General features: G+C 65.8%; 45 protein-coding genes and 2 pseudogenes (1 of these 47 running past the window's edge). 21 read left to right on the forward strand and 26 right to left on the reverse strand.

Annotated features, from left to right (window positions below):
• From prmC to MBR110_RS00020, 4 genes are all read left to right on the forward strand, one after another.
• A complete protein-coding gene (gene prmC, locus MBR110_RS00005; protein WP_011883133.1) occupies positions 1-843 on the forward strand; it encodes a peptide chain release factor N(5)-glutamine methyltransferase in 843 nt (280 codons plus the stop codon).
• A gap of 67 nt (positions 844-910) precedes the next feature.
• Complete coding sequence (grxD, locus tag MBR110_RS00010; RefSeq protein WP_011883132.1) at positions 911-1,222, forward strand: Grx4 family monothiol glutaredoxin; 312 nt, start codon at positions 911-913, stop codon at positions 1,220-1,222.
• A gap of 12 nt (positions 1,223-1,234) precedes the next feature.
• On the forward strand, positions 1,235-1,831 hold the full coding sequence (locus MBR110_RS00015; RefSeq protein WP_059475561.1) for a UbiX family flavin prenyltransferase: 597 nt from the start codon (positions 1,235-1,237) through the stop codon (positions 1,829-1,831).
• Positions 1,832-2,055: 224 nt separating this feature from the next.
• On the forward strand, positions 2,056-2,847 hold the full coding sequence (locus tag MBR110_RS00020; RefSeq protein WP_059457097.1) for a DODA-type extradiol aromatic ring-opening family dioxygenase: 792 nt from the start codon (positions 2,056-2,058) through the stop codon (positions 2,845-2,847).
• Positions 2,848-2,953: 106 nt separating this feature from the next.
• Here MBR110_RS00020 and MBR110_RS00025 read toward each other — a convergent pair whose 3' ends face one another.
• Positions 2,954-4,552: an APC family permease gene (locus tag MBR110_RS00025; protein ID WP_060122169.1), complete on the reverse strand. Its 1,599-nt coding sequence runs from the start codon at positions 4,550-4,552 to the stop codon at positions 2,954-2,956.
• Between the two features lie 419 nt (positions 4,553-4,971).
• On the opposite strand from MBR110_RS00025, the gene MBR110_RS00030 reads away from it, so the two are divergent.
• Positions 4,972-5,175 carry a cold-shock protein gene (locus MBR110_RS00030; protein ID WP_006477070.1) on the forward strand — a complete coding sequence of 68 codons (204 nt, stop codon included), beginning with the start codon at positions 4,972-4,974 and terminating at the stop codon, positions 5,173-5,175.
• Between the two features lie 122 nt (positions 5,176-5,297).
• Here the strand turns inward: MBR110_RS00030 and MBR110_RS00035 are convergent, their stop codons facing one another.
• From MBR110_RS00035 to MBR110_RS00045, 3 genes are all read right to left on the reverse strand, one after another.
• Positions 5,298-6,548, reverse strand: a complete 1,251-nt coding sequence (locus MBR110_RS00035) for an Hsp70 family protein (RefSeq protein WP_059735583.1) — start codon at positions 6,546-6,548, stop codon at positions 5,298-5,300.
• A gap of 289 nt (positions 6,549-6,837) precedes the next feature.
• Complete coding sequence (locus MBR110_RS00040; protein ID WP_046423561.1) at positions 6,838-7,443, reverse strand: nitroreductase family protein; 606 nt, start codon at positions 7,441-7,443, stop codon at positions 6,838-6,840.
• Between the two features lie 404 nt (positions 7,444-7,847).
• On the reverse strand, positions 7,848-9,134 hold the full coding sequence (locus MBR110_RS00045; RefSeq protein ID WP_011883126.1) for an MFS transporter: 1,287 nt from the start codon (positions 9,132-9,134) through the stop codon (positions 7,848-7,850).
• Positions 9,135-9,351: 217 nt separating this feature from the next.
• Between MBR110_RS00045 and MBR110_RS00050 the strand changes: the two genes are divergently transcribed.
• Both MBR110_RS00050 and MBR110_RS00055 read left to right on the forward strand, forming a co-directional pair.
• Positions 9,352-9,975: a TetR/AcrR family transcriptional regulator gene (locus MBR110_RS00050; protein WP_011883125.1), complete on the forward strand. Its 624-nt coding sequence runs from the start codon at positions 9,352-9,354 to the stop codon at positions 9,973-9,975.
• A gap of 82 nt (positions 9,976-10,057) precedes the next feature.
• The gene (locus MBR110_RS00055) at positions 10,058-10,648 is read left to right on the forward strand and encodes a DUF1415 domain-containing protein (protein ID WP_045579409.1); all 591 of its coding nucleotides are present in this window, start codon (positions 10,058-10,060) and stop codon (positions 10,646-10,648) included.
• Between the two features lie 81 nt (positions 10,649-10,729).
• On the opposite strand, the gene MBR110_RS00060 is transcribed toward MBR110_RS00055, so the two are convergent.
• From MBR110_RS00060 to MBR110_RS00070, 3 genes are all read right to left on the reverse strand, one after another.
• Positions 10,730-11,620 (reverse strand): class I SAM-dependent methyltransferase, encoded by an 891-nt coding sequence (locus MBR110_RS00060; protein WP_011883123.1) that lies wholly within the window; start codon positions 11,618-11,620, stop codon positions 10,730-10,732.
• An 89-nt stretch (positions 11,621-11,709) separates the two neighbouring features.
• The gene (locus MBR110_RS00065) at positions 11,710-12,843 is read right to left on the reverse strand and encodes a methyltransferase (RefSeq protein ID WP_014722352.1); all 1,134 of its coding nucleotides are present in this window, start codon (positions 12,841-12,843) and stop codon (positions 11,710-11,712) included.
• A gap of 98 nt (positions 12,844-12,941) precedes the next feature.
• Positions 12,942-13,436 carry an LEA type 2 family protein gene (locus MBR110_RS00070; RefSeq protein ID WP_011883121.1) on the reverse strand — a complete coding sequence of 165 codons (495 nt, stop codon included), beginning with the start codon at positions 13,434-13,436 and terminating at the stop codon, positions 12,942-12,944.
• A gap of 645 nt (positions 13,437-14,081) precedes the next feature.
• Between MBR110_RS00070 and MBR110_RS00075 the strand changes: the two genes are divergently transcribed.
• Positions 14,082-16,250, forward strand: a complete 2,169-nt coding sequence (locus MBR110_RS00075; protein ID WP_181709113.1) for a M1 family metallopeptidase — start codon at positions 14,082-14,084, stop codon at positions 16,248-16,250.
• A gap of 115 nt (positions 16,251-16,365) precedes the next feature.
• Here MBR110_RS00075 and MBR110_RS00080 read toward each other — a convergent pair whose 3' ends face one another.
• Positions 16,366-17,394, reverse strand: a complete 1,029-nt coding sequence (locus MBR110_RS00080) for a transporter (protein ID WP_034193982.1) — start codon at positions 17,392-17,394, stop codon at positions 16,366-16,368.
• 179 nt (positions 17,395-17,573) lie between these two features.
• Complete coding sequence (locus MBR110_RS00085) at positions 17,574-18,560, reverse strand: phage tail protein (protein WP_181709114.1); 987 nt, start codon at positions 18,558-18,560, stop codon at positions 17,574-17,576.
• A 121-nt stretch (positions 18,561-18,681) separates the two neighbouring features.
• On the opposite strand from MBR110_RS00085, the gene MBR110_RS00090 reads away from it, so the two are divergent.
• The 5 genes from MBR110_RS00090 to MBR110_RS00110 all read left to right on the forward strand — a co-directional run bounded on the left by MBR110_RS00090 (position 18,682) and on the right by MBR110_RS00110 (position 26,437).
• Complete coding sequence (locus MBR110_RS00090; RefSeq protein WP_014722348.1) at positions 18,682-19,527, forward strand: M15 family metallopeptidase; 846 nt, start codon at positions 18,682-18,684, stop codon at positions 19,525-19,527.
• Positions 19,528-19,828: 301 nt separating this feature from the next.
• Positions 19,829-23,770, forward strand: coding sequence for a type VI secretion system membrane subunit TssM (tssM, locus tag MBR110_RS00095; protein ID WP_011883115.1), 3,942 nt, complete (start codon positions 19,829-19,831; stop codon positions 23,768-23,770).
• Positions 23,767-24,756, forward strand: coding sequence for a type VI secretion system-associated protein TagF (gene tagF, locus MBR110_RS00100; RefSeq protein ID WP_011883114.1), 990 nt, complete (start codon positions 23,767-23,769; stop codon positions 24,754-24,756). Before tssM ends, tagF begins: the two co-directional genes overlap by 4 nt.
• A gap of 4 nt (positions 24,757-24,760) precedes the next feature.
• A complete protein-coding gene (locus tag MBR110_RS00105) occupies positions 24,761-25,720 on the forward strand; it encodes an OmpA family protein (RefSeq protein ID WP_046423571.1) in 960 nt (319 codons plus the stop codon).
• Positions 25,721-25,861: 141 nt separating this feature from the next.
• A complete protein-coding gene (locus tag MBR110_RS00110; RefSeq protein ID WP_059475556.1) occupies positions 25,862-26,437 on the forward strand; it encodes a hypothetical protein in 576 nt (191 codons plus the stop codon).
• A gap of 199 nt (positions 26,438-26,636) precedes the next feature.
• Here MBR110_RS00110 and tssA read toward each other — a convergent pair whose 3' ends face one another.
• From tssA to MBR110_RS00155, 9 genes are all read right to left on the reverse strand, one after another.
• Complete coding sequence (gene tssA, locus MBR110_RS00115) at positions 26,637-27,758, reverse strand: type VI secretion system protein TssA (protein ID WP_011883111.1); 1,122 nt, start codon at positions 27,756-27,758, stop codon at positions 26,637-26,639.
• A gap of 39 nt (positions 27,759-27,797) precedes the next feature.
• Complete coding sequence (gene tssH / locus MBR110_RS00120; RefSeq protein WP_046423575.1) at positions 27,798-30,470, reverse strand: type VI secretion system ATPase TssH; 2,673 nt, start codon at positions 30,468-30,470, stop codon at positions 27,798-27,800.
• 38 nt (positions 30,471-30,508) lie between these two features.
• Entirely contained in the window at positions 30,509-31,609 is a 1,101-nt protein-coding gene (tssG, locus tag MBR110_RS00125; RefSeq protein WP_059560417.1) for a type VI secretion system baseplate subunit TssG, read from the reverse strand.
• Positions 31,573-33,408: a type VI secretion system baseplate subunit TssF gene (gene tssF, locus MBR110_RS00130; protein ID WP_014722341.1), complete on the reverse strand. Its 1,836-nt coding sequence runs from the start codon at positions 33,406-33,408 to the stop codon at positions 31,573-31,575. Before tssF ends, tssG begins: the two co-directional genes overlap by 37 nt.
• A 77-nt stretch (positions 33,409-33,485) precedes the next feature.
• Positions 33,486-33,971 (reverse strand): type VI secretion system baseplate subunit TssE, encoded by a 486-nt coding sequence (gene tssE, locus MBR110_RS00135; RefSeq protein ID WP_011883107.1) that lies wholly within the window; start codon positions 33,969-33,971, stop codon positions 33,486-33,488.
• A 62-nt stretch (positions 33,972-34,033) separates the two neighbouring features.
• Entirely contained in the window at positions 34,034-34,537 is a 504-nt protein-coding gene (locus MBR110_RS00140) for an Hcp family type VI secretion system effector (RefSeq protein ID WP_011883106.1), read from the reverse strand.
• Positions 34,538-34,607: 70 nt separating this feature from the next.
• Positions 34,608-36,098 (reverse strand): type VI secretion system contractile sheath large subunit, encoded by a 1,491-nt coding sequence (tssC, locus tag MBR110_RS00145; protein WP_011883105.1) that lies wholly within the window; start codon positions 36,096-36,098, stop codon positions 34,608-34,610.
• A gap of 15 nt (positions 36,099-36,113) precedes the next feature.
• Positions 36,114-36,629: a type VI secretion system contractile sheath small subunit gene (gene tssB, locus MBR110_RS00150; protein ID WP_011883104.1), complete on the reverse strand. Its 516-nt coding sequence runs from the start codon at positions 36,627-36,629 to the stop codon at positions 36,114-36,116.
• 54 nt (positions 36,630-36,683) lie between these two features.
• Entirely contained in the window at positions 36,684-37,319 is a 636-nt protein-coding gene (locus MBR110_RS00155) for a tetratricopeptide repeat protein (RefSeq protein ID WP_011883103.1), read from the reverse strand.
• A gap of 381 nt (positions 37,320-37,700) precedes the next feature.
• Between MBR110_RS00155 and tssJ the strand changes: the two genes are divergently transcribed.
• The 3 genes from tssJ (at position 37,701) to icmH (ending at position 40,528) form a co-directional block, all read left to right on the forward strand.
• Positions 37,701-38,300 carry a type VI secretion system lipoprotein TssJ gene (gene tssJ / locus MBR110_RS00160; RefSeq protein WP_172820452.1) on the forward strand — a complete coding sequence of 200 codons (600 nt, stop codon included), beginning with the start codon at positions 37,701-37,703 and terminating at the stop codon, positions 38,298-38,300.
• A 102-nt stretch (positions 38,301-38,402) separates the two neighbouring features.
• The gene (tssK, locus tag MBR110_RS00165; RefSeq protein WP_011883101.1) at positions 38,403-39,749 is read left to right on the forward strand and encodes a type VI secretion system baseplate subunit TssK; all 1,347 of its coding nucleotides are present in this window, start codon (positions 38,403-38,405) and stop codon (positions 39,747-39,749) included.
• Entirely contained in the window at positions 39,746-40,528 is a 783-nt protein-coding gene (gene icmH / locus MBR110_RS00170; RefSeq protein WP_059735591.1) for a type IVB secretion system protein IcmH/DotU, read from the forward strand. The genes tssK and icmH overlap by 4 nt, the downstream gene beginning before the upstream one ends.
• A 92-nt stretch (positions 40,529-40,620) precedes the next feature.
• Here icmH and MBR110_RS00175 read toward each other — a convergent pair whose 3' ends face one another.
• The 6 genes and pseudogenes from MBR110_RS00175 to MBR110_RS00200 all read right to left on the reverse strand — a co-directional run bounded on the left by MBR110_RS00175 (position 40,621) and on the right by MBR110_RS00200 (position 50,958).
• Complete coding sequence (locus tag MBR110_RS00175) at positions 40,621-40,938, reverse strand: DUF7716 domain-containing protein (RefSeq protein WP_059735593.1); 318 nt, start codon at positions 40,936-40,938, stop codon at positions 40,621-40,623.
• A 286-nt stretch (positions 40,939-41,224) separates the two neighbouring features.
• Positions 41,225-42,499 carry an IS256 family transposase gene (locus tag MBR110_RS00180; protein WP_011883098.1) on the reverse strand — a complete coding sequence of 425 codons (1,275 nt, stop codon included), beginning with the start codon at positions 42,497-42,499 and terminating at the stop codon, positions 41,225-41,227.
• Between the two features lie 142 nt (positions 42,500-42,641).
• Positions 42,642-42,707: pseudogene (locus MBR110_RS32560) on the reverse strand (RHS repeat-associated core domain-containing protein); the annotation flags it as partial.
• Positions 42,708-42,746: 39 nt separating this feature from the next.
• Entirely contained in the window at positions 42,747-43,076 is a 330-nt protein-coding gene (locus MBR110_RS00190; protein WP_011883097.1) for a DUF7716 domain-containing protein, read from the reverse strand.
• Positions 43,076-47,728 (reverse strand): RHS repeat-associated core domain-containing protein, encoded by a 4,653-nt coding sequence (locus MBR110_RS00195; protein WP_059735595.1) that lies wholly within the window; start codon positions 47,726-47,728, stop codon positions 43,076-43,078. The genes MBR110_RS00190 and MBR110_RS00195 overlap by 1 nt, the downstream gene beginning before the upstream one ends.
• Before the next feature lie 50 nt (positions 47,729-47,778).
• Positions 47,779-50,958, reverse strand: a complete 3,180-nt coding sequence (locus MBR110_RS00200) for a type VI secretion system Vgr family protein (RefSeq protein WP_181709115.1) — start codon at positions 50,956-50,958, stop codon at positions 47,779-47,781.
• A 314-nt stretch (positions 50,959-51,272) separates the two neighbouring features.
• Between MBR110_RS00200 and MBR110_RS00205 the strand changes: the two genes are divergently transcribed.
• From MBR110_RS00205 to MBR110_RS00225, 5 genes and pseudogenes are all read left to right on the forward strand, one after another.
• A complete protein-coding gene (locus MBR110_RS00205; protein WP_059735598.1) occupies positions 51,273-52,073 on the forward strand; it encodes a transporter substrate-binding domain-containing protein in 801 nt (266 codons plus the stop codon).
• 370 nt (positions 52,074-52,443) lie between these two features.
• Positions 52,444-52,737, forward strand: coding sequence for a hypothetical protein (locus tag MBR110_RS00210; RefSeq protein ID WP_181709116.1), 294 nt, complete (start codon positions 52,444-52,446; stop codon positions 52,735-52,737).
• A 75-nt stretch (positions 52,738-52,812) separates the two neighbouring features.
• Positions 52,813-53,842: pseudogene (gene istA, locus MBR110_RS00215) on the forward strand (IS21 family transposase).
• On the forward strand, positions 53,839-54,612 hold the full coding sequence (istB, locus tag MBR110_RS00220; RefSeq protein WP_011881749.1) for an IS21-like element ISBcen13 family helper ATPase IstB: 774 nt from the start codon (positions 53,839-53,841) through the stop codon (positions 54,610-54,612). Before istA ends, istB begins: the two are co-directional and overlap by 4 nt.
• Before the next feature lie 79 nt (positions 54,613-54,691).
• Entirely contained in the window at positions 54,692-55,060 is a 369-nt protein-coding gene (locus MBR110_RS00225) for a hypothetical protein (protein WP_181709117.1), read from the forward strand.
• Positions 55,061-55,745: 685 nt separating this feature from the next.
• On the opposite strand, the gene mcrC is transcribed toward MBR110_RS00225, so the two are convergent.
• The gene (gene mcrC, locus MBR110_RS00230) at positions 55,746-56,879 is read right to left on the reverse strand and encodes a 5-methylcytosine-specific restriction endonuclease system specificity protein McrC (RefSeq protein ID WP_059460813.1); all 1,134 of its coding nucleotides are present in this window, start codon (positions 56,877-56,879) and stop codon (positions 55,746-55,748) included.
• Positions 56,876-57,671: the 3' portion of an AAA family ATPase gene (locus MBR110_RS00235; protein ID WP_081055528.1), read on the reverse strand. It continues 1,040 nt past the right edge of the window; the window shows 796 of its 1,836 coding nt (coding positions 1,041-1,836); the start codon falls outside the window, past its right edge; it ends in the stop codon at positions 56,876-56,878. Before MBR110_RS00235 ends, mcrC begins: the two co-directional genes overlap by 4 nt.

Raw genomic sequence — 57,671 nt, forward strand, 5'->3', positions numbered from 1 at the left:
ATGCCCGAGCTCACCGCCGACGATCTGTTGCGCGCGTCGCCGCTCGACGCGGTCGATGCACGCGTGCTGCTGTCGCACGCGCTCGGCTGGACCCGCACGCAGCTGATCACGCGCGGCGATGCGCCGCTCGAGCCGGCGGCGATCGCACGCTACCGCGCGCTCGAGGCACGCCGCGTGGCCGGTGAGCCGGTCGCGCAGCTCGTCGGGATGCGCGAGTTCTTCGGCCGGCCGTTCGACGTGACGCCCGACGTGCTGATCCCGCGCCCCGAAACCGAGCTGCTGGTCGAAGCCGCGCTCGACGCGATCGACGGCCGGCCGCATCCGGCCGTGCTCGATCTCGGCACCGGCAGCGGCGCGATCGCCGTGTCGATCGCGGCCGAGCGGCCCGACGCCCGCGTATGGGCGCTCGATCGCTCGCCGGCCGCGCTCGAAGTCGCGCAGCGCAACGCCGCCAAGCTGCTCGACGCGCGGCGCCCCGGCGGCCCGCTGCACTGGCTGCAGAGCGACTGGTACGCCGCGCTCGACCCGGCGCTCGCGTTCGATGCGATCGTCAGCAACCCGCCGTACATCGCGCAGCACGATCCGCACCTCGAGCAGGGCGATCTGCGCTTCGAGCCGCGCGGCGCGCTCACCGACGATGCCGACGGCCTGAGCGCGATCCGCACGATCGTCGCGGGCGCCGGCGCGCATCTGAAACCGGGCGGCACGCTGTGGATCGAGCACGGCTACGACCAGGCCGAAGCCGTGCGCGCGCTGCTCGCGTCGCACGGCTTCGTCGCGGTCGAATCGCTCGCCGATCTGGCCGCGATCGAGCGTACGACCGGCGGCCGCCTGCCCGGCTGACGCCCGGCCCGCGCGGATGAAATCCGCTATCATTTCGATCTAACGCCCCGCAAACGCAAGGTCAGTCATGGACACCCAACAACGTATCAAGCAAATCGTCGACGAAAACCAGGTCGTGCTCTTCATGAAGGGCAACGCGCAATTCCCGATGTGCGGCTTCTCGGGCCGCGCAGTGCAGGTGCTGAAAGCCTGCGGCGTCGATCAGTTCAAGACGGTCAACGTCCTCGAGGACGACGAAATCCGCCAGGGCATCAAGGAGTTCTCGAACTGGCCCACCATCCCGCAACTGTACGTGAAGGGCGAATTCATCGGCGGCTCGGACATCATGATGGAGATGTACCAGTCGGGCGAACTGCAGCAACTGTTCGCCGCCGCGTAAAGCCCGTCCCGCATGGCATCTCCCAGCGCGCCGCCACGCCGGCTGATCGTCGCGATCACCGGCGCCACCGGCGCGGTCTACGGCCTGCGGCTGCTCGACATGCTGCGCGCAGCCGGCGGCGTCGAGACCCACCTGCTGGTGTCGAACGCCGGCTGGCTCAACGTTCAGCATGAACTGAAGCTGTCGAAGGCCGACGTCGAAAGCCGCGCGGACGTCGTGCATTCGGTGCGCGACGTCGGCGCGACGATCGCGTCCGGCTCGTTCGCCACCGACGGCATGGTGATCGCACCGTGCTCGATGAAGACGCTCGCAAGCGTCGCACATGGTCTGTCGGACAACCTGATCACGCGCGCGGCCGACGTCACGCTGAAGGAACGTCGCCGTCTCGTGCTGATGGTGCGCGAAACGCCGTTCAACCTCGCCCATCTCCGCAACATGACCGCCGTGACCGAAATGGGCGGCATCGTGTTCCCGCCGCTGCCCGCGTTCTACGCAATGCCGAAGACGATCGAGGAACTCGTCGATCAGACCGTCACGCGTGTGCTCGACCTGTTCGCGCTCAGCGCGCCGATGACGACGCCGTGGGCCGGCATCCGGGCCGCGCAATGAGCCGCACGACGCGCCGTACATCGGCGTCGTTCTCCGCGTAACGCCACGCGATCTGCCCGCTAATCAGTCGAGGTGGGCGGCTTGCGATCGCGCCGACACCGCCGCGCCAGGCTTCGCGCCGATTATCAACTCCAGCGATTCAATCAAATTCCGCCCCAACCGTTTATTGACGCGTGGTACACGCCTATAGTCATAGGCAATCCGTTCCTGAAGGCTGCCTCACCATGAACCGCTTGCCGTCGCTTTACCTGTCCCACGGTGCGCCGACGCTGCCGATCGATCCGTCGCTGCCGTCGGCGGCGTTTACGCACCTCGGCGCCGAATTGCCGCGCCCGCGCGCGGTGCTGATGCTCTCCGCGCACTGGGGCACGCAGCAGCCGGTCGCGAGCGTCGCCGCGCAGCCTGAAACGATCCACGACTTCTACGGTTTTCCGCGGGCGCTGTACGAGATCCGCTATCCGGCGCCCGGCGCACCGGAGGTCGCCGAGCGCGCAGCCGCGTTGCTGAACGCGGCCGGCATCGCGACCGCGACGACCGAGCACGGCCTCGACCACGGCGCGTGGGTGCCGATGCTGCTGATGTTCCCGGATGCCGACGTGCCGGTCGCGCAGTTGTCGATCCAGCCGCGCGCCGACGCGGCCCATCATTTCGCGCTCGGCCGCGCGCTGCGGCCGCTGCGCGACGAAGGCGTGATGGTGATCGGCTCGGGCCAGATCACGCACAACCTGCGCGCGGCGGATTTCGGCGCGGCGCCGGAGGATGCGGACCCGCGCGTCGCCGAATTCACCGACTGGTTCGAGGCGCGCCTCGCCGCGCGCGATGTCGACGCGCTGCTCGACTATCGCCGGCAGGCGCCGCACGCGGCGCTCATGCATCCGACCGACGAGCATCTGCTGCCGGTGTTCGCCGCGCTCGGCGCGGCCGACGACGACTATCGGCTCGGCATCCAGTCGCTCGGCACGTATCAGCGCGTGCTGGCGATGACGAACTACGTGTTCGCGAGCGCCGCCGCCTGAACCCGGCGCGGCGCTCGGCGCACCAACAAAAAGCCCGCCGGAGCGATGCTCCGGCGGGCTTTCGTATGTTTGCTGCCGCCGCCGAATCCGGCGGCAGTCGATCGCGTCAGGCGCCGATCCCTTCGAGGATCTCGTCGTGCGATTCGCGCTCGTCGAGGTACTGCGTCCGGTAGCCGGTATTCACGCCCCAGAAGTAGAACCCGAGCGAGATCACCGCGACGACCAGCATGTCCCAGCCGTACGGCAGCACGCCGTGACCGCCGAACTCCTTGCTGCCGATCAGCGACAGCACGGCCATCGTCGGCAGGTAGGCGACCAGCCACCACGCGGCCTTCAGGTCCGCGCCCCAGCCGCCCCAGCCGGCCTTCGCCTGGAAGAAGAAGTACACCGGCAGCGCGACGACCATCAGCAGGATGATTTCGCCGGTCAGCGGCCACTTCGCCCAGTACAGGATCAGCGACGCGCAGACGAACGCGAACGGGGCGATCAGCTTCATCAGCGGAATCGACAGCGGACGCTCGATCTCGGTAGCCGCGCGGCGCAGCGCCATCAGGCTGATCGGGCCGGTCAGGTACGAGATCACCGTCGCGACCGAGATCACCGCCGCGAGCGAGCTCCAGCCGCGGAAGAAGAACAGGAACACGAACGACACGAGCAGGTTGAACCACATCGCCTGGCGCGGCACGCCGTAGATCGGATGCACGTTGCCGAACATCTTCGGCATCGTGTTGTTGCGCTCCATCGCGTAGATCATGCGGGTGGTCGTCGCCATGTAGGTCGTGCCGGTGCCGCTCGGGCTGATGAACGCGTCGACGTACAGCAGGATCGCAAGCCAGTTCAGGTTCAGCGCGATCGCGAGCTCCGCGAACGGCGACGAGAAGTTGAAGTGCGCCCAGCCCTTCGCGACGTCGGCCGGGTTGACCGAGCCGATGTAGGCCATCTGCAGCAGCACGTAGATCACCAGCGCGAGCAGGATCGACGTGATCACCGCGAACGGCACGCTGCGCGACGGATTGCGCGCTTCGCCGGCGAGGTTCACCGGGCTCTGGAAGCCGTTGAACGCGAACACGATGCCGCTCGTCGCGACCGCGGTCAGCACTGCCGACCAGCCGTACGGCGCGAAGCTCGCATTCGACGCCGTGCCGAGGTTTTCCGAGTGGAAGCTCGACAGCATCAGCCCGAGGATCGTGAGGCCCGGAATCAGGAACTTGAAGATCGTGATCGCGGTGTTCGCCCGCGCGAACGCCTTCACACCCCAGTAGTTCAGCAGGAAGTAGATGACGACCAGCACGGCCGACAGCAGCAGCCCCGGTGTCGATAATTCGCCGTTCACGAACAGCGCATGCGCCCAAGGATAGGGCCACGTGCTCATGTACTGAATCGACGCTTCGGCTTCGATCGGAATCACCGACACGATCGCGATCCAGTTCGCCCAGGCGCTGATGAAGCCCACCAGCGAACCGTGCGAGTAGCGCGCATAGCGCACCATGCCGCCCGACTCGGGGAACATCGCGCCCAGTTCCGCATACGTCAGCGCAATCGCGAGAATCACGACCGCACCGATGATCCACGCGCAAATCGCCGCCGGACCGGCGATCTTCGCGGCTTTCCAGGCGCCGAACAGCCAGCCCGAGCCGATAATCGAACCCAGCCCCGTCAGCATCAATGCAAACGGGCCGATGTTCCGTTGAATAGAACTCTTCACATCCTCTCCTGTGTCTCAAAAAGCATGGTCGGCCTGCGGTCCGGGATCGGCTCGGACAGCACCGCGCACGCATTCTTGGGGGGACGGGACACCCGATCGGGGCAACCCGTCCGCGCGGCGCGTAGTTTAACGGTTGCACCTGCGAGTTGGCGCCAAAATCGTTCGACCCCTACAAAAAATTCGCGCCCCTTGCAAGTTTTGTAAACCTGAACTCCGCAATAACCCTGAGTGAATGGAAATACGGTTGACCGCGCGACCGATTAGCCGTATAAACAACGTTGCAGGATTTCAAGCGGCGAGTGAATTGGTTCTTTCGTAGTTCGCCCATCAACGGTACTCCGGTGGTCCTATTACCCCTTCCTTGATTTTCCGCACCCCATGGGCTTCGGCCCCGTTTTATCTTTTTAGGAACAAGTAACATGGCAACCGGTACCGTCAAGTGGTTCAATGACGCAAAGGGCTTCGGCTTCATCACCCCGGAAGGCGGCGGCGACGATCTGTTCGCGCACTTCTCGGAAATCCGCGTCGAAGGCTTCAAGACGCTGCAAGAAAACCAGAAGGTTGAATTCGAAGTGAAGACGGGCCCGAAGGGTCTGCAAGCTGCGAACATCCGTCCGGTCTAAGTTCGGCGCGATATTTCGTGTAGAAAAGCCCCGCTTCGGCGGGGCTTTTTGTTTTTCCGGCACGGCACGGCGCGGCAGCATGGCCGGGCCGCCGGCCGCTTCGCGCGGCCGGCTCGTCCCGTTCAGCCGAACAGGCGCTGCGCGTGAATGCCGAGCCCCGTCGCGACGCTGGCGAGGCGATCGCCGAACACCGGCTGCGCGTCCGGGAACGCACCGGCCAGCGCACTGGAGAGAAACGCCAGCCCGGTCGAGCCGCCGGTGAAATACAGTGCGCCGACGTCGCGCGGCGCGACGCCCGCGAGCCGCACCGTTTCGCGCGCCGCCTCGACGATGCGCGCGGTGTCGTCCACGCTCGCGGCCACCAGACGGTCGGCGTCGAAGGCGATCTGCAGATCCTCTTCGACGTCGTTCAGGTCGATCATCGTCTCCCCGCCCGCCGCCACGCCGATCTTCGCCTCCTCCGCGCGCGCCATCAGCGCGTGCCCGAGCCGTTGCTCCACCACACGCAGCAGCCGCTCGTGCTGCCGCACGTCCAGGTAGAGGTGCTTCATCAGCTTCAATTCGCCCACGCGCTTCGGCGTGTAGATGGTGTTGATGAGGTGCCAGGTCGCGAGGTCGAAGTAGATCCGGTTCGGCAGTTCGCGGCCTTCGGGATCGAGCGCACGGTAGCCGAACGCGGGCAGGATCGCCGCCAGTTCGACGCGCCGGTCGTAATCGGTGCCCGCGACGTGCACGCCGTGGTGCGCCAGCACGTCGTCCTTGCGTTCGAGACGCGCCATCCGCTGCGGCCCGACCCGCACCAGCGAAAAGTCGGACGTGCCGCCGCCGATGTCGGCGACCAGCACGAGCCGCTCCGCCTGCTGGCGCGACTCGTAGTCGAACGCGGCCGCGATCGGCTCGTACTGGAAATGCACGTCGGAGAAGCCGACCGCACGTGCGGCTGCTTCGAGTTGATTCTGGGCAAGGCGGTCCGCGCGCGGATCGTCGTCGACGAAGAACACCGGCCGGCCGAGCACCGCGCGGCCGAGCGGCGCGCGCGCCTTGGCCTCCGCCTTGCGCTTCAGGTGCGTGAGGAAGCGCGCGATGATCTCGGTGTACGCGATTGCGCTGCCGTCGCCGAGGTCGGTCGTGGTTTCGGCGAGCGGCGAGCCGAGGATGCTCTTCATCGAGCGCATCAGGCGGCCGTCGAAACCGTCGATATAGGACGCGAGCGCCGCCCGGCCGAATTCGACGGTTTCCTCGTCGTTGTTGAAGAAGATCGCGGTGGGCAGCGTCAGGTGCTCGCCCTCGACGGGCGCGAGACGCATGCCGTCGCCGTCGGGCAGCGCCACGGCGGAGTTGGATGTGCCGAAGTCGATCGCGCAGTAAGTCATCGGAAGGTGCCGCAACGTGGCCGGCGCGAAAACGGAAAGGACGGGCTTTTTAACATGAAGCCCGCCGGATCACAACCGGGACGGGCATCGGTATCGCGCCGCGGTTCGATCAGACGAATCGGTGTGTCGGTTGTGACCGTGGTCGGCGCACCGGATTGGTGGTGCGGGCGGCAGCGGCGCGTTGGCCGGGCTGGCCGGGCTGTTCGCACCGTCAGCGCCGTCACGCGCTCGCCACACCGGCGCGCGGCCGACGCGCGGCTCGCCCGCACACCGAGCCGCGCTCGGCGGCTCAGGCCGCCGCGTCGAAGCCCTTCTTCCACGCGCCGGCATACGCGATCTCGCCGATCGCATGGCGCGTGCGCGGCGCCTTTTCGCGGTCGCGCAGCACCGGATCGAGCTTGTCGACGTTGCCGTAGTGGCCGAGCGAGATGATTGCCGGAATCGCGACGTCGGCCGGGATCTCGAACGCGTCGCGGAACGCCTTCGCGTCGAAGCCGCTCATCTGGTGCGCGGCGAGCCCGAGCGCGTGCGCCTGCAGCACCAGCGACATCGCGGCCGCGCCGGCGTCGTACAGCGCGGTCGGCGCCGGTTCGCCCTTCGGCGTGAGCGTGTGCGCGGTGACGGCGATCAGCACGGGCGCCGGCGCGTTCCACCCCTGGTTGAACGGCACCAGCGTCGCGAACGCGCGTTTGAATGCGGCTTCGTCCTGCGTGCGATCGAACACGATGAAGCGCCACGGCTGCGCGTTGTACGCGGACGGCGCCCAGCGCGCGGCTTCGAGCACCGCGTGCAGATCGGCGGCGCTGATCGGCTCGTCCGAATACGCGCGCGGGCTCCAGCGGCCCGAGATCAGATCGTGAATCGAAACAGTGGTGGGGGCAGGTTTGACGGACATGCGGTTCCTCGCTGACATCGATGAAGGGGCGCGAACGCCCGGCGAACCGCAAGCATAACCGCTTGGGCGATCACGCGCCCGCACATCCCGCGCAATGCAAATCGACGATCCTGCATAGGCTCGCGAAGCCGGCCAGCGCGGGCCGCAACCGGCTTGCCGAGCATCGCGCGCGACCTCGGCCGGTCGATCTATACGGGGGCAGCCGCGCAACCGTGCGTGCCCCGCATGGCCCTGCGTGCGCGGTGCGTGCCTCATGCGTGCCTGATGCACACCTCGTGCGCCCCCCTGGATACCCGTGCATGCTTCCTGCGTGCGCCGTGTGCCCCGTGCGCGCCTCGTACATGCCTCTTGCGCGCCCCGCGCGCAGGCGCCGTGCGCCGTGCGCCCCCGCCGGCCAACCACCCTCAAACAGCCGGCTGCGCCGCAGCCCGCGACGGGCCGCGGTTGATCCGCAGCACGATGAGCGCGCCGACGATGCACAGCCCGCCCGAGATCATCGAAGCAACCGTGTAGGTGCCGAGGCTCGCCCGCAGCAGCCCGGCGCCGAGCGCCGCGAAGGCCGCACCGAGCTGGTGGCCGGCGACGATCCAGCCGAACACGACGGGCGCCGCCGCCTTGCCGAACACGTCGGTGGCGAGCCGCACGGTCGGCGGCACGGTCGCGATCCAGTCGAGCCCGTAGAACATCGCGAACAGCGGCAGCCCGAAGAAGTCGATGCCGAACGCATGCGGCAGATAGATCAGCGACAACCCGCGCAGCCCGTAGTACCAGAACAGCAGCACGCGATTGTCGTAACGGTCGGACAGCCATCCCGACAGCGTCGTGCCGAACAGGTCGAATACGCCCATCGCGGCCAGCAGCGACGCGCCCTGCACTTCGGTCATCCCGTAGTCGCTGCACATCGCGATCAGGTGCGTGCCGACGTAGCCGTTGGTGCTCGCGCCGCAGATGAAGAAGCTGAAGAACAGCAGCCAGAAGTCGCGCGAGCGGCTCGCCGTCAGCAGCGTGCGGAACGCGACCGCGAGCGGATTCTCCTTGGTCGCGTCGGGCGCTGCCGGCGCGTCGGCCGGCTCGCCGTACGGGCGCAGCTTCACGTCGGCCGGCCGCTCGGGCAGCAGGAACGCGACCAGCGGAATCACCAGCGCGGCCGCCACCGCGACGACCAGCACCACCGGGCGCCAGCCGTGGCGCTGCGCGATCGCGGCGAGCATCGGCAGGAATACCAGTTGGCCGGTGGCCGTGCTCGCGGTCAGGATGCCCATCACGAGGCCGCGCCGCGCATGGAACCAGCGCGTAACGAAGGTCGCCGACAGCGTCAGCGCGACCACGCCGGTCGAGCAGCCGACCATCAGCCCCCACACCACGACCATCTGCCAGCTTTGCGTCATCATCGACGACAGCGCGACGCCCGCGCTCAACGTGACCAGCGCGGTGAGGATCGTCGGCCGCAGCCCGAAGCGCTGCATCGCCGCCGCCGCGAACGGGCCGGTCAGCCCATACAGCGCGATGTTGACCGAAATCGCCAGCGAAATCGCCGCGCGGCTCCAGCCGAGTTCGCGCTCGAGCGGCACCATCAGCACGCTGGGCGTCGCCCGCGTACCGGCCGCCGCCAGCAGGATCAGGAAAACCACCGCCGCCGCGAGCCATCCGTAGTGAAAGCGCCCGCCGATTCGTGTCACCGCCCAGTTCATCTCGTCGTTCTCCAGTTGGCGGCCCGCGCTCGCGCATGCGCCGCCACGTCACCGCCGGGCCACCTCCGCCGCACGCTGCGTCGGCTGACCCTGGCCGACACCTGGCATTTGTCCGTCGCTCCGATCAGCGTTGTTACCGACCGGTCACAAGTGTGTTGCGATCGTAGTGACCAGTCGGTAACATGTCAAGCAATTCACCATGCAGTCGAGGGTCATCATGTCGGGCATCGAGGCGGCCAACAAGGCGCCGGCACGCCGCACGCGGCGGCCGGTCACCGCGGCCGCCGCGCAGGAGCATCTGCTGCGCGCAGCAGAGGAGCTGTTTTACAGGGAAGGCGTGCGGGCGGTCGGCGTCGAGGCGGTCGTGGAACGCGCGGGCGTCAACAAGATGAGCCTGTATCGCCAGTTCTCGTCGAAGGACGAGCTGATCCTCGCCTATCTGGAGCGGATGGATGCGTGCTTCTTCGAGCGTTTCGATACGAGCGTCGCGAAGCATCCGGGGCAGCCGAAGGCGCAGCTGATCCAGTATTTCGTCGATCTCGCCGAGCGCGCGACGCAGCAGGACTATCGCGGCTGCCCGTTCGTCAACGTCGCGGCCGAGTTTCCCGACGCGTCGCACCCGGCGCGCGAGCGCGTCGCGCAGAACAAGGCGCTGCTGATGAAGCGGCTCGTCGAGCTGTGCGAAGGCGCCGGCGCGCGCGCGCCGCAGGCGCTCGCCGATGCGCTCGCGCTCGTGATCGAAGGGATCTACGCAGCCAGCCAGACCTACCGGCACGGCGAAACGCCGATCGGCACCGCGCCCGCGCTGGCGACGCAGCTGATCGAGGCCGCGTGCGCATGACGGACGACGCAGGTCAGATTGCAGCGCGCGCCCGCCGGCTACAATGCGCCCCTCGCTGCCGCGCTACCCGACCGCCTTCGCCATGACCGACACCCGCCCCGGCCCGCACGATTCCCACGATTCGCACGACGACATCCTCGCCGCCACGCGGCACTGGCTCGCGCGCGCGGTGATCGGGCTCAATCTGTGCCCGTTCGCGAAGAGCGTGTACGTGAAGGAGCAGGTGCGCTACGCGATCAGCGAGGCGACGACGCTGGAAGACGCGCTCGCCGATCTCGAAACCGAGCTGCGCGCGCTAGAAGCGGCCGATCCGCAGCGTATCGACACCACGCTGCTGATCTTTCCGCGCGCGTTCGCGGACTTCGTCGACTACAACGATGCGCTGTTCTTCGCCGACCGGCTCGTGCAGCAATTGCGGCTCGGCGGCGTACTGCAGATCGCGAGCTTTCACCCGGCGTACCGGTTCGAAGGCAGCGAAGCCGACGACATCGAGAACTACACGAATCGCGCGCCTTACCCGATGCTGCACCTGCTGCGCGAGGACAGCATCGCGCGCGCGGTCGACGCGTTTCCGGACGCGTCCGCGATCTACGAGAAGAACCAGCAGACGCTGCGCCGCCTCGGCCACGACGGCTGGCGCGAATGGATGGAGCGGCCGGGCGACGACGTCTGACCCGTCGCGCGCCGGCCGCCCGGCGCACGCCACACGCGACGCACGGCACACCCGCGGCGTGCCTGACGTACGCCCCGCGCGTCAGCCCGCGTGATCGGCCGCAGGCTGCGCGTCCGGCGCCGCGGCCGCCGGCACGAAGAAGCGCTCGTTCAGCTCGGCGAGCCCGAACATCGCGAGGATTTCGTTCAGCCGCTCGCTGGGCTTGCGGCGCGGCAGGTTCTTGTATTGCGCGATGATCAGCTCGTTCTTCATCGAGTGCTCCCAGCCGACCAGCTCGGTCACGCTCACCTGATAGCCGTGCGCCTCGAGTTGCAGGCAGCGCAGCACGTTGGTGATCTGGCTGCCGAATTCGCGCGTATGCAGCGGATGCCGCCACACTTCCGTCAGCGCATTCGCGAGCGACTTGCCCTTGTTCTTGCGCAGCACGCCGGCGACTTCCGCCTGACAGCACGGCACCAGCACGATGTGCTGCGCGCGCTTGGCGAGCGCGAAGCGGATCGCATCGTCGGTGGCCGTATCGCACGCATGCAGCGCGGTGACGACATCGACCGTCTCGGGCAGCTGCGGCGACGTGATCGAATCGGCGACCGACAGGTTCAGGAACGACATCCCGCCGAACCCGAGCCGCGCGGCCAGCTCGGCCGAGCGCGTGACGAGCTCCTCGCGCGTCTCGATCCCGTACACGTGCGACGCGAACGCCGGCGTGCCGTGTCCCGGCTGCTGCTTGAAGAACAGGTCGTACAGGATGAAGCCGAGATACGACTTGCCGGCGCCGTGATCGACGAGCGTCACGCTGCCCTTGTCGGCCTGCACGCTCGCAAGCAGCGGCTCGATGAACTGGAACAGGTGATACACCTGCTTCAGCTTGCGGCGGCTGTCCTGGTTCAGCTTGCCGTCGCGGGTCAGGATGTGCAGTTCCTTGAGCAGCTCGACGGACTGCTCCGGACGGATTTCGTAGGTCTTGTTCGACATCGTGAAGCGGCGCCGGGCCACGGTCGGTCGACCACGGCCCGGCGGCGGGGATTCGTGAGGAATGGCGACAGTTTACCGAAAATGCGCGCTCAGGCTCGCGCGCCGAGCCGCCAGAGCGACGTGACCTCCGCGCGGCGCGCCGCGTGGAGCGGGTCGTCCGCGTCGGCGGCCTTCGGATGCGCGGGGCGGATGTCTTCGCGGCCGAGCACGACCAGCCCGGCTTCGTCGATCCATTGCAGCAGCGTGTCGCGCGAGCGCAGGCCGAGATGCTCGGCAAAATCGGACAGGATCAGCCAGCCTTCGCCGCCCGGTGCGAGATGCGCGGCGAGGCCCGACAGGAAGCCGCGCAGCATGCGGCTGTCGGGATCGTAGACGGCGTACTCGATCGGCGCGCTCGGGCGGGCCGGCACCCACGGCGGATTACAGACGACGAGCGGCGCACGGCCGGCCGGAAACAGATCGGCCGCGACGACGTCGACGCGATCGGCATGGCCGAGCCGCGCGACGTTCTCGCGCGCGCATGCGAGCGCGCGCGGATCCTGGTCGGTCGCGACGACGTGCTCGACGCCGCGCGCCGCCAGCACGGCCGCGAGCACGCCGGTGCCGGTGCCGACGTCGAACGCGAGCGAGGTGGCCGGCAGCGGCGTGCGCGCGACGAGTTCGACGTATTCGCCGCGCACCGGCGAGAACACGCCGTAATGCGGATGGATCGGCGCGCCGCCGAGCGCGGGAATCGGCACGCCCTTCTTGCGCCATTCGTGCGCGCCGACGAGGCCGAGCAGCTCGCGCAGCGACACGACCGACGGCGTGCCGCCCGGCCCGTAGGCTTCCTCGCACGCGGCGCGCACGTCGGGCGCGCGGCGCAGCGGGATCGTGTAGTCGGCGTCGAGCGGAATCAGCACCATGCCGAGCGTGCGGGCGCGCTGCGACTGCGCGAGGCGGTGCAGATTGAACGCGTCGACGCCGGCCGCGGCCTTCGCCTTTTTCGGCTTGCGTTCGACGCGCCGCGCCAGCGCCTGCACGAGCTGGCGCGCGTTCTGGAAGTCGCCCTGCCAGACCAGCGCGGTGCCCTCGCACGCGAGGCGGTAGGCGGCGTCCGCGGTGATGCGGTCGTCGGCCGGCACGGCGCGCCGCGGCGGCTGCACGCCCGCTTCGGAGCGCCAGCGCACGGCATGTTCGACGCCGTCGGCGTCGGTCCAGTGGAAAACGGGGAAATCGGTCACGCGAGCTCGGCTACGGTTGGCTTCAGACAGGCGGTGCAGACGCACCGCGCGGACGACACCATACCGCGCTTTGCCCGTCCCGGCAAAACGGCGGCCGGCTAGCCGCCCCACGCCGGCAGCGCCGGCATGCGCAACGTGCCGGCGTCGCGAAAGTGCACGGCGCCGAGCGCGCCGCCCGCGAGCCGCCCGCGCAGCGCATACGGCAACTCGCCGCTCGCGGCCGCGCCGGGCAGATTCCACGCCTGGCGCGCGGCAGCGAATGCCGACACGGACACCGGCACGTCGATCACGGCCTCGCCGAAGCGCGGCACGACGCCCGAGCGATCGCTGACGCCGCTCGCGAACGGCGAGCCGTTCACCTCGAGCGCGACCGAGATGCCGTCGTATTCGATCGGCGTGTCGTTCGGGTTCTGCACGCGCAGCTTGAGGGCGAAGCGCATCTCGAGGCCCTGTCCGGGCAGCGGATCGAGCCCGGCGACCGTCACGGACACGGGCTCGCGCGTGAGGCCCGCGCAACCGCCGAGCATGAACAGCGCGGCGAACAGCAACAGCGCGGCGCGCAGCGGTGCGATACGGAACAGGGCGCGGGTCATCGGCAGGCCTCCTTGGCGGCAATCGGCGGAATGGATCGTCGCTGCATTGTACCGACCGCGCCCCGATTCGTAGTTTCCACTTCGCGGCGAGATCGTTAATAGATTAAAACTACGGAAACGACTGAAGCCTCCGAAAGCGAATTAATACCGACCGGCATTCAATGCCATGCAAAAAATTCTAGATATACGCTTTCTAATTTTTTCGTTTCCTTTACCCAAAACCATCAAGTATATTTACGCATCCTTCGAGCAGGCCGACAAACCTCGAAGCCGCATGACGGCGATTTTACGGAACGGCGACATGCCGTCCTGCCGTACTGCGGCCCGGCCCGGTCCGCCCCGTGGGTCGTCGTTTCAAAGGGAATCAAGGGAATGCGCGCCCGCGCAGGGCGCGCGGCCCCGTGTCGTGTGCGCGAAATCAATTCAGTACAACCCGCGCACGGCCATTTTGAACCGGCAAGTCAACCGATATCCGGAAACACAGAGGGGGCAGTAAACCATGATTACCTTCACGTAGTCGGCCGCCGTCTTTTTCGAATAAACCGTCATTGGCATCCGTCATCGCCACCGATTAACGGCGAGGGATTTCCTTTGCCGGCGTTTTCGCAGCACTGAACGATTCTTTCAACAATCGAGGTTTCAGTCATGCCGATCAACATTCAGAAGATGCGTTATCTGCCGCTGGTTGCCGCACTCGCGCTCGCGGGCTGCGGCGGCGACGACGGCGGCTCGGGCTCCGCTTCCGCGCTCAGCTCGGCCGGTGCGCCGCAATCGAGCTCGTCGCCGGCGGTCGCCACGGCGCCGAGCGCGTCCAACGTCGACAAGAGCGTGTCGCCGGTCGAACTGCCGGACACCGTGGTGCCCGTCAACTACCGGCTGTGGTTCCGCCCGAACGAAACGCTGAACGCGTTCGACGGGCGTGCGGACGTCGAAATCAAGGTGCTGAAGCCGGTCAACAACATCGTGATCGCCGGCCACCGGATCAAGTTCACGAACGGCCGCATCACGCTGCAGCCGGGCAACATCCAGCTGATCGCGACGCCGCAGGACAAGGGCGACTTCTACCAGCTGCGCCCCGCTGCCGGCACGATCGCACCGGGCAACTATTCGCTGCACATGGAGTGGTCGGGGATCATCAACTTCAAGTCGTACGACGATCCGGTGAACCACACCGGCGGCAGCTGCGGCGACGATCCGTATCCGGGCTGCTCGGCCGCCGAAGGCGTGTTCCGCGTCGACCTGAAGAGCACCGACGGCACGACGAGCGGCGCGATCCTCACGCAGGGCGAAACCAACCTCGCGCGCCAGTGGTTCCCGGGCTGGGACGAACCGGCGTTCCGCCCGACCTATGAAGTGACGGCCGAAGTGCCGCAGAACTGGCGCGTCGTGTCGAACGCGGCGGAGAAGCCGTCGACCAACGTCGGCGGCGGCTACAAGCTCGTGCAGTTCGAGAAGACGCCGCCGATGCCGTCGTACCTGTTGTTCTTCGGCGGCGGCATGTTCGACACCTACGAGGACAACTTCACGAGCCCGCTGCCGGGTGCCAAGGGCAGCCTGCACCTGCGCGTGTTCACGCCGCCGGGCATGAGCGACTGGGCGAAGCCGGCGATGGACCGCACCAAGCAGGCGCTCGACTTCTACTACCGCTACACGGGCATCCCGCTGCCGCTGACGAAGTTCGACACGGTCGCCGCGAACGACGCGTTCAAGGAGCAGAAGGACCTGAACTTCGGCGGGATGGAGAACTGGGGCTCGATTCTCGAGTTCGCCGACGACATCCTGCCGCAGCCGGGCCAGCCGATGTCGCATTACGGTAACGAGGTGCTGACGCACGAAGTCGCGCACCAGTGGTTCGGCGACCTCGTCACGACCGACTGGTGGGACAACGTGTGGCTCAACGAGTCGTTCGCGACGTTCTTCGAAAACAAGACGACGATCCAGTTCTTCCCCGACGAGTTCAGCTGGCTCGACCAGGTGAAGAACAAGTACCGCGTGATCAACCGCGACATCGGCCCGAACGCGTTCCCGGTCGCGCCGAACTTCAACGATTGGGCGTCGAACGACTTCGTGCTGAGTGCCAGCGCGTTCACGTACGACAAGGGCGGCCATGTGCTGAAGACGCTCGAGAACTATCTCGGCGAGCAGACCTTGCGCAAGGGCCTGCAGCAGTACCTGGTCGACTACTCGTTCGGCAACGGTACGCCGAAGCGCCTGTGGGACGAGCTGTCGAAGGCGAGCGGCCAGCCGGTCGGCCCGATCGGCGACAGCTACGTGCGTCAGACCGGCGTGCCGCTGGTCACGCTCGACACGCAGTGCGACATGACGAAGAACCAGACGATCGTCACGCTGAAACAGCAGCCGTTCCCGAACACGAACGCGTATCCGGGCCTGCAGTGGACGGTGCCGATCACGCTCGCGTACGGCCAGGGGCTCGCACAGCGCACGACGCTCGCGCTGAAGGACACCCAGGCGCAGACGCGCGTCGACGGCTGCACGGGCGTGGTCGCCGATCCGAGCGGGCTCGACTACTACGTCGTGAACTACAGCGACGCCGCGTGGAGCGGGCTGCTCACGCAGGTCAACAGCTCGACCGATCCGGTGCTGCTCGCGAACCTGAAGAGCGAGGCCGCGCTGCTCGTCGCGAACAACCTCGCGCCGGCTTCACGCTCGACGTCGATCGGCTCGGTCGCTTCGCCGGCCGCGATGAAGCTGCGTCAGACGCCGAGCTTCGGCGGCATCGCACCGACGACGAAGGAGCGTCCGTCGCTGCGCTACCAGGGCATGTTCAAGCCGCGCAAGACGCTGGTGCAGTAACGGCGACGGCGGCGCTCGCCCGGCCGGTGCCGCCGCATGCGCGGCGCCGGTCGGCGTTCGAACCGTCTGGTCCTGCGCCGGGCCCCGCATGCGGGGTCCGTTTTTTTGCGCGCCGCTAGCGCTCGCCGCGCCGGCGAAACGCCCACCATGCGGCCAGCGCGGTGAAGCCGGCCACCAGCAGCACCATCAGCCAGAAGCCGTGCTTGTTCTCCGCGAACGGCACGCCGCCGACGTTCATCCCGAAGAAGCCAGCGACGATGTTGATCGGCAGCGCGATCACCGTGACGAGCGTCAGCGTGAACAGCGTCCGGTTGTTCTGCTCGTCGAGCCGCGAGCCGATCTCCTCCTGCAGCAGCTTGATGCGCTCGTTGAGCCCCGACAGATCGCCGAGCACCAGCGAGAACTCTTCGGTCGACTCGCGCAGCTCCTGCACGTCTTCGGCATGCAGCCATGCGGGCGGTTTCGCGAGCAGCCGGAAGATCGAGCCGGGCTCGGGCGCGAGCATGCGCTGCAGGCGCGTCAGCGTGCGGCGCAGCGCGCCCAGCTCGACGCGATTCGACGTGAGCCGCTGCGACAGGAAGCGATCCTCGATGCGGTCGACGTCGACGCTCGTGCGCCGCATGATCTGAATCAGCAGGTCGGCCTGGTCGCGCAGCAGATGCACGAGCAGCTCGGCCGGCGACCGGAAGCGCTCGCCGTCGCGCACGCACGCGCGCAGCGTGTCGACCGAGCGCAGCGGCTTCATCCGCGCGGTGACCATGATGCGCCGCTCGACGTGGACGAACAGCGTCGCGATCTCCGACGGCGTCAGCTCGAGGTTGAACATCACGTCGTTGACGATCGCGCGCAGCGCGCCGTCTTCCTGCTCGATGCGCGTCGAGCGCGAGCCTTCGTGCAGGAACGCGAAGAAGCTGTCGGGCAGGCCCAGGTGCGTGCGCATCCAGCGCTCGCTCGCGCCGTGCGCCAGATTGAAGTGCAGCCAGACGAAGTCGTCCGCGGCGGACGCATCGCGCGCGCGGCACGTGCGCAGCCATGCGGCCGCTGCCTCGGCATCGAGCGTCGCGCCCGATCCACCCGGCGTGAAACGGAATCCGCACACCATGCCGGACGTATCGGCGCCGTAAGTCTGTACGATCAGGTCCATCGTGTCGAAGGTCGTGCCGCGTCGGTCGCGCCGGAAAATGAAAGGAAACGTATGCCCGACGCATGTGACGCGCGCGTGACGCGCTCGCCGTCACCCGCTGCGGGCACGGCGACGGCCCAAACGCAATGCGCCGCCCGGAGGGCGGCGCATTGGCGACGAACCGATCGGCGTGACGCCGGTTACTGCCGCGTCTCCGACGATTGCGCCGCGCTCGGGCACGCCGGATCCTTGCCCCAGTGACCGTCGCACACGCGCCAGCGGCACAGCTGATCCTCGAAGAAGCCGCGCTGTTCGCATTCCTTCACGCGCGCGGCGAGCGAACCGCCGGTCGTCGCGGCCGTCTTGGTCGGCGCGGCCTGCGCCTTCTGCGCGGCGGCCTTCTTGTCGGCCGGCTTGGTGCGTGCGACGAGCGCGGCCAGCAGATCCGCATCCGGATCGTCCTTCGCCGAGGCCTTCGCGTTCGCGGTGCGCGCCGTCGCGTCGCGCCGCTTCTTCGCCTGTGCGAGCTCCGCCTGCTGCTCCTTGTGGCGCTTGCGCGCTTCCGCCCTGGTTTCGGTCTTCGTGTCTGCCTTCGCGTCGGCCTTGCCGCGTGCGGCGAGCTTGTCGCTCTTCGCGCCGTTGGCCTTCGCGCTCTTCGTCGCAGCGGCGGCGGCCGTCGCGGCGGCGACGCCGGTCGCGGCCGTGCCCGATGCGTCGGCGGCGCCGTTCGCGAGCGCGCGCGACAGGCGGCTGTTGTCCGCGCCCGACGCCGCGGACGATGCGGATGCAACGGTTTGGGATGCGGCGTCGTCATTGACGATCGTCGCCGGTTGCGCGGCCGGCGTCGCGGACGCGGCCGAGGCGGCATTCTGCGCGACCTGCGCGGCAGCGCCGCTGGCGGGCTCGGCCTTCGCGGGCGCCTGAGCAGGCGCGGCCGCCACGACGGCGGGCTCGGCTGACTGCTGCTGCCAGCGCCACGCGCCCCAGCCGCCCACCGCCACCACCAGTGCGGCGATCGCCGCGATCGGCGCCTTCAGCGAACGGCGCGGCGCTTCGGCCGGCGGCGTGACGCGTCCTTCCAGATTCGCGAGAATGCGCGACTGCTGCGGCCCGCCCTCGCCTGCCGGTTTGGTGTCGGACAGGAGGCTAGGCGGGGTTTTCGAATTGGTATTTTCCGGCGCACTCATTCAGCGTCTCATTGAATCCTGGTTTAATTCACCGCGATAATATAGCCCGGCCTCTCAAGGCAGCCTGATTCTAAGAGCAAGCATTGCAAAACACAATCAATTCCAATTTCCGGGGATATCGTTGATTGCCGTCGCCCTCGTCGCCTATTTCGCCCTCGCCGTCGCGGTCGCGGCACTGTTGCTTTTACCGGGTATCCGCGCGGCCGTTTTCGATTCGGTCGCGCAATTTCATGGCCGCCTGACGCGCCGTGCAACCGATCGCGCCGCCCGCACGCGCAGTCAAATTGTTAAATCGGCAAGCGTTACGCGCGGCGCATTAAGCGATGTGCAAAATTTACTGATTCGACGGCGCTTGATGATTATGGTATCGGCAGGTATTCTTGCGACGCCGCCATTGGTGGCCATTGCGTTACGCGGTCGGCAATTGTTTCAGTACGACGACACCGCGCGCGTGCCCGACGAGAAGATCGCCGCGCTGTTGCAGGGCGAGCAGCTCGTGCCGCCGCCGCCGTTGCCGCCTGAAGTGTTTGCGACGCGGGAGGTCGAGCAGGTGCGGCCCGCGCTCAAGGATGCGAGCCGCGACTGGAACCTGCTGGATCCCGATTTCCGTACGCGTTTGCTGCTGGTCTACAAGATCATGCACGAACAGTATGGTTACGAGATGGCGCTGCTGGAGGGTTATCGGAGTCCGGAACGTCAGAACCGGCTCGCGCAAATGGGCACCAACGTGACCAATGCGGCCGCTTTCCAGAGCTATCACCAGTTCGGGCTCGCAGCGGACAACGCATTCCTGCGCGACGGCAAGCTGGTCATTTCCGAGAAAGATCCGTGGGCGATGCGCGGCTACCAGTTGTACGGGCAGGTTGCCGAGCAGGTCGGCCTGACGTGGGGCGGCCGATGGAAAATGATGGATCTCGGACACGTGGAATACCATAAACCCGGTTTTAAACTGGGACGCGGCAGCTAGTCATGGCTGCCGGACAAGAAATAATGAGGGCGGCATGGGGCTTTTCAAACACCCGGCAGGAAATGATTTGGGCGGCGCAATCGATCGGGCATTCCGTTGCGCGATTTTTTCGGGCGCCCGCTTCCGTTTTAATTCTCACAGCATCCTTTCATTAATGCGCGCGCCTTCTCCGATGCCGCGGGCGCATTGATGCCAGCCCTTTTCATCCCGCCAGACAGCGCGGCGACACATCGCGGCGCCACGCTGTCCGCTCGGCGCGCCCGCGTCGCCTCACCGAATCGCACCGGAACCTGAACGTCCTATGCAACGCATCCTCAACGTGCTGACTCATCCGCGTACGCTCTCGATCGTCGGGATCGTCGCGCTAGCGGCGATTCTCTTCATCGTCGCCGACATGCTGCAGCTGCCGCTGCTGTGGGCCGCGCTCGCGTTCGCGGCGATCCTCGTGCTGTGGCTCGCCGTCGCGTTGTGGCGCCGCTGGCGCGTGAAGCGCGCGAACCAGCAGCTCGGCCAGGTGCTCGAAGAACAGGCCGAAACCGGCAAGATCACGGCGCCCGCCGCGGCCGCGCTCGCGCCCGACACGAAGACCGCCGACCTCGACGTGCTGCGCACGCGCCTGTCCGATGCGGTGAAGACGATCAAGACGTCGAAGATCGGCCAGGTGTCTGGCGGCTCCGCGCTGTACGAACTGCCGTGGTACATCGTGATCGGCAACCCGGCCGCGGGCAAGAGCAGCGCGGTGCTGAACTCCGGCCTGCAGTTCCCGTTCGCCGACAAGAACAGCGCGGTGATCCACGGCATCGGCGGCACGCGCAACTGCGACTGGTTCTTCACGACCGAAGGGATCCTGCTCGACACGGCCGGCCGCTACTCGGTGCACGAGGAAGACCGCAGCGAGTGGCTCGGCTTTCTCGGCCTGCTGAAACGCTACCGGCCGAAGGCGCCGATCAACGGCATCATCGTCACCGCGAGCATCGCCGAGCTCACCGGCAACCGCCCCGAGTTCGCGATCAACCTTGCGAAGAACCTCCGTCAGCGCGTCCAGGAGCTGACCGAAAAGCTCGAAGTGTTCGCACCGGTCTACGTGATGTTCACGAAGGCCGACCTGATCACCGGCTTCACCGAATTCTTCAGCAGCAGCGACAAGCACGAATACGACCGCGTGTGGGGCGCCACCCTGCCCTACGAGCCGGACGAGAAGCGCGACGTCGTCACGCTGTTCGACGAGCGCTTCGAGGAGCTGTACGAGGGGCTGAAGGAGATCAGCGTCGCGCAGCTGTCGCTGTCGCGCGGCAACCAGCTGTCGCCGGGCCAGCTCAGCTTCCCGCTCGAATTCTCGACGATCAAGCCGGCGCTGCGCGCGTTCCTCGCGACGCTGTTCGAGAACAACCCGTTCCAGTACAAGCCGATCTTCCGCGGCTTCTACTTCACCAGCGCACTGCAGGAAGGCGAGACCAACAGCGCCGCCGCGCAGCGCATCGCTCAGCGCTTCGGCCTCGACGCGAGCGCGCTGCCGAAGCCGCACAGCGCATTTTCGAAGAACGGCTTCTTCCTGCGCGACCTGTTCTCGAAGGTGATCTTCGCGGACCGCCAGACCGTGCGCCAGTTCGCGAGCCCGACCAAGACGCGGCTGCGTTACGCAACCTTCTTCGGCTTCGTCGCGGCGCTCGCGCTCGCGCTCGGCGGCTGGACCTGGTCGACGATCGGCAACCAGCAGCTCGTCGCCAACGTGCAGGCCGACCTCGACAACGTCACGCGCCTGCAGCAGGGCCGCAACGACCTGCAGTCGCGGCTGCAGGCGATGGACATTCTCGAAGACCGCATCGAGCAGCTCGAGCAGTTCCGCCGCGACAAGCCGATGTCGGTGTCGCTCGGCCTGTACCAGGGCGACCGCCTCGAGCAGCATCTGCTGACCGAGTACTACAACGGCGTGCGGCAGATCCTGCTCGCGCCGGTGTCGCAGAATCTCGCGTCGTTCATGAAGGACGTGAACGCGCACCCCGAGCAGCTCGTGCCGATGACGCGTCCGCCCGAATCGGGCGCGGTGCAGGGCGGCGCGATGCCGGTCTCGACCAATCCGCCGGGCGCCACGCCGCTCGCCGGCGCCGCGCAAGGCGCGTCGGCCACGCCGGCCGCCGCGCCGCAACAGCCGGCGGCACCGCAGGGCGGCCTCTACAGCGACGCGTCGCCGACCAACGTGCAGGACGCGTACAACGCGCTGAAGACCTACCTGATGCTCGCCGACAAGCGTCACGTCGAGCAGGCGCACCTGACCGACCAGCTTGCGCGCTTCTGGCGCGGCTGGCTGGAGACGAACCGGGGCAACATGCCGCGCGACGAGATGATCAAGAGCGCCGAGCGGATGATCTCGTTCTATCTGTCGCGCGTGAACGACGACGACTGGCCGATGATCGACGCGAACCTCGCGCTGGTCGACCAGACGCGCGAGAACCTGCGCCGCGTCGTGCGCGGCATGCCGGCGCGTCAGCGCGTCTACGAGGAAATCAAGGCGCGCGCGTCGACCCGCTTCGCGCCGATGACCATCGCGCGCATCGTCGGCGACGGCAACCAGGGGTTGATCGCCGGCAGCTACGCGATTCCGGGCACGTTCACGCGCGAAGCGTGGTTCGACTACGTGCAGCCGGCGATCCGCGACGCGGCGACCAAGGAACTGCAGGCGAAGGACTGGGTGCTGAACACGTCGACGCAGGACGACCTGACGCTCGAGGGCAGCCCCGAGCAGATCCAGAAGACGCTGGTCGGCATGTACAAGACCGAATACGCGCAGCACTGGCAGAAGTTCATGCAGGGCATCGCGGTGCAGGGCTTCACGAGCTTCGGCCAGGCCGTCGACGGGATGAACCGCCTGGGCGACCCGCAGGATTCGCCGATCCGCAAGATCCTCGAGACCGCGTACGACCAGACCTCGTGGGACAACCCGTCGCTCGCGAACGTGACGATCAAGAAGGCGCAGACGGGCGTCGTGAACTGGGTGAAGCAGTGGTTCACGCGCTCGCAGGCCGGCCAGATGGCGGCCGCGAACATCGACATCAACGGCAATCCGGCCGAGGTGCCGATGGGTCCGATCGGCCAGGAGTTCGTCGGGCTCGCGCGGATCGTCGCGACGCACGACGGCACGTCGATGCTCAAGGGCTACATGGACACGCTGTCGAAGGTGCGCACGCGCTTCAACGTGATCAAGAACCAGGGCGACCCCGGCCCCGGCGCGCGTCAGCTGATGCAGCAGACGCTCGACGGCAACGGCTCGGAGCTGGCCGATTCGCTGAAGTTCGTCGACGAGCAGATGCTGACGGGCCTCACCGATTCGCAACGCAAGTCGCTGCGTCCGCTGCTGGTGCGGCCGCTGATGCAGGCGTTCTCGGTCGTGATCCAGCCGGCCAGCGCGGAAGTGAACAAGGTGTGGAACGCGCAGGTGTACCAGCCGTTCCAGAGCTCGCTCGCGACCAAGTACCCGTTCGCGCCGAACGCGAAGGTCGAGGCCGGCGCCGGTGAAATCGCGCAGGTGTTCGGTCCGGACGGCGCGATCGCGAAGTTCGTCGGCACGACGCTCGGGCCGCTCGCGGTGCGCCGCGGCGACACCCTCGCCGCGCGCACGTGGGGCGACATGGGCATCGGCCTCACGCCGGACTTCACGAACGGCTTCGCGCGCTGGGTCGCGCCGCTCGCGGGCGGTGCGGCAGGCGGCGCGGCCGCCGCGTCCGAACCGCAGACCGTGTTCCAGATCCTGCCGCAGCCGAGCACCGGCACGACCGAATACACGATCGCGATCGACGGCCAGCAACTGCGCTACCGCAACACGCCGCCGCAGTGGACCAACTTCGTGTGGCCGAACCCGCAGGGTTCGCCCGGCGCGACGCTGTCCGCGACGACCTTCGACGGCCGCACGGTGCAGCTCGTCAACGAGCCGGGCCGCTACGGTCTCGAGAAGCTGATCAACTCGGCGCAGCGCAAGCGCCGCCCGGACGGCACGTTCGATCTGACGTGGGTCCAGGGCAGCGTGAACGTGTCGGTGACGATGCGCATCATCAGCACGTCGCAGCCGACCGGCGGCGGCGGCGACCAGCCGCAGCAGCAGAGCCTGCGCGGCCTGCAGCTGCCGTCGTCGATCGCCGACGCGAGCGCCGGCGCCGCACAGAACGCGACGCAGGCGGGCGCCGGCGCGCCGGCCGCGGCACCGGCCGTCGCGGCCGCCACCGCAACGAATGCACAGGGGGCGCAATGACGCAAACCGTTCAGGCGCAGATCGCCTACTTCGGCAAGATTCCGTCGCGCGGCGACTTCGTGAAGAGCCCGCACAACCCGCAGCTGCTGCAGACGCTCGATCGCTGGATCGCGCAGGCGCTGGAGCTGCTCGCGGAAGATCCGCGCTGGAAGATCGTCTACGAGGATGCGAAGCCGATGCATTTCGCGTTCCTCGGCTCGCGCAGCAAGCTGGCGATCGCCGGGCACATGGTCGCGAGCCATGACGTGTCGATGCGCCGCTTCCCGTTCCTCGGCGCGACCGCGCTGGAGGTCGAGCGGCCGCTCGCGTTCCTCGCGCGCAGCCCGCTCGCGTTCGCGCGGCTGTGGTCGCGCGTCGCCGCGCAGATGCCGGCGCTGCTCGCGAAGGAGGAGCCGCCCGGCGCGCTGCAGGCGCTCGGCGACACGCAGGTGCCGATCGACGTCGGCGGCCCCGGCACGTCGCACGACGGCACCTTCAACGACTTCGTCGAACACCAGTCGCTGTACGGGCTGCAGCAGATGCTGCTCGAGAGCGGCCATCCGGTGCGGCTGCGCGGCGCGATGCTCGCGCTCGGCTCGCTGCTGCGGCCGGTGATGCAAAGCGGCTCGTCGCACATCGAGCGCGGCCTGACGCTACCGCTGCCGGTCGATCCGTTCTACCGAAGCCTCGTCGCCGCGTTCTGGCTCGAACTGATCGCACCGTTCGTCGCGCAGGCCGATTTCGAGCTCGCGATCTTCATCGGCACGATCGCCGAGCGCGAACGGCTGATCGTCGGCTTCAACGGTGCGTCGTCGAAGACGCTGCTGAGCGTCGTCGATCCGCAGACCTACGCCGCCCACAACATCGACATCGACGATCCCGAGTGGATCGACGCCCATGCGCAAAACGACCACCGGATCAGCAAGCTCGTCAGCTACCTCGACCAACCGCAACTGTCGCTGCGCGTCGCCATCGACGCGTTCCGCGAAGCGTTCATCGGAGGCTGACGCGATGCAACGCACGATTCACGCACGGCGCACGCGCCTGCTGCCGTTCTTCGCCGCGCTGGCTGCGGCCGGCCTCGTCGCCGGCAGCGCCTACGCGCAGAACACGGGCGGCGCGACCGTCACGCCGGTCGGCAACGGCACGGTCGCGACGACGGCGCTGCCGTCTACGCCGAATGCGAGCGCCGCACCGGGGGCCGCGCCCGGCACGGCGTCGGGCACGGTCGTGCACGGCACGGCCGGCACGATCACGCCGCCGCCGGCGAACGCGACGCCCGGCCAGGTGGTGGCCGGCGGCAAGGTGCCCGACGAGGCGACCAAGGCCGCGGTACTGCAGAAGCTGCGCGACACGTACGGCGCGGCGAACGTGGTCGACCAGATCGAGGTGGGCGACGTCGCGACGCCGCCGAACTGGAGCACCAACGTGCAGAAGCTGCTCGGCGCGCAGCTCAAGCAGATCAGCAAGGGCCAGTTGAAGATCAACGGCACGCAGATCGAGGTGAAGGGCGAGGTGCACAACGAAGCGCAGCGCCAGCAGCTCGCGAGCGACATGGCGAATTCGCTGAACCCGACCTACACGATCAAGAACGGGCTGCGCGTGTCGGCGTCCGAACAGGGCGTGCTCGACCAGACGCTCGCGAACCGCACGATCGAGTTCGAGACCGGCAGCGCGACACTGACGCCGCAAGGCAAGCAGATTCTCGATCAGATGGCGGCGGCGCTGGCGAAGATGCAGAACCGCACGGTCGACATCATCGGGCACACCGACAACTCCGGGAACCGGACCTCGAACATAGCGCTGAGCCAGGCGCGCGCGGATGCGGTGAAGGGCTATCTGATCACGAAGGGCATCCAGCCTCAGCAGATGACGACGACGGGCGTCGGGCCGGATCAGCCGATTGCGCCGAACGATACGGCGGACGGGCGGGCGAGGAACCGACGGATCGAGTTCCGGGTCGGGCAGTAGACGCGCGGGCGCGGGCATGGCGAGCCGACGGCAGGACGCCGGTGAACGCAGCCCGTGGATCGCGCGGGCGCGATCGATGGGCCGCGTCCTGGCCAATGCGCCGGTCCGCTGGTCGGTCGATCGTTCGATCCGGCCGTTCCCGTGAAAGACGCACTGCGCTGCCTGCGGTCGGCCGTTCTGCTGCTCGTTGGCGCGACGCTCGTGCTGATGGGTGCGGCGGACGCGATCGATTCCGCCATCCTCGTTCGCGCCCGTGCGTGGCCTCGCGTGCCCGCCGTCGTCGAGCGATGCGAGTTGTCGCTCCGATATGGGAAATCCGCCGTGACCTGGGAGGCGCGCGCCGTGTTCCGGTATGGCGCGGAACGTACGCGGCAGTACGACACGACGTGGCGGCCGGCCGGGTCACCGGTGTATTCGCGCTCGGAAGCGTCCAAGCTCAGCCGCGAACAGTTCGGCGCATTCACCCATACGTATTGCGGCGCGGCCGCGACCGACGGGCTGCGCGTTTCGCCGATGTTTCCCGGCGTTGCTCGGCGTAACGATGCGGTTGTTGGCGGAGCATGGGTGCGTGAAACCGGATTCGCGCTGTTCGGTCTGGTTGGCGGGTTGATGCTGTGTGCGGTGAGCGTTTCGCTGTTGCCGTGGGGCGAGGATCGCAAAAAGCAGGCGGTGAAACACAAGGCACGGCGAGCGCGGAGTCGCGTCAGCGGTTTATGACGCAACGTGCGAGCTCGCCGATAGCGTATCGGCGAGTACGTAAAACCGCATCGCGCTACTGCGTCGTCTGTACGTGTGGCCGAGGTTTTCAGTGTCTCGAGGAACGCAGGCCACTCCGGCTCGCGTGGATTCGGTTCTGCTCCTGCCAGTACCGCATGTCGCTGCGGAACCTGAGGCTCTCAGGCCAAACGATCATCGCTCACGACTGCTCGTCGGGCCTCACGCCGAGCAGCTCGCGGATATGCGACAGCGATCCGTCGTCCTTCACGACGCTCTCCAGCCACTTGTGCAGCGGCATGTCGGCCCATTCCGCGGCCTTGTCCGCGAGATACGCGACCGGGCTGTGCGGCTCGGTCTGGCGGAAGTAACGCGCGACCGCGCGCAGCTGGTCGACGGCCTGCGCGCGGTTCTGGATGCCGGCGATCATTTGCGCCACCGGCGCACGCGAAGCGGTCTGCGTCTGCACATGGGTCTCCTCGGTGTGGAACGCGTCGCCGAAGCTCGGTTCGACGCGCTCCGGCTGCGCTTGCTGCGCCGACGGCGCGTGCGGTGCGCTGCCCGTATATCCCTGCTCGCGCGCGAAACGCTCGACGAGCCGATACACGGTCTCGAACGCATCGCGCGTCTGCCGAAAGCTCGGCGCCGAATCGCCCGCGCGTTCGACCAGCCGCTCCTCGAACGCGTCGAGCGCGAACTCGAACGCCTTCAGGTTCGCGAGCAGCGCCGTGTAGAACGCGATCGGCGTCACGCGCCGCGATGCGTCGATCTGCTCGACCGACGGCTTGCCGCGCGCGATTTCCTCGGCGTGTTCGGGATCGCGCTTCACGGCCTGCGCCACATGCTGCGCGACCTCCCAGTCGAGCGTGGTGAACGCGTTCGACGCGCCGTCGGTCACCGCGACGCCGCGCAGCAGCTCGGCCGTGCGCCCCGACAGCCACGCGACGTTGCCGAGCCGGTATTCGACGTCGTCGCCTTCGGGCAACGGATGCACGGTGTCCCAGTAGTCGCGGCACAGGCCTTCCAGCAGCGCATAACCTTCGGTGAGGCCGGTGATGCCGTCCTCGAGCGCAAGCGCCTCGGTCAGCCACACGGCGAGCCGCAGGTCCTTGGTGCGCGTGCGCAGCAGCTCGCCGGCATGGTCGACGACGAAGCCCCAGTCGGCCTCCTTGATGTCGGTCACCCATTCGCCCTGGTCGAGCGTCGGATCGTCATGGCGCCGCGCATCCTGGATCGCGTCGAATTCGTTCGAGAACAGCAGGTCGTCGCCGCTGGGCGACGCATCGCTGATCGGCGTCAGCAGCTCGGGGAGATTGATCGGCATGGTGGGTTCAGTTCGTCATTGCAGAGAGCGCGGCCGCGCTCATTCGACGGTGTACGCGAATTCGCCCGCGTCGTCGGCGCGCACGGCGATGCGCGCGATGGCCGCACCGTCGGCGATCCGGCCGAGCACGTGGCCGGCGATCTCGGGCAGCAGCGTGCCGTTCAGGATATGGTCGACGTTGCGGGCGCCCGAATCGACTTCGGTGCAGCGCGCGAGCACCGCATCGACGAGCGACTCGTCCCATTCGAACGCGGCCTTGTGGTTCGCTTCGATGCGGCGGCGAATGCGCTCGAGCTTCAGCTCGATGATCTCGGCCAGCACGTCGTCGGAAATCGGGTAGTACGGCACGACCTTCATCCGGCCGAGGAACGCCGGCTTGAAGGTCTTGTACAGCTGCGGACGCAGCGCCTCGGCGAGCGCGTCCGGGTCGGGCAGCTCGTCGGCCGTCTTGTTCAGGCACGCCTGCATCACCGCGGCCGACCCGACGTTCGACGTCAGGATGATCAGCGTGTTGCGGAAGTCGATCTCGCGCCCTTCGGCGTCGTCCATCGTGCCCTTGTCGAACACCTGGAAGAACATCTCGAGCACGTCCGGGTGCGCCTTCTCGACTTCGTCGAGCAGCACGACGGAGTACGGATTGCGGCGCACGGCCTCGGTCAGCACGCCGCCCTCGCCGTAGCCGACGTAGCCCGGCGGCGAGCCCTTCAGGCCCGACACGCTGTGCGCCTCCTGATACTCGCTCATGTTGATCGTGACCATCTTGCGCTCGCCGCCGTACAGGATGTCGGCCAGCGCGAGCGCCGTCTCGGTCTTGCCCACGCCCGACGGCCCGACGAACATGAACACGCCGCGCGGCTTGTTCGGATCCTCGAGGTTCGCGCTCGCGGTGCGCACGCGCTGCGCGATCGCGTCGAGCGCGTGATCCTGGCCGATCACGCGCGCACCGAGCAGCGGCTGCAGGTTCAGCACGGTGTCGATCTCGTCCTTCACCATCCGGCCGAGCGGAATGCCCGTCCATGCGGCGACGATCTCGGCCACGACGTGTCCGTCGACCTGCAGCGGCACCATCGGCTCGCCGCCCTGCAGTGCATGCAGCGCCGCGACGCGCTCGGCGAGCTTCTCGCGCGTGGCCGGCACGTCGACCGGCTCGCCGTCTTCCGATGCGTGGCGCGCGCGGTCGAGCGTCTCGCGCAGCTCGGTGATCTCGGCGACGATCGCGCGCTCCGCTTCATAGCGCGCTTCGTCGTCGCTCAATTGCGCGAGCGCCGTGTCGCGCGCGCCGCGCAGCTCGCCGAGCCGCTCGTCGTGCGACGCGCCGCCGGCCGCTTCGCGCTCGAGCGACGCGATCTCCGCGTCGATGCGCTCGATGCGCTTCTTCGTGTCGTCGATCGCCGCCGGCGTCGCGCTGTGCGCGAGCGCGACCTTCGCGCACGCGGTGTCGAGCACGCTGATCGCCTTGTCCGGCAGCTGGCGGCCGCTGATATAGCGATGCGACAGGCGCACGGCCTCGGTGATCGCATCGTCGAGAATCCGCACGTTGAAGTGCTTCTCCATCAGCCCCGACATCCCGCGCAGCATCGCGGCCGCGAGCGGCTCGCTCGGCTCCTCGACCTTCACGACCTGGAAGCGCCGCGCGAGCGCCGCATCCTTCTCGAAGTACTTCTTGTATTCGCTCCACGTCGTCGCGGCGATCGTGCGCAGCTCGCCGCGTGCGAGCGCCGGCTTCAGCAGGTTGGCCGCATCGTTCTGGCCGGCCTGGCCGCCCGCGCCGATGATCGTGTGCGCCTCGTCGATGAACAGGATGATCGGGTGCGCGCTCTTCTTCACCTCGTCGATCACGCTCTTCAGGCGGTTCTCGAACTCGCCCTTCACGCTCGCGCCGGCCTGCAGCAGCCCCATGTCGAGCACGTGCAGCGCGACGCCGCGCAGCGGCGGCGGCACGTCGTCCGCGGCGATCCGCAGCGCGAGCCCCTCGACGACCGCCGTTTTGCCGACGCCGGCCTCGCCGGTCATGATCGGGTTGTTCTGGCGGCGGCGCATCAGGATGTCGATCGCCTGGCGGATCTCGGCTTCGCGGCCGATCACCGGGTCGATCTTGCCGTCGCGTGCGCGCTGCGTGAGGTTCGTCGTGTACGTGTCGAGCGCGGGCGTCTTCGACGGGCCGGCCGCGGCCGCGCCCGGCGCCACGTCGGACACCGCATCGCCGCCGTCGTCGCCATCGGGCTGGCGCGGCTCGGCTTCGCTCGAGCCGGCCATGATCTCGTCGAACTTGTGCTTCAGGTCGGTCACGTTCATTTCCGCGAACTGCGCGGACATCCGCTGCGCGAACTGCGCGAGATCGGGCGCGGTCAGCAGCGCGAGCAGCAGATGGCCCGAGCGGATCCGGCCGAGCTGCGAATCGAGCGACGCGATCAGCCATGCCTGCTCGAACAGCGCGATCAGATGCACGGAGAACACCGGCGTGCGCGTGTTGCCCGTCTTCAGCCGCGTGAGTTCGCGCTCGAGATCGGCACGCAGCGCATGCGGATCGACGCGGCTCGCGCGCAACGCGAGCGGCAGATCGCCCGTCGCCTCGTCGAGCAGCGCGATGAACAGGTGCTCCAGATCGACCTCGTAATGGCCGCGCGCCAGGCACGCGCTCGCCGCGCGTTCGGCCGCGTGCCGGCACAGCGGGTTCAGTTTCGTGATCAGGGTCTTCAGGGGCGTGCTCATGGCGTCGATCTCAGGTTCGATTGCTTGTTTGTTGTCAGTCAGTGAATCACGTGCAGCTCGTAGCGGGCGTCGGAGCGATCCTCCGCCGCGTCGCGCGTGCAGAGGAACGCGTCCCAGCCGAGCCGCGAGCCCGCGCCGAGCACGCTCGCGCCCACTTCCGTGCGCTTGAGCACGAGCTTGACCTCGTATTCGAGCGTGACGCCGGCGAGCAGCGTCAACATCCGTTCGAGCGCGATCGCGTGCGGGCCGCCGGGCAGGAACGCTTCGTAATCGCGCTTGGACAGCGGGCCGACGACGATCCGCGCGCGCATGTCGCGCTGCCACACCCGTTCGCCGACCAGCGCCGTCGCGCCGAGCACGGCGTTGACTTCGCCGAGCACGCTCAGCTGATCGGGCGGCACGTCGTACCACTTGCCGACGAACTGGTCGATCTTCACCGGCACGCGGAAGTAGTCGGACAGCGTGCGCTGCAGGTACGCGGCCGACATCGGCCGATGCCGCGCGGCCAGCGCGTAGCCGGCGACGGCTTCGTCGAGCACGCCGCCCGCGCCGGCCGCGAGACTGTCGCGCACCTCGTCGCTCGGCACGCCGGCGATCGCGAGCAACAGCGGCAGATAGCGCTCGTCGCGGTCGAGTTCGTAATGGAACGGCAGCCGGTACTTCTTCCACGCAGCGTAGAACAGCGCGGTCGCGCGGTTCGAGAACACGTCGAAGAACGCTCGCGCCGCATGGTCGCGCTTGAGATGCTCGCGCGCGACGATCTGCTCGGTGTAGTGCAGCGGCAGCGCGCCCTGCCCGCCGAGCAGCCCGAAGAACGCGGGCGTCAGCTGGACGCGGCCGAGCTCGCCGGCGGCGAGCGCCGCGCCGCGCGCGTCGCTCGAATCGAGCGGCGTGCCGTCGTCGTCGAACGAGCGCGCGCCTTCGATTTCGCTCGGCGGGAAGCCGATCGACAGCGTGTTGCGGAACTCGATGCGCTGCGCGACGACGTCGCCCTGCCGCCACGCGCCCGGCGCATCGGACGCCTGCCGCGCGAACAGCCCCTCGAGCACGCGGACGGCCTGGAAGAACTCGAAGCGGTGCGGCTCGTCGAGCAGCGCGTCGACTACGCCAGGATCGATTCGCCGGTTCGGGGCTTGCATCGGATGATCTCCTCGCCGGTGCGCTTCGACACCACGACTAGTTGAACGAAACTGTTGAGGTGCACGTACAGCCCGAAGAAGCTGTCGAGCACGCGCACGAACGACGCGAGGCTCGCGCCGACGAAATGCTCCTCGTCGATGGTCAGGCGAATCTCGATGCCGCGCACGAAGGTGGCGAACGGCTTGCCGGGCAGCCACTGCACGGCGCCGCGCTGCTCGACGCCGGCGAGGCCGTCGATCTGGCGCATCGACACCGCGGTGCGCCGCAGGTCGTACAAGGTCAGCATTTCCTTGAGCGGCGCGAGCCCGTGCGCGACCAGCGACACGTGGTTCAGCGCGAGGTGCGACACGAGCCGCCAGTGCGCGGCGCGGCCGCGCTCGAAGCGCACGCTCTGCGTCGGACGCCGCAGCATCGAGATGCCGCTCGTCTGCGCGCCGCCTTCCTGGAACAGGTCGCCGCCTTCGAGGCCGAACGCGAGCATCGCCGGCAGGTCGCGGTTGGTGCAGGTGAGGTCGAGGCTCAGCGTGTCGGTTTGCGGCGACGTCGGCTCGAAGTCGATGTCGACGATCGAGATCTCCGTTTCGTAGCCGGGGCTCTTTTGCGCGACCCAGTCGTTGCGGCGCGCGAACCAGTAGTGGCCGATCCGCGCCGATTCGCCGTGATGCAGCGAGTAGAACGGCCGGAACTCGATCACCGATTCCTCATGCGCCTGCTGCCTGACGAGCTTCACCGAATCGATCGAGTACACCTCGTACGCGAACGCGCGCCGCGCCTCGGCGATCACCGGATACGACACCGCGCGGTGCGTGATGCGGATCGGCTCGCCGTGCTGGCGGAACAGGTTGACGATCGGCGTGCAGAACAGCCGGAAATGGCTGGCCGTCAGCAGCTCGAGCAGGCGCGCGACATGCGAATCGCTGCGCACGTCCTGCAGCACGAGATGCAGCGTCGCGCGCTGGCAGCGGCCCGCCGCGCGCGCGATCGCCGCGACGTCGAAATCGACGAAGTCGAACTTGTCGGGAAACGCGAAGTATTCGGTCAGCAGCCGATAGGCGGGATGCGACTTCGCCGGGTAATCGATCAGCGCGTCGTCTTCGTCGAAGCCGGCCTGCGCGATCGGCAGGTTGCGCAACGCGGTCCAGCGGCCATTGCGCTCCGGCTCGACGTACGCGGCCAGCACGTTGACGAACAGGCAGTCGGTCAGCGCGGCGACGAACGACTGCTCGCCGTGCAAGTGCGCGCGCAGCGACGGCAGCTTCAGCGCGCCGAGGTCGAGCTGCGCGGCGAGCGATTCGAACGTGATCGAGATCACGCCCGTCGCGTTGGACGGCAGCACCGTCGCGCTCGGCGCGAGCGCGACCGGCGTGAAGCGTGCCTCGGAGATGCGGATCGGCGCGAGCGTCACGTCGTAGGCGGTGCGGAACCGGCATTGCACGCCGCGAATCGGGCGGCTCTTCAGCTCGGTGCCGCGCTGGATCACGACCGGTTCGGTCTGCTGGCCGGGCGAGGCCGGCGTGAACTGCGCGATCGAGCACGACGGGAACGGCCGCAGGTAGTGCGGATACAGCACTTCCAGCAGCGCTTCGGTGAACTCGGGGTAGTCGTCGTCGAGCTTCTTGTTGATGCGCGCGCCGAGCAGCGCGAACGACTCGATCATCCGCTCGACGTGGGGATCCTCGCAATGCTCGCCCGACAACGCGAGCCGCGCCGCGATCTTCGGATAGCGTTCCGCGAAATCTTGCGAATAGCGCCGCAAAAACGATAATTCGCGCTCGTAATACGGCAGCAATTCTTCCATCGACGACCCCGAAGCTCAATCTTTCCTGCCGGACCCTGGTCCGCCACCGGGCGGTCCGGCCCGCTCGGCAGCTTGATTCACTGCATTCTGGCCGCGCGTGCGCGCGTGACCGAATACTGCAGCGTCGACGGCTGCAGCATCGCGTCGAAATTCACCGGCTCCTCGGCCGGATGCACGACGAGCAGCGCCTGGATCGCGAAGTACAGCGCGTTGGTCGACTGCTCGTTCAGCTCGAACGTCACCTGCACCTGCTGCAACCGCGGCTCGTGGCGTGCGATGGCCTGCTGGATCGACTTGCAGATGAACGCGCGGTCATAGTGACTCGCGAGGCTCAGGCCCGCGAAGTCGTTCAGCCCGTAGGTGAGCACCGATTTCTGGCATTCCGGCAGCGCCGCCAGCTCGAGTTCGGTGTGCGCGATACGGGTGTTGAGGATCGCCTCGACGTCGCGGGCGACCGTGTTCTTGAGCTCGTCCAGCGACAATTGCCGCATCGCTGCCGAGGCCGGCAGGTGCGGTTCGTCGTCGAACAGCTTGTCGAGAAAACTGGGTTCGAAGCGTTTCATCGGTCGGCGTTCACAGCGAAAACGGCAACGGGACGCCAGGCGCCCCGTTGCCGCAACCGACCTTAGACCGCGTAGGTCTTGTCGTTCTTCGTCAGACTCCAGGCGCCCTGCGTGTTGCCGCCCTGGTTGCCGCCGATCTTCTGCTGGGTTTGCTTCCACTGCACGGCTGCGTACTTGAGCGAGAACGTCTCGATCGGCAGACCTTCTTCACGCACGCTCGGCGCGATGCTCGAGATGATCACGTACTTGAGCTTCACTTCCAGATACTGCACGCGCTTGCCTTCGCCGTCCGCGCGCGAGAAATGGACCGTGACTTCGTCGAACGTGGTGCCGCCCGAAGCGTGCTGATACAGCAGCGGGCTCGACGAATCGATCTCCTTCGTGAAGATCATGTCGCCGTGCTCGCAACGCGTCATCGTGTGACCGCCTGCGGTCGATGCCGTTGCCGAACGCGGCTGAACGATCGAGTGATCCCACGATTTCAGTTCGATCCAGCCCTGATGGTCCTTGTCGGCGGACTCGCCCTTCACCGCCGGACTACCAAACTGCATGTGCATATGTAACATGGCCCTTCGACTCCCCAAAGAGGTGGTTTTAACGTCCTACCCAGGCGGCCCGCCCGGGCGAATTGCTCGCTTATGAATTTGCCGGTTTGGGCAGATCAGCGACAAGTCGCAGAGAAATCGAGAGTTCGTCGAGCTGAAAGTGCGGGCGCAGGAACGCGACCGAACGATACGAGCCCGGCTTGCCCGGAATCTCCGATACTTGTATGGATGCCTCGCGCAGCGGAAATTGCGCTTTCTGCTCCTGCGATGCGTTGTCGTCGAGCAGAACGTATTGCGAAATCCACCGGTTGAGGAAAGTCTCCACGTTCTGCGCCGATGCGAAGCTGCCGATCTTGTCCCGCATCATCGCCTTCAGGTAGTGCGCGACGCGCGATACCGAGAAGATGTACTGAAGCTGGGCAGACAGGACGGCGTTCGCATTCGCGCTGTCGGTGCTGTACTTTTTCGGCTTCTGCACCGATTGCGCGGCGAAGAACGCAGCGTAATCCGAGTTTTTGCAATGCACGAGCGGGATGAAGCCGAGGTCGCTCAGCTCCTTCTCGCGGCGATCGGTGATCGCGATTTCGGTCGGGCACTTCAGCGCGACTTCACCGTCGTCGGTCTTGAACGTGTGGGTCGGCAAGTCCTCGACGAGGCCGCCGCCTTCGACGCCGCGAATCGCCGCGCACCAGCCGAAGTCGTCGAACGCGGCCGTCAGGCGTGCCGCGAAGGCCCACGCCGCGTTGCACCACAGGTATTTGTCGTGCTCGGTGCCGTCGACGTCCTCGACGAAGTTGAAGTTCTCTGCGGTCTGGCCGTCCTTCGGATTGAACGGCAGGCGACCGAGGAAGCGCGGCAGCGTGAGGCCGACGTAGCGCGAATCTTCGGCATCGCGGAACGACTTCCACTTCGCGTATTCGACCGTGTCGAACACCTTGCCGAGGTCGCGCGGCTTGCCGAGATCGGCGAACGACTCGAGGCCGAGCAGCTCCGGCGACGCCGATGCGATGAACGGCGCGTGCGCGGCGGCCGCAACGTGCGACATCTGCTCGATGAAGTACATGTCTTCCGGCTGGCGCGAGATCTCGTAATCGCCGATCAGCGCGCCGAACGGCGAGCCGCCGAACGTGCCGAACTCTTCTTCGTAGACCTTCTTGAACAGCGCGCTCTGGTCGAACTCGCTCGCGCCCTTGAAGTCGCGCACGAGGTCGCGCTTCGGCGCGTGCAGCGCCTTGATCTTGATCGTCTGGCCGGTGTTGCTTTCCTTGACCAGATAGTCGAGGCCGCGCCACGTGCTTTCGAGGCGCTGGAACTCCGGCGCATGCATCACCGCGGACAGCTGCGTGGAGATCAGGCGGTCGAGCTCGGCGACCCGCGCGTCGATCGTCGCCGACAGGTTGTCGGACACGATCACCGTGCCGTCGAGCACCTGATGCACGAGTTCGCCGATCAGGTCCTTCGCGCGCGCATGCTCGGAATCGGATTTCGCGACCTTGCTCTTCTCGACGATGTCGTCGAGCAGCGAAGTCCCGGCGGCGTATTCCGCGCCGCTCGCTTGGGCCGCAGCCGTTTGCTGGTTCATCTCAACACTCCGTCGTCATTCGCCGTCTTTGTCGCCGCCGGTGCCCTTCGCGAGCTCCTGCAGCTGCTGCGTGTTCGTCAGCACCTCGGACAGCAGATCCTCGAGCTTGTCGTTGCCGGCAAGCTTGTTGCGCAGATCGGCGAGCTTGGAGCGCGCCTCGAGCAGGCGGCGCAGCGGCTCGACCTGCTCGACGACTTCGTCCGGGCTGAAATCCGACAGCGAGCGGAACTTCAGGTCGACCGCGAACTTGCCGCCGTCCGCGCTCAGGCGGTTCTCCACCTGAAACGCGGCGCGCGGCTCGATCGCCTTCATCACGTCGTCGAAGTTGTCGCGGTCGATGTTGACGAACTTGCGGTCGCGCAGCTTCGGCTGCTCGACTTCCGACTGGCCCGCCAGATCGCCGACGACCCCGACGACGAACGGCAATTCCTTCACCTCGATCGCGTCGCCCTTCTCGACCTCGTAGGTCAGCTGGACACGCGGCGGCCGTATCTTCTGCAGACTTTTCTGAATGCTCTCTTTCTTGGCCATCTCGACGGCTCCCAGGTTAGTTGTGGTTATCGCGTCAGTTGCGTGCTGTTGCGCTCAGTTGCGCAGCGCGCTGAACGGATCGGCGCCGCCCTTCTGCGCGGCGGCGGCCTGCGGCGGAGCCGACTGCGCCGGCGCTGCAGCCTCGGCGGCCGGCGCCGCGCCGGCCTTCGGACGATGAATGATGCGGCGCGACGTGCGCGGCTTCGCGACGCGTTGCTCCGGCGGGAACAGCGCGGATTCGCCGAGCGTGTCGCGCAGCTGCTTCGCGAGCGCCTGCGCGTCGGACTTCGCGTCGCCCGCGAGCGATGCATCCTGGCGCAGCTCGCCGAGCGACTGCGTCGCGATCCGCAGGCCCGCGACCGCGAGCACGCTCTTCGCCTGACGGTCGGTCGCATCGCGCTGCAATGCTTCCTGCGCGGCGACGATCGCCTGGCCGTAGTGGTTCTGCGCGAACTGGATCTGCGCGATGCGCGACCACGGCTCTTCGCGCGTCGGGTCCGACTTCGCCAGTTGCTGGTACAGGCCGAGCGCCTTGTCCTGATCGCCCGACTTCGCGACGGCGTCCGCATCGGCCAGCGACTTGTTGAATACCTCGGCGCTCGGCGGTGCGGACGGCTGGGTCGCACAACCGGCGATGACGCCGCAGGCCAGCACTACCCCAGAAAGTTTTGCGAAGAGACGGTCTTTCATCGTTATATCCACCGGCGCGTGAGTATTAAATTCGTTGAGAATCTGGTTCTTTTGCTTTGCAAGAAGCGCGCGGGTATAGTACCGATCAATTTTTCATAATTCAATCGTTGCGTGCAGAGTAATTCCTTTTAAAAGTGTGCGCCACCCCTCGAAACGCCTTCCGCAATGGGCCGCGGACAGCCTTTCCAGCGAAGGGAATGCGCAACTTTTACTTGCTCCGCGGCGCGCCGGGGACGGAAAAAATTTCCGAAACGCGCTGCGGCGCCCGCATGTTTAATAGTTGAAGGCCGATAAGCCGGGCATGCGCGCGATGCGCAGCAATACCGGCAGTTTTGACAGGGGAGTTAAAGGCAGCACGCCGGAAACACGATGAAATCGACCATGATTCGCTATGCGCTGCCGCTGCTCGCGAGCGCGCTGCTGGCCGGATGTGCGGCCGCCCCGTTGCTCGGCTCGGCCGCGAGCGCCGTGATGCAGGCAGCCGGCATCGGCAAGCCCGAGCTCCCGGATTCGCAGAAGCCGCCGCGCAACATCGGGCTTACGCTCGCGGCGGCGTCGAACCTGAACGCCGCGAACGATCGCAAGCCGCTCGCATTGGTGGTGAGACTCTACTCGCTGAAGGACCCGACTTCGTTCCAGCAGGCGCCGTTCGACGCGTTCACCGATCCGACCAAGGAAAAGGCCGCGCTCGGCGCCGATCTGCTGAACGTGCGCGAGATCACGCTGATTCCGGGCCAGCGCTATACGGCGACCGAAAAGGTGTCGCGCGAAGCGCAGGCATTCGGCATCGTCGCACTGTTCCGCGATCCGGCCATCCAGCGCTGGAAACTGACGTTCGACCCGGCAAAGTCGGAGAAATCCGGCATAATCATCGGCCTGCATAATTGCGCGATGACGGTCACCGATGGCACCGTGATCGCACCGCAACAGGGTGCGCCTTCGCAACCGCTGAATTTGCTTTCGTCGGTTACCTGCGGATAAGCATGACGCACGAATGTCAATTAACAAGAGTTAACAAATTGGCGATTAATTCGGGCACGACCAAATCGATTAGATCGCAACGCTACATTAACCGGATTTGACATGAGTTATTCGGCCAAGGTGCTGTGGGGGGAAGGGCTGTTCCTCCGGCCTCAACACTTTCAACGGCAGGACGCCTATCACGAGGCGCGCCTGTTCGAATCGATCCAGGCGATTCAGCCGTACAACTGGGGCTTGCGCTCGGTGCGCATCGATCGCGATGCGCTCGGCAGCAACGTGCTGCGCGTGGCCGAGCTCGCGCTCGTGTTCCCGGACGGCGCACTGTATGCCGCGCCGCAGGCCGACGACCTGCCGCCGCCGATCGCGCTCGACACGCTGCCCGACGGCATCAACGAATTCGTGTTCTACCTCGCGCTGCATCCGCTGCGCGAGAACGGCACCAACTACAGCGACGATCCGGCGTCCGGCTTCACGACGCGTTTCGTCAGCGAGCAGACGAGCGTCGCCGACAACTTCACCGACGCGGCCGAAGCCGACATCACGTTCCTGAAGACGCAGGTGAAGCTGATCGCGCACAGCGAGCCGCGCGACCAGTTGCTGTCGGTGCCGCTCGTGCGTGTGCGGCGCACGGCGACGTCCGGCTTCGAGCTCGACGACAGCTTCGTGCCGCCGTGTCTCGCGATCGAAGCGTCGCCGATCCTGCACCAGCGGCTGCGCCAGCTGGTCGACGCGCTGCAGGCGAAGGTCAATGCGCTGTACGGCTTTCACCGCGAGCCGTCGAAGAACATCATCGAGTTCCGTTCGGGCGACATCGCGTCGTTCTGGCTGCTGCACACCGCGAACGCTGCGTTCGCGACGCTCGCGCATCTGCATCAGCATGCGGCGCTGCATCCGGAGCGGCTGTTCCAGGAGCTGCTGCGCCTCGCGGGCCAGCTGATGACGTTCTCGAAGGGCTACACGCTCGCCGACCTGCCCGTGTATCGCCACGACGATCCGGGCCCGAGCTTCGCGCGTCTCGACCTGATGCTGCGCGAGCTGCTCGACACCGTGATCTCGACGCGCTACTTCGCGATCACGCTCGACGAAGTGCGTCCGTCGTTCCACCTCGGCCGCCTCGATTCGGGCAAGATCGACGACAAGACCGAGTTCTATCTGGCCGTGTCCGCCGACATGCCGAACGTCGAACTCATCGACGCGGTGCCGGCCCGCTTCAAGGTCGGTGCGCCGGACGACGTCGACAAGCTCGTGCTGTCGGCGATGCCCGGCGTGCGGCTGTCGTACATGCCGCAGGTGCCGCCCGCGATTCCGGTGCGGCCCGGTGCGTGTTACTTCCAGCTCGACTCGCGCGGCGCGCTGTACGAGCGCATGCTGCAGGCCCAGTCGGCGATGATCTATGCGCCGACTGGCATCAATGACCTGAAATTCGAACTGATCGCGGTCACATCATGAGCTACGCGCCTTCCCTGTTCGGCGACAACGCGCCGGCCCCGTTGCATACCCCGGCGTCGACCGACGCCGCGTTCCAGGCCCGCTCGCTGCTCGACCTGCTGTACGACGGGTTCTTCATGCTGTTCCTGCTCAAGAACGGCCGCGCGCCGGACAGCGCGAGCGAGTTCAGCACGAAGATTCAGGAATTCCTGTCGGACTTCGAACGCGGCGCGAAGAAGCTGAATATCACGGCGGAGGACGTGTATGCGGCGAAGTTCGCGTATTGCGCGGCCGTCGACGAGATGGTGCTGTCGTCGCAGTTCAAGATCCGGGCCGACTGGGAACGCCGGCCGCTGCAGCTGGTGCTGTTCGGCGAGCAGCTCGCGGGCGAGAAGTTCTTCCAGTATCTGGAGGAATGCCGGGCGCAAGGTGCGGCGCGGCTGCAGTCGCTCGAGGTGTTCCACATGTGCCTGCTGCTCGGGTTCCAGGGCAAGTATCTGCTCGAGGGGCCGGAGAAGCTCGCTTATCTCACCGCGCGGCTCGGCGACGAGATCGCGCATATGAAGGGCAAGCGCGCTGCGTTCGCGCCGCATTGGCCGCTGCCGGATCAGATTGCACACCGGCTGAAGCGCGAGGTGCCGGTGTGGGCGATCGGTGCGGTGTTCGCGCTTGTGGCGCTGCTCGGGTATCTCGGGCTCAACACCTATCTGAAGGACAAGACGCTGCAGGCGCTGGCGCCTTATTCGCAGGTGATCAAGGTCGGGCCAGAGTCGGCGAATTTGACGATTTCGTTGCCTTGAGCTTGCGGTGAGCGGACGTTGTCGCGTTGGAGGGAAGGACCGCTTGGCGGTCCTTTTTTGCTGTGGCGTGGGGCGTGGCGTGGCGGGCGCGTTCAGAGAAGAATGAACTCGTCGTTGTCGACGTAGAACACGAACGCGTCGAGCAATTGCGCGATGCTTGGTTCGTCGACCTGATCATGCGCGTTGATGACGATGTCCTCGATCGTCGCGCTGTTCAAGGTCACGCGCCAACCTTCTAGTGGAGCGGTGGCGGGTGGTGTCGCGCCTTCGGCGTGAGCGGTGCCTTCGGCGAACTCGCCCTCCGTATCGAGCGTCCACGGTATCTGCGGCAGGCAGAGCCACCCGTGGAAATCGCCAGGGTGTTCAAGAATGTGCTTCAGCGACACGGTGGTCGCGGTGATCGTTGACATGGATGTTGCGGTGGTGACGGGAGTCGAATCGATGCGTTGGGCGATCGGGAGCGCGTAGGGGCTGCGGGGGCCGCTTGCGTCGGTGAGGGGGGATTATGCCAATTTCGTGTGCGGCGCGTGGGTTCGGCGGAGAGTGTCGGGCGGTTGGCCGGTGGAGCGGTCCGCTGCGCGAAATCGTACGCGGGACAGCGTGTGATTCGATCGATTACGGAGCTGCCGTGGAATCCGGGTGCCAGCCAGGCCGAACCTGTCCGCATTTTTGTGGGCGAGGCGGTTGAACAGCGCCTTATCCGCGCGCCTGCGTGAATCGCTCGCCAAACAGGATAGCAAACTGGTTCATCGCTGATTTCCAGTCGAAGGCGGCCCGCACGGTCTTGGCCAGCACGTTGCGCAGCGCCAGCCAGAGCAGCTTGATCGCGGCCTCGTCATTCGGGAAGTGACCACGAGTCTTGATGATCTTGCGCAACTGCATGTTCAGACTTTCAATGGCGTTCGTTGTGTAGACAACTCGTCGAATCTCCGGCGGAAACACGAAGAACGGTATGACGTGCTCCCATGCACGCTGCCACGACTGCACGATGGTCGGGTACTTCGCGCCCCAAGGGCCGTCAGCGAAGTCTTGCAGTGCCTGCCTTGCCGCCTCCTCGCTGGCGGCCGCGTAGATCGGGCGCAGCGCTGCGGCGAGCGCCTTACGGTCCTTGTAGCTGGCGTACTCGAGACTGTTGCGGATCAGATGCACGATGCAGGTCTGAACGGTGGTCCGCGGATAGGCCGCGCCGATGGCTTCGGTGAGCCCCTTCAGGCCATCGACGACGGCGATCAGGATGTCCTGGCAGCCGCGCGTCTTCAGTTCGTTGAACACCTTGAGCCAGAACTTGGCACCCTTGGTCTGCTCGATCCAGAGGCCCAGCACGTCGCGCTGGCCATCGGCCTGAATGCCCAAGGCCAGATAGACGGCCTTGTTGCTGACCACGCCGTCGTCGCGGATCTTGACGCGCAGCGCATCGAAGAACACCACTGGATACATCGTTTCGAGCGGGCGGCTTTGCCAGCTCAGCGCCTCGGCCATCACCTCGTCGGTGACCGAACTGATGAAGTCGGGAGACACCTCGGTGCCGTAGCTCTCAGCCAGAAAGGCCTGAATCTCGCGCACGCTCATGCCGCGGGCGTACATCGCGATGATGCGTTCGTCGAATCCAGTGAAACGGCGTTCGTGCTTGGGAATCAGGATTGGCTCGAAGCTGCCGTCACGATCGCGGGGGACTTCGACCCGAACTGGTCCCCGATCGGTGATGACCGTCTTGCCGCTGGCGCCGTTGCGCTCGTTGGCTTGCCCGGGCGGCTTGGACTGGCCCGACGGGTAGCCCAGATGCAGATTCCTCTCGGCGCCCATTGCGCGTTCGATGACTGCTTTGTTGAACGCCAGCATCAAATCCTGGACCTCGGTCGGCGTCATCGGCCCCTTGACCAGTTGGTCCAGCAGTTCCTTGGGCAGTTCAGGCAGCGGCCCGCGGGCCGCTGCCTGACGCGCTACAGTTTGCCTTTTCTTCTTCATTGGCATATCCATGACTTTTACACCTCATGATATGCCTCGCCCACGAAATCGCGGATAGGTCCCCATGGAGAGGTGTCTGATGCCGAAGCAACGTCGTTCGTTTTCCCCCGAGTTCAAACAGCAAGCAGCCAATCAGTTGACCACTACAGATCGGGTCCTTGCTGACGAACCGGCCGCTGTTGGGATCATAGTACCTGTGCCGGTTATAGTGCAGCCAGTTTCGGTACCGTGCCGAATTCGCAGACGTGTGACATCATCCGTTTGACCAGTCGATGTAGGCGTCGTTGTCGTAGTAGTAGACGAAGGCGCTTACCAAGTCCGACACAGTCGCGCCTTGCCGCTGTGCTCTAGCATTTTCGACGACGCTTTTGATCACTTGAATTCCAAGTGCGTAGTGCAATCCGTGATCGACGGCGAATCTCGGCCTGTCGGGATCTGGCTCATTGTCGAAATCGTCTGGATTGAGCACTGCGCAAGGCGTGCCTTCATTCCAGTCGACTCCGTGTGGCATGTATAGCGCGAAGTCCCAAGGTTGCCTGTCGATGCCGTCAAGCACGTCTCGAAGGGTCGTGATCTTGTTCATTAGCGAGCGCGTCCGCCTCCCCAATTTTGTTTGCCACCTTGGCCGCCCGGATGCAGCACAGCTTGAACAGGGCCAGGCGCCTGATGCTGAGACATCGGGACCAACTGCAGAACCCCCTTACGGCACGGATGATGATGCCACGAGAACCCGGGCGGGGCACTTGATTTGTATCCGCCTCGTGGGCCAGCCGCAACGTGATCCGAAACCCCGGAATAATGTTGATCCATCATTTGCTTGAACTGTGGATCGCTTTGCATTGCTGCATCGAACTGTCGATTTGCTTCCCTGAAATGCGATGGGTCGCTACCCACCTCCTGACCAGGAGCAAGCTGAACCTCATGAAGCACTGAATATTGGCTACTGCTTAAAGGGCGGTTTGAACTATCGCATCCAGACAGCTCACGCGCTAGACCGAGTGCATCTGTCCACAAGATCGGGTTGGGCGCGTACTGATAGATGTTCGGGCCGCCTTGCAAACCAATCGGATCTTTGCTAACGAACCGGCCAGAATGAGGATCATAGTACCGATACCGGTTGTAATGCAGCCCCGTCTCATCATCCCCCCACTGCCCCTGAAACCGCAGCGCATTCTTCGCCACGATCCCCGTCGCCTTCGACGCGCGCGCGATCACCTCCCGCGCTTCACCCCACGCCTTGTACGACGCTTCCCACACAACGTCACCGTCGTCATCGGTCAGCAACTGCGGCGTCCCGATCTGGTCGCAGTGGTAGTAAAACACTGCCGCGTCGCCCCGCCGCTCCGGCATTTTCTGTAGCGGATCCTCCTCCGGCACATAGCGATCGGTGCTCTTCCACTGCGGCGTCGCAATACCCTCCACCGGCTCCGCAACATACTGCGCCAGCGGCACGAACGTCCGCGGCTCGTACAGATAGTGCGTACCGCGCTCGCCGTCGCTCTCGTACGCCAGCGTGTCACCATCCCAACCGAACACCGTCCGCTCGCCGTTCACCTCCTTCGCAATACGCCGGCCGAACGCGTCATAGAAATACCGCGCCTCGCTCTGCCGAGACGTCTCCGCAACACGCGCGGACAGCAAGCGATTGAACTCATCCCACTCGTATTGCTGCTCGCCCACCGGCGTCCGCTTGCGCACCAAATTCCCGCGCGCGTCGTACTCGAAGTGCATCCCCGCATACGCCTTCAGCAGGTTGCCCAGCACCTTCGGCACCTCGACCGGCAACGTGCTTTCCGGCCGCACCGGGCTCGGACGCGATGCCGGCGTCTCGGCAGTCCGCACCGGATCGATGATGTTGCTCGCCGGATCGAACGCGAAGCGCTCCTTCGCCACCGGACTGATCGCCTCGACCAACCGTCCGACCGGATCGTACCGATAGTCGGTCCCGCCCTTGCGGCTGTCCTCGATTCGCGACAGTTGTCCCACCGCGTCATAGCGATACCGCCGCTCGACCAGTGGCGCGGGCGCCGTCGACCGTTGAATCGTCTGCTGCAGCACGCGCCCCGCCGGATCGTAGTGCGTGCGCTGCCCCACCTTGCTCGACAGCACGCGCACCGTCTCGCGATGCAGATCGTCGCGCTCGAACTGCACGCGCTCCTCGCCATCGAGCAACATCCCGTGCACATGCCCCGAGCCGTACATCAGCCAGTCCACGACATGCCCGTCCGGCCGCACGCTCCGACGCCGGTTGCCGAGTTCGTCGTAGTCGTGATGCCACACGTAGCTGCGCTGTTCGCCGAACAGGTCGTATGCATGATGCTCGCGCACCAGATTGCCGACCGGATCGAAGAAGAACTGCACGCGGCTGTATCGATTCACCGCGTCGATCAACCGGCCGCTGCGGTCATACGCAAACCGCTCTTCGCTGCCCCCCGCGACGCGCTTCAGCAGACGGCCGTTCACATCGACGTCGACGGACGTCACGCAGCCCGCTTCGTCCATCGATACGAGGCTGCCGCTGTCCGGATCGTATTGATAGCGCGTCGACTTGCCGTCGAACGCGACTTCCTCGATCAACCTCCCCGCCGGATCGTAGTGGAACTGGTACGTCGCAAAGTTCGCATCGGTGAGCGCCGTCAAACGTCCCAGGCGGTCGTAGCGGTAAGCGATCGTCTGCCCGAGCGCATCCGCGCGGCTCGCGATGCGGCCCACCGCGTCGTAGCCATAGCGCGTCGACCGATTGAGCTGATCGGTATGCGCGAGCAATCGGCCTTCGGCGTCGTACTGCACGTGCTCGACACCGGCCGGTGAGCGAATCTCGCTCAATTGGCCGCTCGCGCCGTATGCATAAGCGATCACGCCGCCGGATGCGTCCTTCGTCTCGATCACGCGGCCGATATCGTCGTACCGCCACTCCGTCTTCTTGCCGGAGCAATCCGTGTAGCTCGTGACCTGCCCGGCATCGTTGTACTCGAGCGCCTTCGAGCCGCCCTTCGCATCGGTGATCTGCGTCGGCAACCCCTTGTCGTTGTACGCGTACTTCGTCGAGCGCTCGAGCGGATCGATCTCTTCGACGAGATTGCCCGCATCGTCGTACTTGCGTTGCCACACGTGCCCGTTCGGATCGACGAGCCGGATCATCTGGTCCTTGTCGTCGTAGGCCATTTCGACGACGCTGCCGTCCGCGCGTTCGTGCTCGACAAGATTGCCGCGCGCGTCATACTCGCGCCGCTCGACGCTGCCGTCCTGACGGATATGCAGCACCAGATTGTGATGCGCGTCACGCCGGAACCACTCCTGGTTGCCGTCCGGATAGACGATCCGGTACACGTAGCCATGAATGTTGAAGTAGTAGCGCGTCATATGACCGAGCGCGTCGGTCACGTAGGTGAGGCGGATATTCGGGTTCCACGCGAGACGCAGATCGAGGCTGCCGTCATCGGCATATTCGCGGATGCATTTCGCGTTCGCGTTGTCGTCGGCATCCGCGCCATCCCATTCGAGCGTCATCCCGCGGCCGGTGCGGTCGGTGTAGCGCGTCACGAGGTGACGGTGATACCGATACGTCCGCGCATTGCCATGACGATCGACCGCGCGCACGAGGTCGCCCGCGGTGTCGTACTCGTAGCTCGCCAGCGTCCGGCGTGCGCCGTCCTTCAGCACATGCTCGATCCGTACGATCCGGCCATGTCGGTCGTGCTCGAATGCGAGCACGTTGCCGCTCGCGTCGATCAGCCGCGCAAGGCGGTCGAGCGCGTCGTAGTCGAGCGTGATCGTGTTGCCGGCGCGATCTTTCTGCATCGCCAGCCGGAACGCGTCGCCACGACGCTCGTACGCATGCAGCGCGTCATGGCCATAGGCGATCGTCACCCAGGTGTCGTCGAGTCGCGACAGCGTCAGGTTTTCCGACAGATCGTCGTGCACTGCGCCGGCCGCCAGCGCCGGATACTCGATGCTGCGTCCTTCCGCATCGCGATAGATCCACTGACCGTCCGCGATGTCGATCCGCGTCGTATAGGGCGTGATCCATCGCGCACCGAGCTCGCCGTCGTCATACGCGGAAAGCCGCGAACGGTACGTACGCTCCCACACGAGCGGCAGCGCGCCCGGCAGATCGAAATCCACGTGCGAGAAGGTTTCGTCGCCGAACGCGAAATCGATCGAAGCCGGCGACGCGCCGATGCCGCACGCCTTGCACGCGCTCTTGCCCGGACCTTCGGCCGGCGCTTGGCCGCTGGTCTTCTCGAGACCTTCCTGCCCGCGCGTCTTCTTTGCCTGGCTCGTCCCGGCAGCCTTGACGTCGGCCGTCTGCTCATGGAGCTTCGCGCGTGCCTTGACGCGCCCGACGGCCTCGATCAGCTGCAACACCAGCCACATCATCTTGCCTTCTTCGCTGCCGGCAAGCGAACGGATCGACGTCGCGATCTTCGGCGCCTCGGTCCGCAGGAACGTCACCGCGCCGCGAAACGGCTCGAGCCACGCGTCGGGCGCGAGCTTCGCCATCGTCCCGGCCGTCTTGTTGACGACCTGCTTGCCGAGCGCCTTGGTGCCTTCGTATGCGAACTGGATGCCATCGCCGACCCGGCTCGGGCTGTACCACGGCCGGTCGTCGGCCATCTTGGTGGCGAGCTGCTGCTGGCGCTTCAGGTTCGCGTTGGCGTCGAGCAGTTGCCCGTGCAGCGCGCGGTCCATGCCCGTCGCCAGCGCGAGCATGAGCTCCTCGGATTTCGATGCGCAGCCGTCCAGCAGTTCGACGAGGCCCGCCTTCAGCTTGTTGAGGAAATCCTCGATCTCGGTCGCGCACGTCGCGTTGACGTGCGTGACCAGCACGGAGATGATCGCCGCGCCGAGATTGCTGCGCGTGGCCAGCAACTCGTGACGCACGAGCGCGAGCAACGGGCGCGCCGACATCCGGAACGGCGCGAGCGTCGGCGGAATCGGAATGATGCCGAGCAGGTTGATCGCGAGGCTCATGTAGTCGAGCACCTGCCCGCCGCGCTTCTCGACGATCTCGGCGATGTCGCCGAGCGCATCGACCATCGCCATGATGTTGCCGACGATCGGCACCGCGCCGGCAAACGTCTTCACGTCCTCGAACGTGATGTGATTGCCGCTGATGCGGCGCAGCCATGCGTCGAAGCGGTTGCCGACCGCCGCGACGTCCTTCGCCGAAACGTCACTGAGCCAGGTGACGGCTTCTTCCTTCTCGGCGCCGGGTGGAAGTTGTTGTGCCATGTCGTGGTTCGTTCAATTCGTTTTCTCAAGACGGCTGACGCGCCGCCCTCTCAGGATTTCAACGGTCCGCCGAAGCCGCTCGTCGGCAGCTTCATGCCGCCTGCTGCCGACGCCGTCGCCGTCGTCGTTGCGGCCTTGCCCGCGACTCCGGCGACACCGGGCAACGCGCTCTGGAGCGCGCCCGACGCAGCATTTGCGGCAGGCGCGGCGAGCGCAGCCAGGCCGCCCTGGCGCGCGGTCTGCACCGTTGCAGCCACCTGCTTTGCCGCGCCACTAAGGCTGGAGGCCGTCTGCACGGCCGACGCGACGCCCGCTCCGCCGACCGCAGCCGCCGCGGCCGGCAACGCGGCGCCCGCGAGCCCGCCAAGTGCGGCGCCGGCGCCGCTGCCGCTCGCGAACCCCATCGCCGCCGTGGATGCCGCCGGCGCCATGCCTTGCAACTGGCTCGCAAGCTGTCCGCTCGCCGCCGCCTGCGCGGCTTCCGGCGAAGGCGCCACCGGCTCGGCCGGCCACTTCGCCTGCTTGAAGTAATTCGCCGGCTGGTCCGACGCGCGCGGATCCTTGCCGAACTCGACGCGCACCGCGCCCGGCGGCAAGCCGCTGACGACGGTATAGCCGCTGTTGTCGAGCGCGCCCTTCTTCAGCACCGTGCCATTCACGTCCTTCACCGTGAAGAGCCCGCCCTTCACGGCCTCGCCGTTCATGTACTTGTGGAACAGCTCCAGCTGGCCCGGCTGATCGGGCCGCGCGCTCGGCAACGGATAGCCCAGGCTCGCCGGCCCGGCGAACGTATGCGACGCACCCCTCACATCGATCTTGCCCGGTGCGTGGATTTCGACGTTGCCATCCTTGACTCGGATGTACGCCCCGCCGCTCGTCAACAGAATCCCCTGATCGGCCGCGATCTCGATCCGGTCGGTTGCGGATACAACCTTCACCGCCTTCTGCGCGGTCACCTCGACGTTGTCCGACTGCGCCTGGATCTCCACCTTGCCCTTGCCCGCGAACAGCTTCATCCCCGCGTTCTGCACGAACAGGCTCAGCTTCTGGCCGATGCTGCCGATCAGCGACTTGCCCGCCGCGACATGCACGCTCTGGCCGCTCGCGACGTTCACGTGATCGTTCGCGACCATGTGCAGCGACTCCTGCGTCGACATCGCGATCCCCGACGGGCTGCCGAACAGCATCACCGGCTCCTTGAACGCGTTCGCGCTCCCCGTGCCGCCGCCCGCGGTGCGCCCGCCCGATGCGTTGCCCGATGCACGGTCCTGCGTCGCATCGGTGAACGCACGCATCGCCTCCTGCGCGTCTTTCAGGCTTTCGGCCTGATGCTGCTCGCTCACGCCCGACAGCGCCTCGATCAGGCTCTCCCCGGACACGAGCTGCTGCTGCGCTTCCGTCACGTCGAGCGGCTGGCTGTTCGCTGCCTTCGGATGGGTCGTCACGTACAGGCCGCGGCTCGCCCGCACCGCGCCGTATGCGTCCGAGCGCAGATCGAAGCCGCTGCCCAGATACGACCCGCGCGTGTTGCCGTTCTGGTCGATGATGTAGCCGAGATGCAGCAGGCTGTTCGCGCTGCTGCTCATCAGCTGCACGCGGTTCTGCCCGGTCGCGTCGTCCATCACGAGCTGGTTGTAGCCGCTGCCCGAATATTCCTTCGAGCGGTATCCGGAGAGAATGCCGTCGCTATGCCACTGCGGCTGGTTCGCGCCGTTGTACACGCGCCCGACCGCCAGCGGCCGGTCGCAGTCGCCGCCGACGTAGTCGATCAGCACTTCCTCGCCGATGCGCGGCACGTGCACGCCGCCGTAGCCGCCACCGGTATCGGACTGCACGACGCGCACCCAGCACGACGCGTTCTCGTTGCCCGGATTGAGGCGATCCCACACGAACTGCACGCGGATCCGGTTCAGCTCGTCCGTATAGACTTCCTCGCCCTGCGGGCCGACGACGATCGCCGTCTCCAGATGCATCTTCGGCTTCTCGTGCTCGAACGGGCTGCGATACGGCACGCTCACCCGCTGCGCTTCGACTTCGACGAGATAGAAGCCCACCGAGCCGTCGTCGTGCGGCACGCGAAATGCCGGATCGGCCCCGTAGCCTTCCTGAGCTTGCGTCAACGCTTCGCGCAGACTGTACGGAAAGTCCGCGCTGCTGCTCGCGACCGGCAGGTTGTTCTCGATCCACCAGTCGACGCCGATCGTCGCGAACTCGCGCTGGTCGGCCAGATCGCGATCGTGTTCGGGATGATCCGACAGCGTGAAGCGCCGACCCGCATCGATCGCACGCACGCCGCCCGCGCCGTGGAAGCGCTTCGCCTGCGACTCCCATGCCTCCATCCGGATCTTCGTCAGATGGTCGCCGCGGGTCTGGTCGAGGTACGTGTACGCACCGGTGTACTCGTAGACTTCGAGCTGGTCGGGCAATTCGCCCTGATCGGCCATCGTCGGCAGCGTCGTGCCCTTCGGATTCGACGGCTGGGAAGGGTTCTTGTAGTCGAACGTGCGTGTCGTGCGCGTGACGCTCTGCAGCGTGCGCGTGCCCGACCATTGCGTGAACGCGTCGGCATCGCTCGCTGCCCCGCCGCGATAGAAGCGCACGGTTTGCGGCGACAGCGGCGCGAACGCCTGCAGGTTGTCGGTGATGACGAGCGTGTGCGACTTGCCGTCGTCGGCCTGCTGCCATGTGGTGTAAAGGCCTTCGCTCTCCATCAGCCGATGCACGAAATGCCAGTCGGTGTCGTGCTGGCGCGTGTACGAGCGGCTTGGCAGCGGCTGCGACAGCGCGAAGCGGAAATGCCCGCGCGCCTGCGGATGCTGGTTCAGCACGTCGCTGATGATCTGGTCGACGGTCGTGTCGTTCCAGATGCGCTGATCGCGACGGAACTTCAGGAAATGGGTGAAATCGGCGAACGTCAGCTGGTAGGTGGTGAGCCCGCCGTCGGCGCCCAGGCGCCGCGCCGTGTGCACGTAGCCGTTGACCGGCCGGTAGCTGCGGTCGGCTTGCTGAATCCATAGCGTGACCGGTTGCGCGATCAGCTTTTTCAGCTCCACGTCGCTGTCGGTCGACAGCACGTCGAGCGTGAATTCATAGGCCCGGCCGATGCGCGCACGGCCGACCGCTCGTTGCACGGTCAGCACGTTGGCACCCAGTGGCGTATCGAGCTTCAACAGCCGGTCCTGCTGAAGCAACCCGCCGCGCAATGCGGCAACAGTGTTCTGCATGCTCATGGCAACGGCCTTTTCTTCTTTTGACGCACCCTCGGATGGCGCGTTGAGCGATTTCGCTCGCGCGATTTTACAGACAAATTACGGCGCGATTCGGAAAAATTCCCTGACTCGAATGGGTACTTTTAAGCGTGTCCTGAATGGCGCCGACGATCGGTTCGCCCGCATTCCGTTCGCTGAAATCGATTGCAATCGGGGCCAATTCGACTTCCGGTCGGGGCCGGTTGCGCGTAATGTCTACGTGCCCGTAGTCCGGCCCGGTTCGGGCACGACGATGCCCGGCGCCCTCTGACCACATTGAACACTGGAGATCCACGATGAAACGTTCGAAGTTCCTGCTGTCGGGCCTGCTGCTTGCGTCGGCCCTTGGCTTCACGGCCGTCGCCGCGCACGCTGACGATCTGCTCGACTCGGTGAAGAAGGCCGGCGTGCTGCGTGTCGGGCTCGAAGGCACGTATCCGCCGTTCAACTCGCGCGGCACGTCGGGCCAGCTCGAGGGCTTCGACGTCGACGTGGCGAACGCGGTGGCCGGCAAGCTCGGCGTGAAGACGCAGTTCGTGCCGACCGAATGGAGCGGGATCATCGCGGGGCTGCAGGCGGGCAAGTTCGACGTGATCGTCAACCAGGTCACGATCACGCCGCAGCGCAAGGAGGCGCTCGATTTCAGCGAGCCGTACACGTACTCGGCCGCGCAGCTGATCCAGCGCAAGGACGACACGCGCAACTTCAAGTCGCTCGAGGATTTCAAGGGCAAGAAGCTCGGCGTGACGCTCGGCACGAACTACGACCAGATGGCGCGCAGCGTGCCGGGCATCGAGGTGCAGACGTATCCGGGCGCGCCGGAAAAGCTGCGTGATCTCGCCGCGGGCCGGATCGAGGCGACGCTCGACGACCGTCTGATGCTGCCGTACATGATCAAGACGTCGAACCTGCCGCTGCGCTCGGGCGCGGTGTTGAACGGCGGCAAGCAGGAGATGGCGATCCCGTTCCACAAGGGCAATCCGAAGTTCGAGAAGGCGATCAACGACGCGCTGGATTCGCTGCGCAAGGAAGGCACGTTGAAGAAGATCTCGATGCACTGGTTCGGTAGTGACGTGACGGTGCCGGTTGCGCAGTAGGGCGTCTCTTGTGGCGGGCGATGCGTCACGTTCTTCGCGTTGGGGAGGGCGTGACGCGTTGGCACCTGCTGGGCGCGAGAACTCGGTCGGCCGTTCCTGACGATGACACGCTGCCGCCACGTCGCTGCGCATGGTGCGCACCACTCGCGACAACCCAGACGGTGCCTAGGACGTGTCCAACAACAGCTGCATGACGTACGGGATGGACGTGTTGAACGCCGGGGGAGCCGACGCTCCGGCGAAGGGCAGACATGCGTGGGCGTTCCGCAACCGACATGGCGTCGGTCCACGCGTGAAGTAGTCGATGACGAGGTAACGACAGAGGAGGTCTCAAACGTTGTGCGCCAGACACGGCGTGCGGCCATTCACGGTGGCTGCGAAACGCATCGGCGACCAAATTCGCGAGCGCGGACGATTCGAGCCCGATGAATTGGTGCGGGTATCGCTGGATCGACCCAAACGCAGCCACGTCGTATGGATGACGCGCGCGGATCTGGACGAGCATGCTGTCACCGCCAACCATGTCGACGGCGTCGCGCATGTCACCGAGTTGCGAAAGTTCGCGTTGCTCGACCGGGCGTGCGAGCATGTTTGCCCGGCTTGCCTGGATGAATTGCTCGTACGTTCAGGCGAACAACCGGACTCGGTGTTGGGCGCAAAGTAATAATGAGCCACTTCGCGCGAAGTAAATCTAAGCCACCTTTCAGTACAGTCAGCCTTTTGCGCGCAAAGGCTGGCGATGCTCCAGAAGGAACAGTGGATGCAAATCCATGTGCTCAAAGCCCAAGGCGTATCGGAGCGCGAGATCGCGCGGCGCCTGGGCATTTCTCGCAACACGGTGGCGCGGTACCTGTCGGCTGAGGAAGTGCCGCGCTACAAGCCGCGTGAACCGCGGCCAACCAAGCTCGGAGCGTTCGAGGCGTACATCATCGAGCGCATGAGGGCCGCAGCACCGGAGATCATCGCAGCGCCGGCGCTGCTGCGCGAGTTGCGGGCGCGCGGCTACGAGGGCCAACTGCGAAGCCTGCAGGCTTTCATGAACACGCATAAGCCCATGCCGAAGCCCGATCCAGTCGTAAGGTTCGAGACCGAGCCCGGTCGGCAGATGCAGTGCGATTTCGTTGTCTTCCGACGAGGCACCGACCCGCTTTACGCCTTCACCGCCACGCTCGGCTTCAGTCGTTGGCGCTGGGCACACTTCACCACCGATGAACGCGCCGAGACGCTGGTTGCCTGTCATCATGCGCTGTTCGAAGCCTTGGGTGGCATTCCTCGCGAGATCCTTTACGACAACGCCAAGACCATCGTTGTCGAACGCGATGCTTATGGCGACGGCCAACATCGCTGGCACGCCGGCCTGCTCGATCTGGCCAAGCGGTACGGCTTCCTGCCCAGATTGTGCCAACCGTACCGCGCGCAGACCAAGGGCAAGGTCGAGCGATTCCACCGCTATCTGCGCGGCAATTTTCTATGTGCCGCTGGCAAGCCAGCTTAAACAATCCGGCTTGATGCTCGATGCCGCGACTGCGAACGTCGAGGTGAGTAAATGGCTGCGCGACGTGGCCAACCAGCGCGTGCATCCGGTTACCGGGCAGGCACCCGCGATTCTGTTGGAGCAACGAGAACGGGCTTGCTTGCTCGATATGCCTGGCTACACATTGCCCCGATTGCCGGCTCGCGCCGTCGCTCGGCCGCGCGTTGATCCCGCGATGTCGATCCAGCACCCGTTGTCCGTCTACCAGCAATTACTGACCGAGGTGCGCGCATGAACTTGCAGCAGGAACGCATCGACGGGCACTGCCAAAGCCTGAAGCTCGAGGGACTCATGCACCGATACGTCGCTCTGGCCAGCGACGCGGCGGCCAAGCAATGGAGTTTCCTCGACTTCCTCGAGAACGCGCTCGCGCACGAACGAGAGACGAGGCAAGTTCGTTCGCGGCAAACACTGGTGCGCATGGCCGGGTTTCCCGCCATCAAGACACTGGATGACTACGACTACAGCTTCGCCGTCGGGGTCCCGCGCGAGGCAATCGACGAGCTTGCCACGCTACGCTTCATCGAGCGAGGCGAGAACGCCGTGTTGCTTGGTCCGTCGGGCGTGGGCAAGACGCACCTCGCGATCGCCATCGGATATGCAGCGACGCAGGCCGGCATCAAGACGAAGTTCATCACGGCGGCGGATCTGATGTTACAGCTCGAGGCTGCACGCCGACAGGAGCGATACGACGCCGTTCTTCGGCACAACATTCTCGGCCCGAGGCTGCTCATCGTCGATGAGATCGGCTATCTACCGCTCTCGGGCGATCAGGCCAGTCACTTCTTCCAGATCGTCGCCAAGCGCTACGAGCGTGGCTCGATGATCCTGACCAGCAACCTGCCGTTTGCGCAGTGGGACGAAACCTTCGGCGGCAACACCACCCTCACTGCAGCGATGCTCGACCGCATCCTCCACCATGCCCACATCATCCAGATCAAAGGAGACAGCTACAGACTGAAACAGCAACGCAAAGCCGGGCACGTCCCGACATCGAAGAAGTAACGACTGGCTCAGTTTTACTTTGCGCGATCAGGCGCGAAGTGGCTCAGATTTCAAATGCGTTTGACACTCGCCAACGCACGTGTCACGCGCGTTCGACACGGCGGTCGTCGCCGACAATGCGACGGTGGAGGGTCCACTCGTCAAGTGCGATATCCACGGGATTACGTTCGGTTCGCGCACATCGCCCGCCCTGGCAGGCTTGATCGATCAGCGTGACGCGGGGCCGCATGGCCGACTAATCAATGTAGTCGTGATCTCAACGAAAGCAGAAAACAGATTCTGGTTCGACGAAGCCTTCCTTCTTCGTGCGCTGGGACCGGATATCGATCTCTCTACAGGCATCTATCGAATGGAATCGGGCGACCGCAGCCGCGCCCTGCTCGAAAGCGGGACATCGGTATGCAAGTACTGCCTTCGAGACTGGCTGCAGCGCAACGGCGTCGGTTAGCGATGTGCGGCGGCAATCGGGGGATGCGGGCGTCGGGTCGCGAAGCAAGCATGCGCCCGGAATCACGTGTGTCGCGCGGGGAAGCAGAAAAGACGAAGGGCCGGGAGAATCAATCTCCCGGCCCTTCGTTCAATATGGTGGCTGCAGGAACAGAATAATTCGACAAAATCCCTTATACGTAAAGCCTACGCGGGCGGCCACATTTCTCGATGCCCCCAAAAATGCCCCCATATTTCGTTGACACTTTGGTTCGATGCGTAGAATCTTCCTGCTGTCCGCCCAATTTTACCAATGCGTCGACTCGGCCTACAACTCCTCGCAGCACTGCTCGCGACCTCCTAGGTCGTTGCTGGACATGCTCAGACGATCCCACTGAACAACACCGGTCAAGGATGGATTCGTGGCGGGCAGCACTCCCGCAGGAATCACCAGCAAGAGTCCGGACTCTTCCACAGGGCTGAACATTGAGCGCTTGCCTGACAAGCGTTCACTTTGGTCAAGAATGATCTGCCCCCCTCGCCGCGCTTGTCCATCATCGCACTACGACGGGTGATGGCCTTACGTGATGGCGTTCGGTTCGATGAACTTCACGCAACCGGATGCCAAACAGAATCGCTCACCATCCTGACCGCCCCCTCACGGGACTGGCTACGCCATGTAGAAAGCTCGGATTTCATGCGCAAACTTATCGCCCGGCGTAGGCGCACATCCCCGCAGCAGCTGACAGTATGTCGCGAAGCTCAGCCCGGATAGTTTGCGCTTCCTGCGCAAGGTCCGCCGTGGCGAACGAGATGGCATGCCCTTGAATCGTGACTGATTCGCGAATGCGGGCATCGACTGCTGGGTGCAGAAACAATCCTGACGCCTGATCCCATAGCAAGTCGCGCCCCTCTTGCGATCGCAAATACGTATACATCTGGTACAGATATGAGCTTTTCAGACTCACACCGCCAAAACGGCTCGCACCGAGAACCGATGTGAACTTGGTATCGATGACAAGCCTGCGACCAGCCTCGGGATCATCAATGATGATGTCCGTGATCATGCCCGGCAAAATCGCGGCAACCCCATCGGACGCCGCCGATACCTGCCAGTCCATCTGCGTGCCACCACGGACACGCCACCCGATGGGCTCCAGCTCAACGCGAGCGAAGCCGAGTACGGCCTTTTCAAACAAGCGACGTACCCATATGTCACCCCGCTCAGGAGAAACCAGCGTCGTCGGTCCAGCCTCTTCGGTAGGACGAGCCAGATCAAATGCCAATTTCGCCAGCTCAACCATGAGACGGTCATCATGGTCATTTCGGCCGATCTGGTCTTGCGCCAGTTCGGTACGAGAGGGCCGGGCACCGGCCACGCCGGAACGACCGAGGGTCGCCGCAAGGGAGCGACATTGCCGGCCCAGGTCACGATCACGCACGAGACTCACCAGCACGTCCAATGCTGCTCGAACAAGACGGTTTCGCGGTGTGTTGGTCGTCAGCTCCTCAAAACGGCAATATACCTCGCCTCGGGATAACAACTGCTGCGCTTCGGTTCTCAGGATATCGATGCGGCCCCGGACACGGGTGAGATTCTGCGCCCGATGCTGATATCCGCGCGAAACGTTCCTGCGCAAACGCTGCTCCACGGCATGAGCCAGCAGTCTTGCGACCAGATCGGGAATATCCTCAAGATCCTCCTCGACGAGCGCATTGAATGCTTCCTTGATGCGCATCAGATCCGAGGCATACAACATCAGGAGCCACAGGTTACGCACCGGAATGCGGCCAATCTTCCGGCTCCCGACAGGGACATCCTGTTCGGTGGACGTGTTCAATCCAGCCCCGCGAGCAGCTTCTGTTTGGCTTCGCGAGCCGTTTCTGGCGAGTCGTACCAGTACTCATCCAGCAACGGGCCAATTTCCGTTTCAATCTTGGCCTGGAACCAGGCTGCACCGTCGTCAACCGTGCCATCCGGCGTCAGATACGAATGACCAATCCGAAACTGCGGCCCCAGCGAAACCGTCGTTTCGATCTTGCGATTCAGATCGCCAATACGGCGTTCGATTTCAGCAATCAACCCGTCTTCAAGACCGCGCGCAGCACACCACGCGCGCCATGGCGCATCAAACCGTGGCTCAAGGTCGATGAAGGCAAACCGGCGCCGAAGTGCCAGATCAACAATGGCGAGCGAGCGGTCAGCAACATTCATGGTGCCGATAACGTACAGATTGTCCGGCACATGAATCCGCTCGCCCGGCTCCTTGCGGTACGCCAGCTCCATTGCCTCGGAACGATGGCGTTTCGATGCTTCCAGCAACGTGAGCATTTCACCGAAAATCTGCGCCGGGTTTCCTCGGTTGACTTCCTCGATCACCAGCACAAACGGCAGGTCGGGTTCGCTCTCTGCCGCCTGGATGGCCTGCATGAGGATGCCGTCCACCAATGCAAGCTGACCGTTTCCAGCAGGACGCCAACCACGCACGAAATCTTCATACGCCAATGACGGGTGAAACTGCACGATCCGCAGACGGGAGCGCGTTGCGTCGCGGTCATCCGATCCCACAAGCGCGAAGCCCAGACGCTTCGCGAGCCAGGTCTTGCCCGATCCAGGTGGCCCCTGGAGGATT

Source organism: Burkholderia sp. MBR-1, assembly GCF_013822785.1.
In the GTDB taxonomy this organism is placed as follows: domain Bacteria; phylum Pseudomonadota; class Gammaproteobacteria; order Burkholderiales; family Burkholderiaceae; genus Burkholderia; species Burkholderia vietnamiensis.

What these genes read in the sequence shown, in the direction of transcription:
- MBR110_RS00040 (WP_046423561.1), bottom strand. Translation starts at nt 7,443, where the DNA reads ATGTCCGTCAAACCTGCCCCCACCACTGTTTCGATTCACGATCTGATC.
- grxD (WP_011883132.1), top strand. Translation starts at nt 911, where the DNA reads ATGGACACCCAACAACGTATCAAGCAAATCGTCGACGAAAACCAGGTC.
- MBR110_RS00030 (WP_006477070.1), top strand. Translation starts at nt 4,972, where the DNA reads ATGGCAACCGGTACCGTCAAGTGGTTCAATGACGCAAAGGGCTTCGGC.
- tssC (WP_011883105.1), bottom strand. Translation starts at nt 36,098, where the DNA reads ATGAACCAGCAAACGGCTGCGGCCCAAGCGAGCGGCGCGGAATACGCC.
- MBR110_RS00015 (WP_059475561.1), top strand. Translation starts at nt 1,235, where the DNA reads ATGGCATCTCCCAGCGCGCCGCCACGCCGGCTGATCGTCGCGATCACC.
- MBR110_RS00045 (WP_011883126.1), bottom strand. Translation starts at nt 9,134, where the DNA reads ATGAACTGGGCGGTGACACGAATCGGCGGGCGCTTTCACTACGGATGG.
- tssK (WP_011883101.1), top strand. Translation starts at nt 38,403, where the DNA reads ATGAGTTATTCGGCCAAGGTGCTGTGGGGGGAAGGGCTGTTCCTCCGG.
- tssA (WP_011883111.1), bottom strand. Translation starts at nt 27,758, where the DNA reads ATGCCGATCAATCTCCCCGAGCTGCTGACGCCGATCAGCGATGCGTCG.
- MBR110_RS00020 (WP_059457097.1), top strand. Translation starts at nt 2,056, where the DNA reads ATGAACCGCTTGCCGTCGCTTTACCTGTCCCACGGTGCGCCGACGCTG.
- icmH (WP_059735591.1), top strand. Translation starts at nt 39,746, where the DNA reads ATGAGCTACGCGCCTTCCCTGTTCGGCGACAACGCGCCGGCCCCGTTG.
- MBR110_RS00060 (WP_011883123.1), bottom strand. Translation starts at nt 11,620, where the DNA reads ATGTCGAACAAGACCTACGAAATCCGTCCGGAGCAGTCCGTCGAGCTG.
- tssH (WP_046423575.1), bottom strand. Translation starts at nt 30,470, where the DNA reads ATGAGCACGCCCCTGAAGACCCTGATCACGAAACTGAACCCGCTGTGC.
- MBR110_RS00140 (WP_011883106.1), bottom strand. Translation starts at nt 34,537, where the DNA reads ATGTTACATATGCACATGCAGTTTGGTAGTCCGGCGGTGAAGGGCGAG.
- MBR110_RS00205 (WP_059735598.1), top strand. Translation starts at nt 51,273, where the DNA reads ATGAAACGTTCGAAGTTCCTGCTGTCGGGCCTGCTGCTTGCGTCGGCC.
- MBR110_RS00085 (WP_181709114.1), bottom strand. Translation starts at nt 18,560, where the DNA reads ATGAGTGCGCCGGAAAATACCAATTCGAAAACCCCGCCTAGCCTCCTG.
- tagF (WP_011883114.1), top strand. Translation starts at nt 23,767, where the DNA reads ATGACGCAAACCGTTCAGGCGCAGATCGCCTACTTCGGCAAGATTCCG.
- MBR110_RS00190 (WP_011883097.1), bottom strand. Translation starts at nt 43,076, where the DNA reads ATGAACAAGATCACGACCCTTCGAGACGTGCTTGACGGCATCGACAGG.
- MBR110_RS00035 (WP_059735583.1), bottom strand. Translation starts at nt 6,548, where the DNA reads ATGACTTACTGCGCGATCGACTTCGGCACATCCAACTCCGCCGTGGCG.
- MBR110_RS00180 (WP_011883098.1), bottom strand. Translation starts at nt 42,499, where the DNA reads ATGCCAATGAAGAAGAAAAGGCAAACTGTAGCGCGTCAGGCAGCGGCC.
- istB (WP_011881749.1), top strand. Translation starts at nt 53,839, where the DNA reads ATGAACTTGCAGCAGGAACGCATCGACGGGCACTGCCAAAGCCTGAAG.
- tssF (WP_014722341.1), bottom strand. Translation starts at nt 33,408, where the DNA reads ATGGAAGAATTGCTGCCGTATTACGAGCGCGAATTATCGTTTTTGCGG.
- tssJ (WP_172820452.1), top strand. Translation starts at nt 37,701, where the DNA reads ATGATTCGCTATGCGCTGCCGCTGCTCGCGAGCGCGCTGCTGGCCGGA.
- tssB (WP_011883104.1), bottom strand. Translation starts at nt 36,629, where the DNA reads ATGGCCAAGAAAGAGAGCATTCAGAAAAGTCTGCAGAAGATACGGCCG.
- MBR110_RS00105 (WP_046423571.1), top strand. Translation starts at nt 24,761, where the DNA reads ATGCAACGCACGATTCACGCACGGCGCACGCGCCTGCTGCCGTTCTTC.
- tssG (WP_059560417.1), bottom strand. Translation starts at nt 31,609, where the DNA reads ATGCAAGCCCCGAACCGGCGAATCGATCCTGGCGTAGTCGACGCGCTG.
- tssM (WP_011883115.1), top strand. Translation starts at nt 19,829, where the DNA reads ATGCAACGCATCCTCAACGTGCTGACTCATCCGCGTACGCTCTCGATC.
- MBR110_RS00175 (WP_059735593.1), bottom strand. Translation starts at nt 40,938, where the DNA reads ATGTCAACGATCACCGCGACCACCGTGTCGCTGAAGCACATTCTTGAA.
- MBR110_RS00195 (WP_059735595.1), bottom strand. Translation starts at nt 47,728, where the DNA reads ATGGCACAACAACTTCCACCCGGCGCCGAGAAGGAAGAAGCCGTCACC.
- MBR110_RS00200 (WP_181709115.1), bottom strand. Translation starts at nt 50,958, where the DNA reads ATGAGCATGCAGAACACTGTTGCCGCATTGCGCGGCGGGTTGCTTCAG.
- prmC (WP_011883133.1), top strand. Translation starts at nt 1, where the DNA reads ATGCCCGAGCTCACCGCCGACGATCTGTTGCGCGCGTCGCCGCTCGAC.
- MBR110_RS00080 (WP_034193982.1), bottom strand. Translation starts at nt 17,394, where the DNA reads ATGGACCTGATCGTACAGACTTACGGCGCCGATACGTCCGGCATGGTG.
- MBR110_RS00050 (WP_011883125.1), top strand. Translation starts at nt 9,352, where the DNA reads ATGTCGGGCATCGAGGCGGCCAACAAGGCGCCGGCACGCCGCACGCGG.
- MBR110_RS00055 (WP_045579409.1), top strand. Translation starts at nt 10,058, where the DNA reads ATGACCGACACCCGCCCCGGCCCGCACGATTCCCACGATTCGCACGAC.
- MBR110_RS00075 (WP_181709113.1), top strand. Translation starts at nt 14,082, where the DNA reads ATGCCGATCAACATTCAGAAGATGCGTTATCTGCCGCTGGTTGCCGCA.
- tssE (WP_011883107.1), bottom strand. Translation starts at nt 33,971, where the DNA reads ATGAAACGCTTCGAACCCAGTTTTCTCGACAAGCTGTTCGACGACGAA.
- MBR110_RS00155 (WP_011883103.1), bottom strand. Translation starts at nt 37,319, where the DNA reads ATGAAAGACCGTCTCTTCGCAAAACTTTCTGGGGTAGTGCTGGCCTGC.
- MBR110_RS00070 (WP_011883121.1), bottom strand. Translation starts at nt 13,436, where the DNA reads ATGACCCGCGCCCTGTTCCGTATCGCACCGCTGCGCGCCGCGCTGTTG.